We start from the raw sequence: 55,452 nt of genomic DNA on the forward strand, positions 1-55,452 counted from the left end.
CAAGCCAGCTCCCACAGGTATATGCGCACGCTTCGACGATCAGGTCGGCTGTCAGGCCGCCTCGCTTTGCTTTTGATCTGAGGCGCCCCGTTAAACCACGCTGGCCGTCATCCGATATTGATTTGGGGGGTAACCCGGCAGGACGCCGGGTTAGCCGCGCTGGGCCATGGATGGCCCATCGCGGCGGCCCCCCAAATCAATGTCGGATGACGGGCACACAGAGCCAAGGCGAGGTGCCGAGTGGTGGGGCAAGAGCCCTTTTGGTTACTTTTGGGGCTCTTTTCCAAAAGTGACCCGCCGTAAGGGCGGAACCAATAGCCGCCGTTACCGCAGCAACGGATATGTACACAAACCCAGAAAAGAGTGGTGTAGAGACTCACGCCGCGATGGCGGTATCTCAGGTTAGGAACACTTGCCTGACACACCGCTATCGCGGGCAAGCCCGCTCCCACACAAGCCCACAAAAGCCCGCTACCACATTTGCCCGGGGATCAGCCCCGTTCGCGCGGAATCAGGCTCTGCAACTGCAAGGCCAGAAAATTGGCATCAAAGGTGAACGTGTCCGGGTCTTTCAGGCCATTGGTTTTCTTCCACAGCCAATCATCATTCCCCGGCAACAACACCAGCGAAATACTGCCGTAGCGAGCAGCAGTCAGCCCCATGACCGACAACGAAATCAACCCACCCGCCCCCATCACATCCGGCACAAACTCCACCGGTTTGCCTGCAATATGAATGGTCAGTTTCTCGGTCTTGAAGGTCGACGTCTCCACCGGCACGCTTGGGCCAGACGCCACATAAGCCTCACGCTGCACCTCCAGCAAACCATCACGCTTGACCGGCGCCAACCACTGCTCGATCTCGCCGTACAGCTCAGTGATTTTCTGGGTCCAGCGGGCTGACTGCACCTCGAACTGCTGGCGCTTGTGCGCTTCGCTGTCGGCGTAGTGACGAAGCATCTCGCCCAATTGCTGTACATCGTCCATTGCGGTGTTCCTCGGGGACTGCAAACAACGATCATGGCAGATGCAGCAGCGCCGCGTATGACTAACGCTCACTGGTTGGGTAAGGTGTGGCTTTCGCCTATCCGCTTGAGGAGCTTTGCATGCGCACCATCGGCCTAATCGGCGGCATGAGCTGGGAGTCCAGCGCCGAGTATTACCGGATCATCAACCAGCAGGTACGCGACCGGTTGGGGCCGCTGCGCTCGGCACAAATCCTGCTGTACAGCGTCGACTTCGGTCCGGTGGAACAGGCCCAGCACGCCGGGCGCTGGGATGACGCTGCGCTGATCCTGCAAGACGCCGCGCGCCGCCTGCAAGCCGGTGGCGCCGACTGCATCGTGCTGTGTACCAACACCATGCATCTGCTGGCGCCACAGATCGAAGCCGCCGTATCGCTGCCGTTTCTGCATATTGCCGATGCGGCCGGCGCGGCGGCAGTCAAGGCCGATACCCTGACCGTCGGCCTGCTGGGTACCGCGTTTACCATGGAACAGGATTTTCTCAAGGCACGCCTGGCAACCCAGGGCTTGAACGTGCTGGTGCCCGACGCAGCAGAACGCCACGCCGTGCACCGGATCATTTATGAAGAGTTGTGCGTCGGGGTGATCAGCGAAGCCTCACGCCAGGTTTACCAGCAGGCCATTGCCAACCTCGCAGCCCGTGGTGCCCAGGCGATTATCCTGGGGTGTACCGAAATTGGCCTGCTGATCAAACCCGAGCACAGCCACCTGCCGTTGCTCGACACCACCGAGCTGCATGCACAGGCTGCGGTGGCGTTTGCCCTGAGGGATCAGGCGGTCTGACGCAGGCGGGCCATGCTCAGGGCGTCGACAAATACGCCGTCGCGCACAGCGTAATCGCGCAGCCGGCCTTCAGTCTCGAAACCGAATTTGCGGTACAACGCCTGGGCCGGCTCGTTGTCGACATACACCGTCAGTTCCACCCGGTGCAGGTTCATCCAGTTGTCGGCCACCTCCAGCGCCGCGCCCAGCAACTGGGTGCCCACGCCCTTGCCCTGCCAGGCCACGGCCACCCCCATGCCGATACTGCCGACATGGCTTTGCCGACTGCGCGCATATTGCTCCAAGGTGCAGTTACCAATGACCTCGCCCGCCTGCACCGCCACCAGCCTGAGCAGTCGCTCATTGGTATCGGCCAGGCGCTTGCGCCACACCTCCAGCGACTGGAATGGCATCTGCAGCACCTGACGGCACACGGCCGGGTCGTTGTAGAGCGCACGCATTCCTTCGAGATGGCTTTCGGCAAAGCGCTGGATCACGATCGTGGAATCAGGTGTAGGCATTGTGTTTCATCCTTTGAAAGACAAGTGGCCGAGCAGTGTAGGCGGCGACAGCAAGCGCTGTCATCCGCGGCTACGTTGCGCGCCCAAGCGCCACACCCGCGCAATATCCGCCGCCCGCTCACGCAGCAACCGCGGTGCTTCGCTACAGGCCTGCTCCAGGCTCATCGGCCCGCCAGGCAAAGCAAACGCGGCGTCGACGCCATGGGCGTACATCTGCTCGTAGCCCTCGCCCAGCGTGCCAGCGATCACGATCACCGGAACACCGTGCAGCTTGGCCACCCGCGCCACGCCAAACGGGGTTTTGCCGCGCAGGGTCTGGGCGTCGAAGCGGCCTTCGCCGGTGATCACCAGGTCGGCGCCGCGCACGGCGTGTTCCAGGCCCACCAGTTCGGCGACCACCTCCACACCCGGGCGAAACTGCGCGCCGAGGAAGGCCTTGGCGGCAAAGCCCAGACCACCGGCCGCGCCGCTGCCCGGCTCGTCGCGCACGTCTCGGGGCAGCACCTCGGCGCAGTGGTCGGCAAAATGTCCGAGGGCCTGGTCCAGTTGCTCGACTTGGTGTGGGTTGGCGCCTTTTTGCGGGCCGAAAATCGCTGAGGCACCGTGGGGGCCGCACAGGGGGTTGTTGACGTCGGCGGCGATGTCGAAACGCACCTGGGCCAGGCGCGGGTCCAACTGCTCAAGCTTGATCCGCGCCAGCTGCGCCAGGGCCAGGCCGCCGCGCGCAAGGGGTATGCCTTGGGCGTCGAGCAGTTGCACGCCCAGGGCCTGCATGGCTCCGGCGCCGCCGTCATTGGTGGCGCTGCCGCCAATCGCCAGGATGATCCGCTGTGCCCCGGCGTCCAGGGCGGCGCGGACCAGCTCACCCGTACCGAAGGTGCTGCTGGAGCAGGCATCACGCTGCCCCGGCGGGACCCGTTGCAGGCCGCTGGCTTCGGCCATTTCGATGATTGCCGTGGCACTTTCAGCCAACCAGCCCCAGTGCGCCTCAACGGTGCCGCCCAACGGGCCTTGCACGGTGCAACTGCGCAATTGCCCGTGGCAGGCCGCGAGCACCGACTCCACCGTGCCTTCACCACCGTCCGCCATCGGGCACTGGATCAGTTCGGCATCCGGCCAGACCTGGGCCAACCCTTGGGCAATGGCCTGGGCCACGCCTTCGGCACTCAGGCTGTCCTTGAATGAGTCGGGGGCGATGATGACTTTCATGGGCTTTCTCCGGTTTTTATGACGCCCATGCTGCCAGTTGGCACCGGCAATGACGCCTGTCCAATGCACAAGCGTGGCTGGGGTTTGTTGTTCATTTCTACAAAAGCGCCTCCTACAGGGTTTGCGGCAGCAGTTGCACCCCCAGGTACAGCGCGAGCATGCCATCCAAGGTCAGGGGATCGACACCGCTCAATTCGGCAATGCGCTCCATGCGGTAGCGCAGGCTGTTGCGGTGGATGCCCAGGGCGTCGGCGCACGCTTGGCTTTGCCCGTCGTGTTCGCACCAACTGCGCAGCGTCGCCTGCAGTTGGCCGTTGGCGTCCTTGGCCAGGACCTTGCGTAACGGGTTGAGCAGTTCATCGAGGGCGTCGTCGTTGCGATGGCGCCAGAGCATCACCGGCAATCGATAGCGGTTGAGGGTCAGCAGGCGTGACTGGGGCAGTACGTCGCGGCCATAGGCGAGCAAGTCCGCAACCCGCCGATAACAGCGGCGCAAGCCGGCCAACCCATCGGCCTGGCCACCCACGGCGACCCGCAGGATGCTCCAGCCCGAGGCCTCGAGTTTTTCCAGCAGGCGCGGGTTGTCCATCGGCACCGCCGCCGGGCGGCACCACAGCAACGAAAACTCTGCGGAGCTGACGCACCAACTGTCCGGGTATCGGGAGGCCAGCCAGGCTGCCAGGGCTTCGGCGGTCTGCCCCGGGCCCAGTTCAAACAGATAGGGGGTGCGCGGCAACTGCGGCTTGAGCCCCAGTTGCTGGGCCTCATCCACCAGGCGCGGCGATTCGCCGCTGTCGGCCAGCAGCAACGCCAGCAGATCATCACAACGTTGGCGTCGCCATTGCTGCTCCGCCTCTTGATGGCGCTGGCTGACCAGCATCTCGGCGGTCATGCGCACCAGTTCGGCATAGGTGCGCAGCAACTGCGGTTCACCACTGATGCCCAGCACGCCGATCAGGCGCCGATCATGCAGCAGCGGCAGGTTGATCCCCGGCGCGACACCCTTGAGGTGCTTGGCGGTCTGGCTGTCGATTTCCACCACGCGACCGTTGGCCAGGACCAACTGCGCGCCTTCATGGCGGGTGTTGATGCGCTCCGGTTCGCCGCTGCCGAGGATCAGGCCCTGGCTGTCCATGACGTTGACGTTATAGGGCAAAATGGCCATCGTGCGATTGACGATATCCTGCGCCAAGTCATGATCGAGTTCGAACATGGGGCTAAATTCCTTGAAAGCGCTGCATTACGCGATTGTTCAAAGGCACAGCGCAATGGATGGATCGCTGTGCGGGGGCACAAAGACATGGCACCGTCCCGTGACCGAGACTCTTGGGGCGATCAACGTTACCCGCGCATCGCGAAAAATCATAATAAAGAGAGAACGCCATGTCACAGAGCGCCGCCGCTACCCTGGCCAACGATGACGACAAAAACGCCGTCTACAAGCGCATCACCCTGCGCTTGATCCCCTTCATTTTCATCTGCTACCTGTTCAACTACCTGGACCGCGTCAACGTCGGCTTCGCCAAGTTGCAGATGCTCGACGCCTTGAAGTTCAGCGAGACCGTGTACGGCCTCGGGGCCGGGATCTTCTTTATCGGCTACGTGCTGTGCGGCGTACCGAGCAACCTGGCGTTGACCAAGTTCGGTCCACGGCGCTGGATTGCGCTGATGATGATCACCTGGGGCACCCTGTCCACCTGCCTGCTGTTTGTGACCACGCCGACGCACTTCTACACCTTGCGCCTGTTTACCGGTGCCGCTGAAGCGGGCTTTTTCCCGGGCGTAGTGCTGTACCTCTCGCAGTGGTTCCCAACCTTCCGCCGTGGGCGGATCATGGCCCTGTTCATGTCGGCAATCCCGGTGTCCGGCCTGCTCGGCAGCCCATTCTCCGGCTGGATCCTCAACCACTTCGCGGCGGGCCAGGGTGGCCTCGCGGGCTGGCAGTGGATGTTCCTGCTGCAAGGTGTGCCAACGGTCATCCTCGGCGCCCTCGCCTACTTCCTGCTCAGCGACAGCTTCGCCAACGCCAAATGGCTGACCGCCCATGAGCGCGCAGTGCTCGAGGCCGACCAGGCCACCGACCTGGCCAACAAGCCCAAGACCACCACTGATTCGCTGCTGGAAGTATTCAAGAACCCGGCGATCTGGGCGTTCGGCCTGATCTACTTCTGCATCCAGAGCGGCGTGTACGCCATCAACTTCTGGCTGCCGTCGATCATCAAGAACATGGGCTTTAGCGATAACCTGGTGATCGGCTGGCTGAGTGCGATCCCTTATCTGCTGGCGGCGGTGTTCATGTTGCTGGTGGGCCGCTCCGCCGACCTGCGCAAAGAGCGCCGCTGGCACCTGGTGGTGCCGATGCTGATGGGCGCTGTGGGCCTGATCATCGCGGTGAACTTCGCCACCACCCCAGCCATTGCGATCCTTGGCCTGACCATCGCCACCATGGGCGCCCTCACCGGCCTGCCGATGTTTTGGCCGGTGCCCACCGCCATGCTCAGCGCCGGCGCGGCCGCGGGCGGCCTGGCCTTGATCAACTCCATGGGCCAGATGGCGGGCTTCTTGAGCCCGTATGTGGTGGGGTTTGTGAAAGACGCCACCGGGTCCACCGACCTGGCGCTGTACCTGCTGGCGGCCGTGATCGTCGCGGGTAGTGTGCTGGCGTTGCGCATGACCCGGACCCTGAAGGCCTGACACGGCACAAAAAAGTGGGAGCGGGCTTGCCCGCGATAGCGGTGGATCAGTCCTATATATTGACTGACACGCCGCCATCGCGGGCAAGCCCGCTCCCACATTGGGTTCGGTGTTTACAGCAAACCGCCGCCGTCGATGTCGATCACGCTGCCGGTCATAAAGCCATTTTCCATGGCCATCAAATAACCCGCCGCCACCTCCTCCGCCTGCCCCACACGCCCTACCGGCAACGCCCCACCCGCCTTGGCGAACATGCCCTGACGCTGTTCCTCAGGCATCCCCGCGTATGCCGGCGTGTCGATCACCCCAGGGCTGACCACGTTGACCCGCCGTGGCGCCAGTTCCTTGGCCAACTGCTTGCCCAACGCTTCGGTCGCGGCATTGATGCCGACCTTGATAAATTGCCCCGGCACCAGCTTGCGTCCCAGTTGCCCCGAGGTGAGGACGATGCTGCCGCGCTCGTCGAGAAATGGCAGCGCCTGCTGGATTGCGCGCAAGGCGCCCCAGAGCTTCACATTGAAGTTGTCCTGGGCCAGTTGCAGGTCGGTGTCCTGCAGGTGTTTGGCCTGGACCGCAGGGCCCGAGGTGAACACCAGGTGATCAAAACGCCCCACCGCTTCGAACAGGCGCTGCAGGGCGGCGCTGTCGGTGACGTCCACCGGCTCGCTGCGCACGCCGTTGTCGACCGTCGACGACAGGCGTCGCCCGGCCAGTACCACGTGCGCGCCACGGGATGCCGCCTGTCGGGCGACTTCGGCACCAATGCCGCTGCTACCGCCAATCACCACCACGGTTTGGCCCTTGAGGGGAGATGTCATGGGAACTGCCTCGTCCTGAAAAAATGAGCGTTCATCTTCCCAGCTTGGCAATCATGGAAAAATCCCGGTAAAACGACAGGATCTTTAAAGGATTTTTACAAATGAGCTCAATCCTTGACCTGGAAGTGTTTGTGCGCACCGCCGACAGTGGCAGCCTCTCGGCGGCCGCCCGCAGCCTTAGCCTGACCCCGGCCGCCGCCAGCATTGCCCTCAAACGCTTGGAGACCCGCCTGGGCATGCGCCTGCTGGCCCGCTCCACCCGCAGCATGCGCCTCACCGAAGAAGGCCGGCGCTACCTGGACAGCGTGCGGGTGGCCCTGGAAGCCCTGGCGGAAGGCGAACAGGCGATCAAGCAACACGGCCAGAGCCTCAGCGGCTTGCTGCAACTGTCCGCGCCCTCGGATTTCGGACGCAATGTACTGCTCGGTTGGCTGGACCAGTTCAAGCGCGAACACCCGAATATCCGCCTGCAATTGCTGCTTAACGACAGCAACGCCGACCTGTTCCGCGAAACCGTGGACATCGCCCTGCGCTTTGGCGTGCCAAGGGATTCCAGCCTGGTGGCGCTGCCGGTGGTCGCCGATCACCGCCGTATCGCCTGCGCCAGCCCGGCGTACCTGGCACGCCACGGCACACCCCAGGTACCGGCCGAGCTGACGCAGCACAGCACCCTGCGCTACATGCGCCAGGGCCGGGCCAACAGCACCTGGTATTTTCGCCAGGGCACGTTGCTGGAAGAGGTCGAAGTGGGCGGCGACTACCTCAGTGATGACGGGGAAATCGTGCGGCGCTGGGCCCTGGCCGGCCACGGTATTGCCTACAAGGCCAACCTGGATGTAGCCGGCGATATCAAGGCCGGGCGCCTGGTGCCGTTGTTCGGCGAATGGCAAGGCGAGCCCACGCCCTTCAACCTGATGTGCCCCCATCGCCTGCAAGTGTCGGAGCGGGTCAAAGTCCTGCATCGCTTCTTGCAGGCGCGCGCTGGCGAACTGCTCGCCGAATAAGCGCAACACAGCGCAAAAACGCTGTGGCCAACGCGGTTGTAGGCACCGAGCCAGCGACGTCGGGCTTGTTCTAGAGCCTTGCTCTCTGGTATTGCATAGCAACTGTCTGCGCTTTTGAGGAGTCCTCCATGATTTACCGCACACTGGGCCAGTCCGGGCTCAAGGTCAGCGCCTTGACCCTGGGCACCATGATGTTTGGCGAACAGACCAACACCGAAGATTCGCTGCGTATCATCGACAAGGCCTGGGATCAGGGCATCAACTTTATCGACAGCGCCGACGTCTACACCGGCGGGCGTTCGGAAGAAATCGTCGGTGAAGCCATCAGCCGCCATCGCGCCGATTGGGTCGTCGCCTCCAAAGTCGGCTTCGGCCCGCCGGATGGCCTGCCCAACCGCAGCGGCCTGAACCGCAAGCGCATTTTCAACGCGCTGGAAGCCAGCCTCACCCGGCTCGACACCGACTACCTGGACATCTACTACCTGCACCGCGAAGACCACGACACCCCACTGGACGTCACGATTTCGGCGATCGGCGACCTGATCCGCCAGGGCAAGGTCCGTTACTGGGGGCTGTCCAACTACCGCGGCTGGCGCATCGCCGAAGTGGTGCGCGTGGCCGAACGCCTGGGGGTCGACCGGCCGATCATCAGCCAGCCGCTGTACAACATCGTCAACCGCCAGGCCGAGGTGGAGCAGATCACCGCGGCGGCGGCCTATGGCCTGGGCGTGGTGCCCTACAGCCCGCTGGCACGCGGGGTGCTCAGTGGCAAGTACGCGCCGGATATCAGCCCCGAAGCCGGCAGCCGCGCTGCGCGCCAGGACAAACGCATCCTGGAAACCGAATGGCGCGTGGAATCGCTGCGCATTGCCCAGCAGATCCAGCAATACACCCAAGGCCGTGGCGTGGGGATTGTCGAGTTTGCGATTGCCTGGGTTTTGAACAACCAGGCCGTCAGCTCGGCGATTGTCGGGCCGCGCACCGAGGCACAGTGGGATGCCTATACCGGGGCGCTCGATGTGAAGATCAGTGCCGAGGATGAGGCGTTTATTGACTCACTGGTGACGCCGGGGCATGCGTCGACACCGGGGTTCAATGATGTGGGGCACTTTGTTTCCGGGCGCATCCACCGCCCCTGAGCCCCTGTGGGAGCTGGCTTGCCTGCTCCCACATCAGCCCAGCGGCACATCCAGGCTGACCTTGACCCGGTCCATCACCACAATGCTGCGAAACCATTTGATATTGCGGTTCTCGTAGAACAGCGTGCGGGCCAGGGTTTCGTAGGCCTTCATAGTCTCCACCACGATCACCAGCATAAAGTCCGCATCGCCGGTGACGTAATAGCACTGCTGCACCTCGGGGATCGACATCTGCACCTTGAGCACATCGAGGTCCTCGATGTGGGTGCGTTCGGCGTGCACCTCCACCAGGATCGTGATCGGCTTGCCCACTGCATCCTGATTGACCACCGCCGTATTCGCGCTGATCGCCCCGCTCTGCTCCATGCGCTTGATGCGCCGCTGCACGGCGGCGGTCGACAGGTTGACCTGTTCGCCAATCACACGCAGCGCGGTGGTGTTGTCGCGTTGCAGGTGCTTGAGAATCGCGCGGTCGAAATCATCCAGAGGCAGCTGGGGGCTGACGGGCATGCTGGCGAACCTTGGAGGTGAGAAAATTTCCCATAAGATGCCGTAAAACAGAGCAAACGTCTCACCTCAAAAGCAATATATTCCCACCTGAAATTCCCCCCCTCTTTTGTTTGAATCGGTTTGGCGAGGACTGCGTGTCTAAAGGCGTTGTTTTATCGGTAGCGGCCTCGGTGTTGTTTGCCGTGATGTATTACTTCACATCACTGCTTGCGCCCTTGAGTGGCCTGGAAATTTTCGGCTGGCGCATGCTGCTGACCGTGCCGTGCATGACGGTATTTATGGTGGTCAGCGGCGAGTGGCGTCAGGTGTGGCAATTGCTGCGATTGCTTGCGGGCAAGCCACGGCTGATCGGTGGGATTGTGCTGTCGTCGGTGCTGCTGGGGGTGCAACTGTGGCTGTTTATGTGGGCGCCGCTCAATGGCCGCAGCCTAGATGTGTCCCTGGGCTACTTCCTGCTACCGCTGACCATGGTCCTGACCGGGCGCCTGGTGTATGGCGAAAAACTCTCGCGACTGCAGCTGATCGCAGTGGTGTTTGCGGCGATTGGCGTGCTTAACGAGTTGTACCAGGTGGGTGGTTTTTCCTGGGCGACGCTGCTGGTGATCATCGGTTACCCGATCTACTTCGTGCTGCGCAAACGCCTGGGCACCGATCAGTTGGGCGGCCTGTGGCTGGATATGGCGCTGATGCTGCCGGTGGCCTTGTGGTTTGTCCAAAGTGGCGAACAGGGCTTCGCCGTGCTGGATGCACACAAAGGGCTGTATGGATTGATCCCGATGCTCGGGCTGATCAGTGCATCGGCGCTGGTGTGCTACATCATCGCCAGCCGCCTGTTGGCGTTCAGCCTGTTCGGCCTGCTCAGCTATGTGGAACCGGTGCTGTTGCTGGGGGTGGCGTTGCTGCTGGGGGAAAGCATCGGGCCGGGTGAATGGCTGACCTATATCCCGATCTGGCTGGCGGTAATGGTGCTGGTGTTCGAAGGGTTCAAGCATCTGGTGCGTCAGCGCCGGGCTTGAACGGGAAAGGTGTAGGAGCCGGCAAGCCGGCTCCTACAGGGGGCTAGGATCAGTCGGTGGTCAACACACCACGACGAACCTGGTCACGCTCGATCGACTCGAACAGGGCCTTGAAGTTGCCTTCGCCGAAACCGTCATCACCCTTGCGCTGGATGAATTCGAAGAACACCGGGCCCATCAGGGTTTCCGAGAAGATCTGCAACAGCAGGCGCTTGTCGCCGGCCACGGACGAACCGTCCAGCAAGATACCCCGCGACTGCAACTGCTCCACCGGTTCGCCGTGGTTTGGCAGGCGGCCTTCGAGCATCTCGTAGTAGGTGTCCGGCGGCGCGGTCATGAAGCGCATGCCGATCTTCTTCAACGCGTCCCAGGTCTTGATCAGGTCGTCGGTGAGGAACGCCACGTGCTGGATGCCCTCGCCGTTGAACTGCATCAGGAACTCTTCGATCTGGCCGGCGCCTTTGGACGACTCTTCGTTCAACGGGATGCGGATCATGCCATCCGGGGCGCTCATGGCCTTGGAGGTCAGGCCGGTGTATTCGCCCTTGATGTCGAAGTAGCGCGCTTCGCGGAAGTTGAACAGCTTCTCGTAGAAGTTGGCCCAGTAGACCATGCGCCCGCGATAGACGTTGTGGGTCAGGTGGTCGATGACCTTCAGGCCGGCGCCCACTGGGTTGCGGTCCACGCCTTCGATAAACACGAAGTCGATATCGTAGATCGAGTTGCCTTCACCGAAACGGTCGATCAGGTACAGCGGCGAGCCGCCGATGCCCTTGATGGCCGGCAGGTTCAGTTCCATCGGGCCGGTTTCGATATGGATCGGCTGGGCACCCAGCTCCAGGGCACGGGTATAGGCCTGTTGCGAATCCTTGACGCGGAACGCCATGCCACACACCGACGGACCGTGCTCGGCGGCAAAGTACGAAGCGATGCTGTGGGGTTCGTTGTTGAGGATCAGGTTGATCGCGCCCTGGCGGTACAGGTGCACGTTTTTCGAGCGGTGGGTTGCCACCTTGGTGAAGCCCATGATCTCGAAGATCGGCTCCAGGGTGCCCGGGGTCGGCGATGCGAATTCGATAAATTCAAAGCCCATCAGGCCCATTGGGTTTTCGTATAGATCTGCCATGATTTGGCGCCTCATCATCTTTTTTAGAATTAAGTAAATTAATTGCCAGCAAGGATGAGGTGAGCAGGTGGCGCACAGGAAATGCCCCGCACGCTGCGGGCGAGGAAGTCACCGTAGATGAGTTGGAACCCGAGTAGCTTCATGGTTGAGTCATTCTCTTACGGGCGTCTCTGACGGACGAGGCCTGCATGGAAACAGGCGCTTATTCTTGTATGCGTAAACCGATTCTACACAGCGTAAACAGCTTTGTCCGTATTCCTTATCAAATCCCTATGCCCAGGCGGGCGCAAGGGGTTTATTGCCCAGATAGATGCCCGGCAGGATCAACGGGCGCGGGTTGCATCAGGGGTGGCAGGGCAAGATCCAGGCTGGCGTGGGGGGCAACCATGCCCTGCTGATCGCTGGGGACCACCTGCCCGCCCACGACCAACGCGACGTCATGGAACGTCACACGGAAAGGCGACGGGTTGAAGACACGCAGGACCGCCGGTTTGCCGGTGTGCAGCGTCCAGATCAGTTGCCCCGGCGCATCCTGGGGGCTACCCGACAAGCCCTGGGGCCGGAAAAACACCTTGGTGCGAATGCGAAAGGCGAAACGCAACTGGTTCTGGCGCTCTGCAGCCGCGAATGCTTCCGGCTGGCGGGTCGCGGGCGGCACCTCCAGCACGTTGAGCCAGAACAGCGATTCCCTGTCCCTGGGCAGCGGTTCCTGGGTATACGCCAGGCGTATGGCCTGGCTCTTGCCCGGATCCAGGCGAAACACCGGCGGGCTGAGGGTGAACGGCACCTCACTGTGCTCGGCAGTCAGCCGTGCATCACCGCCATCCAGCCACACCTGCACCAGGCGCGCGGCATGTGCGTCATCGTTGCTCACCTGCACGGTGATTTCCCTGCGCGGCTCAGGGTAAATCTGCCGGGTGCCACTGATGATCACCCCGGCCTGTGCCTGCCCGAAGACCAGGCACAGGCAGAGCGCTGGCTTGCACTTTGTCCAGGACCACCGGAAAGTTCGCACCGGAGCCCGCGACACCACCGGTCCCGCCACTGATCGTGCAGGTGGTGCCGGTGATTTCTCCGGTCAGGGTGATGGTGCCATCGGCGGCAGTGGCCAACGGTACGGCAAGCCCGCAAGCAAGCAGCAAGGCAATCGCCAGGACATGGTTTTTCATACACGTGTTCCTAAGGGTTAAGGCGAGCCCCGGTCAGACGACGCGCAGGCACAAGCCCGCCCGCCGAGTTCGAGCTCAATGCAGCAAAACTGTTGGTTCTTGAATGGCAGCCTCTTCACGAGACTGAAGTTTTTTCTGGCATGCACTGATCCAAGCAACAACGCAATAGACCAAACAATTTTTTCTCGTCAAAATATGTTGCAAAGTTTGGCAAGATTAAAAAACACGCACAACTAGCCAAGTCGTTAGGTCTACGCTTTGCTAATGCCATAGACCAACTATCATTGTTACTTCAGACGTACTGCCTGTAGCCGCTACCAGGCCCTTCCCTCACTTTGCTACAGGCTGCGTAAATGCCACTTACCCTCAAAGGTCCGCGCAAGCGCGCCGCCCGCTCCTTGATCACGGTCCTGTGCGGCCTGCTGCCGATTCTGCTGGGAGTGGCCATCCTGCACCTGCAGGCCAAACGCACCCTGGAGCACAGCACGTCGCAGACGGCGACCGAGGCCGTGCGCCAATTCGACCTGATGCTCGACAACACCGCCCGTGCCGCCCAGGAACTGCTGCCGCTGGCGGGCAAGGCCTGTGACAACGCGGTGCAACTGGCGCTGCGCGAGCAAGTCACACGGCGCCCCTTTGTACGCGCAACCACCTTGTCGTGGAAAAAGTCCATTTATTGCACCTCGCTGTTTGGTGACACCCACGTGTCTGCGGTCAATCCTGACGACTACGTCGAGGGTCGCCTGTGGCTGATGAATGGCAACCCGGTCACCCCCGATACCGCCCTGTTGGTGTACCGGCTGGTGGAGGGCGACCAGGCTGCGTTTGCTTCGATTGACGGTTACCACCTGACCAATGCCCTGCGCCTGATCAGCCGCTACGCAGACCTGGTGTTGCAGGTCGGCCCCAATTGGTTGGGCAGCGACGGAAAAGTCAAAAACAGTGCGCCGCCGGAGTTTCCCGTGGCCCACCAGCACCTCGCCTCCCAGCGCTACGCGTACAGCGTGGAAGCCGGCATGCCCGAAGGGGAAGTCTGGCGGTATATGGAAGCCCGCTACCCGGCGCTGTTCAGCCTGCTGGTGTTTTTCGGCGTGCTGGCCGGCGTGCTGGCGCACTGGGTGCAAAAACGCTCCTCCGCCCCCACCCACGAACTGCAGCGGGCGTTGGGCGCCAATGAGTTCGTGCCGTATTACCAACCGGTGGTTCGTGGCGATAACCTTCAATGGGCCGGCTGTGAAGTCCTGATGCGCTGGCAGCACCCCAAGGAAGGCCTGGTGCGCCCCGACCTGTTTATCCCTCTGGCCGAGCACTCCGGGCTGATCGTGCCCATGACCCGCGCCTTGATGCGCCAGGTCGCCACACAACTGGCGCCCCATGCCGATCGCCTGGGCAGCAATTTCCATGTGGGGATCAATATCACCGCCCGGCATTGCCAGGACCTGGTGCTGGTGCAGGACTGCCGGGAGTTCCTCGCCGCCTTCAAGCCGGGCCAGGTACTGTTGACGCTGGAGTTGACCGAGCGCGAACTGATCGAACCCACCGAGGTCACCCGCCAGCTGTTCCAGGCCCTGCACGAACTGGGCGTGATGATCGCCATTGATGACTTCGGCACCGGCCACTCCAGCTTGGGTTATTTGCGTAACTTCAATGTTGACTACTTGAAGATTGATCAAAGCTTTGTGGCCATGATCGGAGCCGATGCGTTATCGCGGCATATACTCGACAGCATCATTGAGTTATCCGGCAAGCTTGATTTGGGCATCGTCGCCGAAGGCGTGGAAACCCAAGAGCAATGTGACTATCTGGCCGCGCAAGGTGTGGACTTCTTGCAGGGCTACCTGTTTGGTCGCCCGGAGCCTTTTGACGCATTCATTAAATCTTTGCGGCGCGATTGAATATCCATCTAGCATCAGATGAAAAATTGTTATTTATACAAAAGACGTGATTTACTCGTGGCGCATTAACTACTACAATTTTTCCTGCCTGCGCCGAATCGGCAGGAGAACCACTTTTACCGAGTCATGCTGAGGCTCTTGGCTTATAGCTTTGTTTGCAGTGGGTATCAGCCAAATACACTATTGGAGTAAATATTTTGTCCAGACTCGCCGAATTTCGTGCCGCAGAAAAAGCCCTTCAAGAACAGCTCGCCCAGCTGGAATCCCTGAAGAACGACGCTGGCCTGAAGAAAGAAATCGAATTTGAAGAAAAGCTTCAAGGGCTGATGAAAACCTACGGCAAGAGCCTGCGCGACATCATCTCCATCCTTGATCCAAACCCAGGCAAGTCGGGGATCCAAGTGGCAGCCGCCCCCAAAACTCGCCGCGCACGCGTGGTCAAGGTGTATCACAACCCGCACACGGGTGAACTGATTGAAACCAAGGGCGGCAACCACCGCGGCTTGAAAGCCTGGAAAGAACAGTATGGCGCTGCCACTGTAGATTCCTGGCTGCGCGGCTAATACAGGCGCACTAATAAAAAGCCCCGCTGATGCGGGGCTTTTTTTGTTTTTGCGCCTCGATTTCAAACGCTGCCGCGTGCGAAAGTGAACTTTGAAATACACTCCACTTCGAAGACATTCGCCGAACAGCCGCTGTACACCGCAGTCCTGTAGTTATGGATTTTTCTGTCAATGTGCCATGTCAGGCATCTAGCCATCGCCGATCAAAGTTTCAGGCTTGCACGTACCGAGCTGACTTCTTCCTTGCTCGACTCATAGGCAGCGGCTTGCCCGGCATATGAAAAAACATAGGCCTTATTCGTATCGACAGCACCCACCAGTGTTTGCGAGAGCACGTGCCGACCGTTCTCGGTAATCACGCAGGTAGTTTCCAGCGCCTCAAGATGACTTAAGGTGCTTGAGTGAATCTTGTTGCAGACACTTTGATAACCACTGCGGGCAAAGTCCTTCTGGATGGACTTGCGCATCTCCAGCAACACCCCTTGCAGATTGACCACATGCCCAGGCTCGATCGGCGTACCCGTCAACTCCATGACCATCAGCGTCTCGCCGTTCTCATCGTTCTTGATCGCGCGCTGGCGCGACACCGGTGACGGCGTAGCTGGCGCATCGGCATCCGCCACCACCTCCTCCACCTGCCAGCCGCTGGGCCAATGAATCTCGGGGTCTGCCGCCAGTGCAACGGTGCTACCCAAGACAAGCCACAAGGCGGCCAACAATGGTTTGTTCAATCGGCTCATTGCAAAAAACACTCGAAGTTCAAGCCGCAAAGTTTGAGCCCGCCGAGGGGATGGCCGCAAGGCCCGGGTGCGTTTTTCATTTGGCGCGGCCGGTGCAGCTTGCGTATCATGATCCGGCTACACGGATCTGCCGCACGCCAAGGGACCGCTCAAATCACGAGCTGCGTCTGCCCCATTTTTTCTGGAGGGCCCATGAGCCTGCACGAATTGAACACCTTCCCGGGCGTCACCGCCCAACCCGACACCGCCACTTCGAACTTCGTGTTCAACCACACCATGCTGCGGGTCAAGGACATCACTAAGTCCCTGGACTTCTATACCCGCGTCCTGGGCTTTTCCCTGGTTGAAAAACGCGACTTCCCGGAAGCCGAATTCAGCCTGTACTTCCTCGCCCTGGTCGACAAGGCGCAGATTCCGGCCGATGCCGCCGCGCGCACCCAGTGGATGAAGTCGATCCCGGGCATCCTGGAACTGACCCACAACCACGGCACCGAAAACGATGCCGACTTCGCCTACCACAATGGCAACACCGACCCGCGCGGTTTTGGCCATATCTGCATTTCGGTGCCGGATATCGTCGCGGCCTGCGAGCGCTTTGAAGCCCTGGGCTGTGATTTCCAGAAGCGCCTGACCGATGGGCGGATGAAAAGCCTGGCGTTTATCAAGGATCCGGATGCGTACTGGGTTGAGATCATTCAGCCAGCGCCGCTGTAAACCGGTTTGTTGCCCCTGTAGGAGCGTATCACCGTGGTGTAACGGTCACGCCGAGTCGCCTGCCTCGCAGGCCAGCTCCCACAAAAGCAACACCCACAAAAAACCCATGATCACTCATGGGTTTTTTAGTATCGGGCCTTACGCTCGGATCAGGTAATCAAAAGCACTCAGGGAAGCCTTGGCGCCCTCGCCCACCGCAATCACGATCTGTTTGTAGGGCACGGTGGTGACGTCACCGGCGGCAAACACGCCGGGCAGTGAGGTCTCGCCACGGGCATCGACAATGATCTCGCCACGGGGCGACAGCTCCACGGTGCCCTTGAGCCAATCGGTGTTAGGCAACAGGCCGATCTGTACAAAGATACCTTCCAGGTCGACGGTCTTGAACTCGCCGGTATCGCGGTCTTTGTACGCCAGGCCAGTAACCTTCTGGCCATCACCTTTGACTTCACTGGTCAGCGCACTGGTGATCACGTCAACGTTCGCCAGGCTGTAGAGCTTGCGCTGCAATACGGCGTCGGCGCGCAACTTGCTGTCGAACTCCAGCAAGGTCACGTGGCTGACAATACCGGCCAGGTCGATGGCTGCTTCAACGCCGGAGTTACCGCCACCGATCACCGCCACGCGCTTGCCCTTGAACAGCGGACCATCGCAGTGCGGGCAGAAGCACACACCCTTGGCCTTGTATTCCTGCTCGCCCGGCACCCCCATTTCGCGCCAGCGGGCACCGGTGGCCAGGATCACCGTCTTGGACTTGAGGGTCGCACCGCTTTCAAAGCGAATTTCATGCAACTCACCGGGATTTTTCGCCGGGATCAGGCTGCTGGCGCGCTGCAGGCTCATGATGTCCACGTCGTACTGACGCACGTGGGCTTCCAGGGCGCTGGCGAGTTTCGGGCCTTCGGTTTCCTGCACCGAGATAAAGTTCTCGATGGACATGGTGTCCAGTACTTGCCCACCAAAACGTTCGGCGGCCACACCGGTACGAATACCTTTACGCGCGGCGTAGATCGCGGCGGCAGAACCGGCCGGGCCACCACCGACGACCAGCACATCGAACGCGTCCTTGGCGCTGATTTTCTCGGCGGCCTTTTCGATACCGCTGGTGTCGAGCTTGGCGAGGATTTCTTCCAGCCCCATGCGGCCCTGGCCGAAGTTCACGCCGTTGAGGTAGACGCTGGGCACCGCCATGACCTGGCGCTCGTCGACTTCCGCCTGGAACAGTGCGCCATCAATGGCCACGTGGCGGATATTGGGGTTGAGCACGGCCATCAGGTTCAGCGCCTGGACCACGTCCGGGCAGTTCTGGCAGGACAGCGAGAAGTAAGTCTCGAAGTTGAACTCACCTTTAAGGCTGCGAATCTGTTCAATCACTTCGACACTGGCCTTCGACGGGTGGCCACCGACTTGCAGCAGGGCCAGCACCAACGAAGTGAATTCATGACCCATGGGGATGCCGGCAAAACGCAGGCTGATATCGGCACCCGGGCGGTTGATGGAGAACGACGGCTTGCGCCCATCATTGCCATCGGTTTTCAGGGTAATCAGCGTGGTGAGGCTGGTTACGTCCTGCAAAAGAGCAAGCATTTCCTGGGATTTCGCACCGTCGTCGAGGGAGGCAACGATCTCGATCGGCTGGGTGACCCGCTCCAGGTATGACTTCAACTGAGCTTTAAGATTGGCGTCCAACATACGGGCGATTTCCTATTTCAAATCAATTCGGTAAAAAAAACGCCCGAGCGAATCTCGCCCGGGCGTTTTTGAGGGCGGTGCGGCTTACTTAAGGTGCGGCAATCCGCCCTTGATACTTCACAGACTTAGATCTTGCCGACCAGGTCCAGGGACGGAGCCAGGGTAGCCTCGCCTTCTTTCCACTTGGCTGGGCACACTTCGCCTGGGTGGGCAGCGACGTACTGGGCGGCCTTGATTTTGCGCAGCAGCTCGGAAGCGTCACGGCCAACACCGCCGTCGTTCAGTTCAACGATCTTGATCTGGCCTTCAGGGTTGATCACGAAGGTGCCACGGTCTGCCAGGCCAGCTTCTTCGATCAGCACGTCGAAGTTGCGGGAGATGGTCAGGGTTGGGTCGCCGATCATGGTGTACTGGATTTTGCCGATGGCTGGCGAAGTGTTGTGCCAGGCAGCGTGGGCAAAGTGGGTGTCGGTGGACACGCTGTAGATCTCGACGCCCAGCTTCTGGAATTCGGCGTAGTTGTCAGCCAGGTCTTCCAGTTCGGTTGGGCAGACGAAGGTGAAGTCGGCTGGGTAGAAGAACACGACAGACCACTTGCCTTTCAGGTCAGCGTCCGACACGTCTACGAAGTTGCCGTTTTTGTAAGCGGTGGCTTTGAACGGTTTTACTTGGCTGTTGATGATAGGCATCGTTGACTCTCCGTCAGGGGTTAGTAAGTTGATGGGTGAATCCTACCCAGTCTCATCGCCGATGGCTCATTGCCAAACCTGATGCCGCCGATTGGTTTTGGCTATCAACCAGCTGTATTAATAGAAGAAATCTTAAAGCAGCGGATCGCGGGCCTGAGTCATGCCAAGAAAGGGCGTCGCTTCAACATAGCGCATGGCGGACTTCATGTCCTTCCAGCCGACGTAACTCATCAACGACTTCAAATCCCAACCGCTGCGATGGGCCCAGGTGGCGAAGCCCCGGCGCAAGGAGTGGCTGGTGTACTGCTCGGCAGCAATGCCCGCGCGCCCGAGGGCCTGGCGCAGCAGCGGGATCACGCTATTGGCGTGCAACCCCTCCTCGCCCAGGTTGCCCCAACGATCGATCCCGCGAAACACCGGGCCGCGCACCAGGGCCGAGGCACTCAGCCATTCGGTATAGGCCTGCACCGGGCACAAGCGCAGCAGTGCCGGGGTTTGATAGGTCTGGCCGAGGTTCTCGCGGTCACTCTTGCTGCGCGGCAAGTACAGGGTGATGCCCGCGCCTGGTACCGCCTGCACATGCTCGATCTGCAGCCGACACAGCTCATCACTGCGAAAACCACGCCAGAAGCCCAGCAGGATCAAGGCCGCGTCGCGCTTGGCGCGCAGCCAGCGCGGCCGATCGCCCTCTGTCCGCGCCTGCTCAGCTTCGCGCTCAAGCCAATTGACCACCTGCTCCAGGTGCTGGAGCTGCAAGGGCTCGGCCTGTTTTTCCTGGGCCGGGTGCACCGCGCGGATGCCCTTGAGCACCTTGCGCACCACCGGCGCTTTGGTCGGGTCCGGGAAACCCTGGCTGGAATGCCATTGCGCCAGCGCCGACAAGCGCAATTTCAGGGTATTGACCGACAACACCCCGGCGTAAGCCACCAGATAACGGGCCACGCTGTCGCTGGTGGCGGGCAGGAAGCCACCCCAACTCACTTCAAAGTGCTCGATGGCGGCGCGATAGCTGCGTCGGGTGTTATCGCGGGTGGCGGCGTTCAGGTAACGATCAAGTTCACTCATAGCGCTATCGCCAAGGGGTTGGTGTACGGGCATAGGGGGTGAATCTGCGTCAAATGGGTCATCACACGGGATAATACGCCAATATCCCATCTGTAAAATCATCAATTTAAAGGCATTTTTATTCGTGATACAGTATGTATTTACATAATACATACCACAGTACTAAATCGACGGAGACCCCATGGCTCGCGGCGGCATCAATAAAGCAGTAGTTCAAACGGCACGCCTGGCAATCCTCGCCCGCGGCGAAAACCCCAGCATTGATGCGGTACGCATCGAAATGGGCAATACCGGCTCGAAAACCACCATCCACCGCTATTTAAAGGAGCTGGACGAGAGCGAAACCCGCCTCGCCATTACCGAGGCGCCCATCGACGATGAGCTTGGCGAGCTGGTCGCACGCCTGGCCCAGCGCTTGAAAGAGAAGGCTCAGGAACCCATCGACCAGGCCCTGGCGCAGTTCGAGCAGCAGAAAACCGCCCTGCTCACCCAGGCAGAGGCACTGACCGCAGCCCACAACCAGCTCCAGCAGCAATTTGATATTCAGGCCGCCGCCCTGGCGGAAGAAAGCGCAGCCCTGCAGACCGCCAGCACCAGCCTGCAAACCGAGCAAACCCGTAACGCCGGACTCAGCCAGGCGTGCAGCGACTACGAGCTACGACTCGCGGACAAGGACGAACAGATTCGCTCGCTGGAAGACAAACACCTGCACGCCCGCGACGCCCTTGAGCACTACCGCACTGCGATCAAAGACCAACGCGAACAGGAACAACGCCGCCACGAAGGCCAACTGCAGCAACTGCAGGCCGAACTGCGTCAGGCCCAGCAGAGCGCCATGGTGCGCCAGGACGAAATCACCCAGTTGCACCGTGACAATGAACGGCTATTGATTGAGCACCGGGTCACGGCGAAGGAGTTGGCGACTCTGCAAGAGCAAAGCCGCAAGGATCAGGCCCAGCAACTCAAGCTGAGCGAACAGGTAAGCCTGATTGATAGCGAGCGCACCCTGCTCCAGGAGCGTCTGCGGGTTGCCGTGCTGGACAACCAGGCACGGCAGGAGGCCCTGGCCGAGCAGCAGCACAGCCGCAAAACCCTGGAACTGGAGCTGCTCAAGGCCCAGGCCACCATTGAGGCGCTGCGCCTGGCCGCCGTCGTTGCAACGGCGCCAGAGGCAACAGGGAATACCTGATCAGCCAGCGACAGGCGTGCGCATGGTGACAAACTCTTCCGCCGCCGTCGGGTGCACGCCGATGGTCTCGTCGAAATGCTGCTTGGTCGCCCCCGCCTTGAGGGCGATCGCCAGGCCCTGGACAATCTCGCCCGCATCCGGCCCGACCATGTGGCAACCCAGCACCTTGTCGGTATCGGCATCGACCACCAGCTTCATCAGCGTGCGCTCCTGGCACTCCGTCAGGGTCAGTTTCATCGGCCGGAAGCGGCTTTCGAAAACCTGCACGTTATGCCCATCGGCCCGCGCCTGCTCTTCGCTCAGGCCCACGGTACCGATATTCGGCAGGCTGAACACTGCCGTGGGGATCATCGCGTAATCCACCGGGCGGTACTGCTCAGGCTTGAATAGACGCCGCGCCACCGCCATGCCTTCGGCCAATGCCACGGGTGTCAGTTGCACGCGACCAATCACGTCGCCAATGGCCAGGATCGACGACTCGGCGGTCTGGTACAGATCGTCAACCTCGACAAAGCCCCGCTTGTCCAGCTTGACCCCGGTGTGCTCCAGGCCCAGGTTATCCAGCATCGGGCGCCGGCCCGTGGCGTAGAACACGCAATCGGCTTCCAATACACGACCGTCTTTCAGGGTGGCCTTGAGGCTGCCATCGGCCTGCTTGTCGATACGTGCGATATCAGCGTTGAACTGCAGGTCCAGGCCACGCTTGGTCAGCTCTTCCTGCAAGTGCTTGCGCACCGCGCCATCGAAGCCACGCAGGAACAGATCGCCGCGATACAGCAACGACGTCTGCGCGCCCAGACCATGGAAAATCCCGGCAAATTCCACCGCGATATAACCACCACCCACCACCAGTACGCGCTTGGGCAGTTGCTTCAGGAAGAACGCCTCATTGGAACCAATGGCATGCTCATGCCCCGGAATCTCGGGGATCTGCGGCCAGCCGCCCGTGGCGATCAAGATGTGCTTGGCCGTGAAGCGCTCGCCGTTGATCTCGACCTCGTGGGGGCCGGTCAGACGCGCATGGCCTTCGTGCAGGGTCACCCCGCTGTTCACCAGCAAGTTACGGTAAATACCGTTGAGGCGATTGATCTCGCGATCCTTGTTGGCGATCAATGTCGCCCAATCAAAGTTCGCCTCGCCCAAGGACCAGCCAAAGCCGCTGGCTTGTTCGAAGTCTTCGGCAAAGTGCGCGCCATACACCAACAGTTTTTTCGGCACGCAGCCAACGTTGACACAGGTACCGCCCAGGTAGCGGCTTTCCGCCACGGCCACCTTCGCGCCAAAACCTGCGGCGAAACGCGCCGCCCGTACACCACCGGAACCGGCGCCAATCACATAAAGATCAAAATCGTAGGCCATTTCACTCTCCTCGGCAGGGCATCAGGATACCCGCTTGCGCCCAAAAAACCAGAAAGCCACCCGAAGGTGGCTTTCTTGAGACTCAACAGGCAATGCTTAATCAGTAAGCCTTGCCAGTCTTGTAGAAGTGCTCGTAGCAGAAGTTGGTCGCCTCGATGTAGCCTTCAGCGCCACCGCAGTCAAAACGACGGCCCTTGAACTTGTAGGCAATCACGCAACCGTCTTTGGCCTGTTTCAGCAAAGCATCGGTAATCTGGATTTCGCCGCCCTTGCCTGGCTCGGTTTCTTCGATCAGCTTGAAGATATCCGGGGTCAGGATGTAGCGACCAATGATTGCCAGGTTCGACGGAGCATCTTCCGGCGCCGGCTTCTCGACCATGTCGCGAACGCGGATCAGGCCATCACCGATGTCATCACCGGCGATCACCCCGTACTTGTTGGTTTCCGCAGGGTCGACTTCCTGCACCGCAACGATGGTGCAGCGGTACTTCTGATAGAGCTTGACCATCTGGGTCAAGACGCCGTCGCCTTCCAGGTTGACGCACAGGTCGTCCGCCAGGACCACGGCAAACGGTTCGTCACCGATCAGTGGGCGACCGGTAAGGATCGCGTGGCCAAGGCCTTTCATCTGGGTTTGACGGGTGTAGGAGAACGAGCACTCGTCGAGCAGCTTGCGGATACCGACCAGGTATTTTTCCTTGTCAGTGCCCTTGATCTGGTTTTCCAGCTCGTAGCTGATATCGAAGTGGTCTTCCAGTGCGCGCTTGCCACGGCCGGTGACGATGGAGATTTCGTTGAGGCCGGCATCCAGTGCCTCTTCGACGCCGTACTGGATCAGTGGCTTGTTTACCACCGGCAGCATTTCTTTAGGCATGGCCTTGGTCGCTGGCAGGAAGCGAGTACCGTAACCGGCTGCTGGGAACAAGCATTTCTTGATCATAAAAGTCCTTAATAAGGGCTGTGCGTACGAAATTCGGCGCAGTCTAATCAGGCCGCAGCCACCTTACAATGGGCGCTGCTGGCGTTGCGATGTCAACATAGAGAAAAAATGTCGGCGTTAGTTCCACCGATCCTGCAATTGGCCCTACCAACGGCAAGCTCAAACCAACCGTGCCCCGCTACTTAAAAGGCCTTCGGTTGTTTTAGCACGCTTTTGGGTGCAGAGCACTGACCTGCAACAACTTGCGCTTGCCCTGCGCGTTTGGCGTTATCATAGCCCGCTTGAACCAGACCACGAGATTGTTAATCGATGTCAGAACCCAAAGGCGTAAACGGCTACCTGATCACTAAGCGAGCAGACGGCTGGCACCTGATCAATTTTCACGGAGACAGCGTCGCCGGGGCATTCGCCACCGAAAGCCAGGCTATTGCAGTAGCCGAAGTGTTTGTGGACGAAGCCGGTCACGCATCGAGCAAAAGACCAAAGGGGAAATAAGCCCCTACGATTGCACATAAAAAGCCCCGATGATCGGGGCTTTTTTGTTTGACAACAGCCATCCCATTGCATTGCCTGTATCTGCGCCCTGGCAGAGCCGACGCACTCACTCAGGAGAGGGAAAATTAGTTCGCTCTCCTCAACATACACTATTGCCTCCAAACACTTGCCAACCTATTTTTATAGCAACTCGCCCCCTCGCCAAACCAAATGTAGTCCAAGTCTTACGGTCATTTCTCGATTATTGAAAAACGGCCATAACTTTCCTATATGCCCCACCACTAAAAGACTACGCAAGCAAGGGAACCGGACGACTTCCTTACTAAAACTAGTAGCCTAATAATTGCCCCGCCTCGAATGTTCTCCCGAAGCGCAATACAAATAGTTGGAAAATCAGGACTTCGCTGAACACCAACTCAACCGCACCCGGGCTGAGTTTTCTGCGAGCCTCCGCTGAGGCAAAGAGCCGACTGGCCGGACCGTTCCGGCTTGCCGCACGACCCTGGACTGCGCCTATAAAGCGGCGAACTCAATCGCAAGCTTTCGATACCTCAAGAGAAGAGGAGAAATCCAAAGCACTGAAACCTGGACACTTAACTGCACACTTCATAACCGCTTTTTAATAGGTCCTACGCACAGTTGCGGCCGGACTTCTCAACAACACTTACTCTGTAGGTATCTGCAAATGAAAAATAATTTTAAAACTGCACTGCTAACTATCGGACTATTTGCTGGCGCGATCTCTGCCGCTCATGCGGCAGATGGGACAGTTACGTTCGAAGGGTCGGTCCACTCGGGTGCTTGTTCTATTAAGCCTGACTCCGTAGATCAAACTGTTCATCTTGGCGCGATCGCCAAACATCAATTGCAGACAGGGGGGAAATCTGAAGCCCGGCGCGTTCTGATTGAACTTGAAGGCTGCGACCTGGCAGGCCTGACTGATAATACGGTGACGACTACATTCACGGGCGCGCCCTCAAGCGTTGTCCCGGGCGGGTTGGGCACAGTGGGTAGCGCGGGCGGTATCGGCATCATGATGACCCATGGCAGCCAGCCCATTGAGCTGGGTGTCGCAACGACCCCGCAAGCCATTGCCGTCGGTAACAACACCCTGGAGTTTGGTGCCTATGTACAAGGTGCGGCCACCGGCACGATCGTGCCTGGTGATTTCAGCGCGGTGACCAATTTCACCCTGGCCTATCAGTAAGTACGGCCCCCGCCACTTCGGGTGGCGGGGGACTCTGACGGGAGATACAGGTGAAAACATTCCTGAGTTTCGCCATTGCCTCTTCATTGACGGTGTTGATCAGCCCCTGCGTTTTCGCGAATGCGGCGGCGCAAGGTGAGGGGTTAGTCACCCTGGGAGGAGAAGTCATTGACTCCGCTTGCGGGCTGGAACTGGTCAGTGCCGATCAAACCATCGAGATGCCACCCGAGCCCATAGGCCGGCTGCTGCGCAGTGCGATAGGTGAACCTCACCCCTTCCAGTTGCGCCTGGTCAATTGCTCCTTGACCCGCCCTGACCCGTCACGCCCGGATGTGAACCTGCCGGATTGGCAGCACCTGCAAGTGACCTTTGACGGTGCCCGCGATAGAGACGGTCGCTCCTTTGCTGCCTTTGGTGGTTCACAGGGGGTCGCCCTGCATATTTGGGATGCGGCCGGCCAGGAGAGCATTCCGGGTGAGCCGATGCCGTTGCTGCCGTTGGCAGAAGGCGACATGACACTGCACTACACGCTTCGCCTGGTCGGCAACGGGCTGCCGCTGATGCCTGGCGCTCACGGTGCCGCCGTGCAGTTCAAGCTGGAATATTTTTGAACATTGATGAGTCGCTTTTTCATGTTGAATACGTCGAAGGTCAAATATTCGCTGCGTCCAGGCCTATTTAGCGGGTTGATGTCACTGGCTGGAACTGCAATGGCCAGCGGGGATATCGAGTTCAATACGGATGTTCTTGATCTGAATGATCGCACCAATATTGACTTGTCCCGATTTGCGCGCAGCGGGTTTATTCTGCCCGGCACCTACTCAATGGTGGTGCAGGTCAATGCCCAGCCTATTGCTGAGCAGTCGGTGGTGTTCTATCCCCCCGATAATGATCCCAAGGGCAGCCAGGCCTGTTTGTCCCCCGATCTCGTCGAACAGCTTGGCCTCAAGGCGTCCGGCGCGGCAAAACTCACCTGGTGGAATAACGGGCAGTGCCTGGAGATCCAAGGGCTGCCAGGCATGGAAGTGAGTGGGGATCTGGCCACCTCGACGCTGACTATCAACCTCCCCCAGGCTTATCTCGAATACAGCGACATCAATTGGGATCCGCCCTCGCGCTGGGATGAAGGTGTGCCGGGGCTGTTGGCGGACTACAGCATCACCGCGCAGTCCAACTATCAAAACAATCGCGGCAACCGCAACAACCTGAGTGGGAACGGAACGCTCGGCGCGAACGCCGGGGCCTGGCGCTTCAGGGCAGACTGGCAGGGGCGTTTCGAGAGACGCCGTGAGGGCGAAGCCAAGGACCAGAAACTGGACTGGACGCGCTACTACGCCTATCGCGCAATTCCTGCGCTGAAGTCGCGCCTCGTGGTTGGAGAGAACTACCTGTATTCGGACCTGTTCGACAGTTTCCGCTTTACCGGCGCCGCACTCAGTTCGGATGAAAACCAACTGCCCCCCAACTTGCGTGGCTACGCTCCGGAAGTCGTCGGAGTGGCGAAAACCAATGCAAAAGTCGTCGTCAGCCAGCAAGGCCGTGTGCTGTATGAAACCCTGGTCGCGGCAGGCCCCTTTCGCATTCAGGACCTTAACGATGCCGTGTCCGGTTCGCTGGATGTGCGGGTGGAAGAACAGGACGGCTCGGTCCACAGCTTCCAGCTAGATACGGCGGGTGTTCCCTACCTGACACGCCCCGGCCAGGTTCGCTACAAGCTGGCAACGGGACGACCGTCCAACCTCCAGTACAACGGTGACGGTGATTTTTTCGGGACCGGCGAGTTCTCCTGGGGGGTCAGCAACGGCTGGTCGCTGTTTGGCGGCGGGATCACGGATAACAACTACCATGCGCTGTCCGTCGGCGCTGGGCGTGACCTGCTCGCGTTCGGGGCCCTGTCGCTGGATGTCACCCAGTCCCAGGCAACCGTCTGGAATGAGCGGCTCGCGGGTAAATCCTACCGCCTCCAATACTCCAAGCACTTTGAGCAGTACGACAGCCAGATAACCTTCGCCGGCTACCGGTTTTCCGAGAAGGGCTTCCTGAGCATGAGTGAATACCTCAACGCTCGGCATTACGGCTTGAACGGCGAACTCGGCGGGCGCGGGGGGTACAACGAGGACGGTGAACGCATTGATGACTGGAAGCCTATCGGCGGGAGCAAGGCCCTTTATACGGCCACGGTGAATAAGCAGTTTCGCGACCTTGGGGCCACGGTCTACGCCAGTTACAACAAACAAACCTATTGGGACCGGCCACACACGCAGCGCTGGAACCTGTCCGTGTCACGTTATTTCAATGTGGGCACCGTGAGAAACATGAGCCTGTCCCTGAACATCTATCGCACCCTGGAATACAGCTACAAGGATAACGGTGCGGCGCTGACGGTCAGCCTGCCGCTGGGGCGCACCGGCACGCTATCGCTGGATGCCTACCGGGCCGCGGGCGATAACAGTTTTTCGTCGCGCTTCAGTGATCGCCTTGATGCGCGCAATAGCTACCAACTCCGTGCAAGCGATAGCTCTGCCAGCGGCTACCTGACCCACATGGGCGATCAGGCCGATATCGACCTCAGCGCCAGCCAACAATCCGGTAACAGCAGCCTCGGTGTGTCTGCGCGCGGCGGTGGCACGCTTACGTCTCACGGCGCTGCGCTGCACCGGACCAACAGCACGGGCGGAACCCGCCTGATGGTCGACACCGGCGGCGTACCTGATGTGCCTGTGCGGGGTTACGGCAGCCCGAGCCGCAGCAATGCCTTTGGCAAGGCGGTTATCTCGGATATCAGCAGCTATCAGCGTACGGCGGCCAGCGTCGACCTGGAGAGCCTGCCGAACAATGTCGAAGCCACTCAATCGGTGACGCAACTGACACTGACCGAAGGGGCTATCGGCTACCGCTCACTGGACGTGATTGCCGGCGAGAAAGCCATGGCGGTTCTTCGCCTGGAAGATGGCAACTCACCGCCGTTCGGCGCGCAGGTCAAGAACATGAAACAGCAGGATACCGGGATTGTGAATGACGACGGCCATGTCTATCTGAGCGGTATACAGGCCGGCGGGCAGATGGCCGTCAGTTGGGGAGGTGCCGAGCAGTGCATCCTCACGCTCCCTGTCGTTTTGCCTGCTGATGGCTTGACCGATGCCCTGCAATTGAGCTGCCGCAAGACCGCCACTGATCAATCCTTGCCCGTGCCGCCGGTACTGAGCGGGCAGCCTACCGATAAGGAGAACACATCCTCATGACGCTCAAGACGCGCCTCCCTCTTCCGGCCTTCGCCCTGCTGGCAATGGGCTTGAGCCCGAGTGTAAATGCCGCGATCGGCCTGGACCGCACCCGAGTGATTTTTGATGGCGGCAAACAGGCCACCAGCGTGAACATCACCAATAACAACACCCAATTGCCGTATTTGGCCCAGGGCTGGATCGAGGATGAAGCGGGCACGAAAATCACCACTCCCCTGATCGTGTTACCGCCGGTTCAGCGCTTGGAGCCGGGGAAACAGAGCCAGGTGAAAGTTCAGGCATTGCCGGCGGCAAAAATGCTGCCGCAGGATCGCGAGACGGTCTACTACTTCAATTTGAGGGAGATCCCGCCGCGCAGTGATAAATCCAATACCCTGCAAATCGCCCTGCAGACCCGAATCAAACTGTTCTACCGGCCGCAGGCCATTGCGCCGAGCCAGCAAGACCTATCCACCCCCTGGCAGGAAAAGCTGACCCTGACCCGCATAGGCGCCAGTTATCAGGTGAATAACCCAACGCCTTACTACGTGACCCTGGTGGATGCGCGCAGCAGCAGGGACGGCAAAACCGTACCGGGCTTCGAGCCGGTGATGGTACCGCCCAAAGGCGCGCTGACGCTGGGGCCATCGGCCGACACACTCGGTACTACGCCCTACTTCTCCTACGTCAACGACTACGGTGGTCGCCCACTGCTGGCTTTCACTTGCAGTGGTGAAACCTGCAAGGTCAGCTCACAAACCCCACCGCCCAAATGAGTAGCGCCTGCCGCGGGAGAACATCATGAAGTCGCACAATGGGAAGGTCTTGGGCGGCCTGTTGCTGGCCTTTGCCTTGGTGGGGGGCGCACACGCCGAGGATGATATCGAGGGCATGAATGGGCTGCTGAACATTAACGGGGCCATGCATGAGACCCCTTGCAGCCTGGAGATGACGTCACTGCACCAGACGATTGACCTGGGCGCCGTGTCCACCAGCCAATTGCAGCGGCCGGGCGACCAGGCAACAGCTGTGGCATTCCAGCTGCATTTTACCGATTGCCAACGCACCGCCGGCAGCATCCGTAGCGAACGTACGGGGAACCTGGCGTGGAGTGCCTTTCAACCGGTGCTGTCGGTGACGTTTGTCGCCCCTGCCGATGACGATGATCCGCGGCTGGTCAAAGTACAAGGCATCACCGGGATGGGCCTGCGCCTGACCGATGACGTGGGGCGGGATGTACGGCTGGGCTCCAGGGGCGAACCACTGTTTCTGGCATTGGGCAGCAGCACCCGGACCTGGAATGTTCAGCCTACGCGCACCTCTGCACCACTGACCAGCGGGGCATTTCGCGCCGTAGTGGATTTCAGGCTCAATTATGACTAAGGGCAAAACAATGGCTAAGTCAATCGGCGCGCAGGCCGTTCTTACCGGCGCCCTGGTGTGGGCGGCAGGCCAAGCAGTGTCGGCCGATACCAATCTGATCATCCGGGCACAAATCATCGCCCCGCCGCCGTGTGTCATCAACAGTGGGAGCACGCTCGATGTGCCGTTTGGCAATAACCTCCTGACATCACGGGTTGACGGGGTCAATTATCGTCGAAGCGTGCCTTACACCGTGATATGCGACTCGCCCTTCAGCAACGCGATGACCCTGGAACTCAAGGGCACCGGAGCGGCGTTTGACAGTCGCGTGCTCGGCACCCGCAAGGCCGACCTTGGGGTAAAGCTGTTCGTGAATGACGCCGACTGGCCGCTGAATACGGCTGTGAGGTTTACCTATCCAAACTTTCCGATCGTGCAGGCCGTGCCTGTCAAACGCGCGGGCAGCAGTCTGACAGGAGGGGTGTTTGATGCCGCCGCCACCCTTGTCATCGAGTACCAATGAAAAGGAGCGATCAATGACCCGTTGCCAGCAGCGAGCATTGCTCGCCTTGTGTTCCATCGGCCTTTGCAGCAATGCGCTGGCCAACCTGACATTCAGCGGCACGCTGAACGAGCCGCCGCCCTGCACGATCAACGCAGGCAATAGCATTGAAGTCGATTTTGGGGATGTCGGGGTCAAGCGGGTCGACGGAGTGAAGTACCGTCGCGGGCTCGGCTACACCATCAATTGTGCCCCCGCCACGCTGCCGTGGGAGCTTAAGTTGAGTATCAGGGGCACGGCGACAGGGTTTGACGGCGCCGCATTGCAAACCAATGTGCCTGCACTGGGGATCCGGATTTTCCAGAATGACCAGCCGTTTCCACTCAACACACCGCTGGACATCAGCCTGTCGTCACCGCCGGCATTGGAGGTTGTTCCCGTCAAACAGCCAGGCACCACGCTGTCCCCTGCACAGTTTACGGCGGTGGCTACGTTGCTGGCCGAATACGAGTAGGAGATCCGTCCATGGGACACGAAACGATTTACAAGGGCTGGCCAAGTGCAGGGTTGGCCTTACTGCTGACCACCGGCCTGACCCCCGAGGGGCAAGCGGCGGACAACCTGCGCTTGAAGGGCAACCTGGTGGAAGAGGCCTGCACTATCCGTCCAGGCGACGAGGCCATCACATTGGAGCTCTGGGACCTGACCAGCAAGCATCTCTACATCAACACCCGCTCCCAGGGTCGGGGTTTCAAGCTGCACCTGGAAGATTGCAACACCTCGATCAGCAACACGGTCACCATCACGTTCGGCGGCAGGGAAAACCCGGCGCTGCCCGGATTGCTCGCGCTGGACGCAGGGAGTGGTGCCTCAGGCATTGGCATCGGTATCGAGACACCGAGCCAAAAGCCATTGCCTCTGAATACAGTCAGCGACGAACAGGTGTTGCGTAATGGCAGCAACGTTATTGAGCTCAAAGCCTATGTCCAGGGTGAGCCGAATGCCATCAGGGACCAGAGCATTGGCCATGGCGCCTACACCGCGACCTCTACTTTTACCCTGGACTACCCGTAGTTCGTAGACTCAAAAAACCGATTGATACCCATAGGCTTTCAGGCCAAGCAGGTTTACAGCGACTGATTGTTCGCTGGACAGCGCCTGCGTAGAGAAGCAACGAGAGATCAAGATGAAACGACTATATAAAGCCATGGTGCTTCTCCTGCTGATTAGCGTTAGTTCGGCCGCGCTGGCTGTCGATTGTCGGATCAATGGTGGGGAGTGGGCGCGGGTGACCCACCTGACCGTCCCAGTAGACGTACGGCTCGATACAGATCGCGTGAGGATTCTGATGGAGGGCGCCCGGCTCGAATGTCGGTTTACCGCCGGCGCAGGCCCCGTTTGGGGGGAGGATTACTGGGCAACCGGGAATGCCTCGGGAACACCCTGGACGTCCGGCCCCAAATTCACCCGGGAAAGGAGCGGTTTGCGCATCAATGGCAGCTTCCTCGATACGCCGGTTCCGGCGGGTATCCGCGTGGCCACCATGCCCAACAACGGGATCGGCTACCCGATCAATATCACCCCCTATATTCTGGTGCGTAACGATCCCTCCAATCCGATTGATGTGCGCACAGGAGACACCCTCGGCCTGTTGCGCCTCACCAGCTCGAACAATTTCGACGGCACCCGACCGCAACTCACGGTCACTTATACCGCCGCCAACGACTTCACCATTTCCCCGTCAACCTGCACGATCAACAATAACAACCCGATCGAGATCGACTTCGGCGATGTACACCAAAGGGCAATCGGCACCGACCCGCTGACAACCACCGTTCGCCGTGACCGCCGACTCACCTACGCGTGCCCGGACCCGGGGATCACCACGCCGATCACCATTACCTACAAAGGTACGCCGTCATCGTTCGACTCCAGGCTACTGCTGATGAGCAACCCGGATGTCGGCACGGCACTCGTAAGGAGCGCAACGGCCGTCCAGGTCGGCGGCGCCTTCCTGTCCAGTATTACCAATAGCGTGGGCGGCGACGATGTGACGTTTACCCTCGTCCGGCGAGCCGGATCCCTGCCCACCCCAGGCCCCGTCAGCGGCAGCGGTGTACTCGTGATGGGTGTGCCATGACACACGCAGAAGGCCAGGGCCGGACACATCGCGGGGGCGCAGTCGCAGACTTTGTTTCTGAGACTGCGCATTAAGTGGCAGTTCGCTATACTCTCGCGCCAACGCCCCACGACAGTGTCAGCGCCCCTCCAACACCCTCGACGACGACCCAACTCATGAACAAAATCCTGGCACTGATCTCGGTACTGGCGCTTGCCGGCTGCACCACCACATCTGATATCTATCTGAAAAATGGCGAACAAGGCCTGACCATCGACTGCTCGGGCGAGGCCAACTCTTGGGCCAGTTGCTATGAAAAAGCCGATGCATCCTGCGCAGGCACCGGTTACCGCATCGTCGGTACCGAAGGCACGCCGGCCTTGCAGGACAGCGACAAGACCCTGGGCGTGGACGTGGGCAATTTCAAGGGCCGCAGTGTGGTGGTGGTCTGCAAGTAACCCCGGGCGGTTACATGTGAATCTCGGCGAACTTGATGCCCAGGCTACGAATGGTATCGATCAGGTCATCCAGTTTCGCAAAGGATTCGACCTCGTCCTGGTCATCCACCAGGAAAAAGCTGCGCCCGCCGCTTTTCTTGAAAAATACAATCCACTCCCCCGAATTGGCCGGATTTTGAATCACATGGGTCGCAGAGATGTGACCCTCTGCATGCCGCTCTCTGACGCGTTCACGTTTCATAATTGCTTTCCAGAATGACAATGCCGCTCAAACCCCGGGGTTTGAGCGGCATTTTTTGTGGTCGGCGGATAGTTTAACGGATGCCTTGGCCAATCAGTACGCCATCAACCGTTTGCCCGTACAGATTCACGCCATCATTGGCGTGGAACTTGACGCGGGTCTTCTCCACCGAGCCGTCCACCAGGCGCGGATCCTGGGGGCGCTCATGGCGGTTGACGTAGGCCGCCACGTCCCAGGCCTGCTGGTCGCTCAAGCTACCGCCCTTGCCCAGCGGCATGTTGTGCTTGATAAAGGAGGCCGCCGTGTTGATCCGGTGCATACCGGCGCCCCAGTTATAGGAGTCCTTGCCCCACAACGGTGGCATCACGTAGCTATCACCGACCTTCTGCCCCTGCCCCTCGCCGCCATGGCACACCGCACACTGTGCCTTGTACACCTCGGCCCCTTGCGCCAGGTTGTAGCCTTTGGCCGGTTGTGGCACATCAGGGTAACCACGCCCAGGCAACTCCACGCCCAGCGGCGCCTTGCTCGCCAGCCAGTAAGCGTAGGTCGACAGCGCGGCAATCTCAGGGCTGTCGGCTGCCGGTGGCGTGCCGCCGTCCATGCTGAACTGGAAGCAACCCTGCAAGCGTTCGGCGAAGGAGTTGACCTTGTCATTCTTTTTTCGATAGGCCGGGTACATCGGGTAAGCCCCCCACAGCGGCGAGGAGTTGGCCAGGCGCCCCTGATCCAGGTGGCAGTTGCTGCAATTGAGACCGTTGCCGACAAACTGCGGCGCCAGGCGCTTGGTATCGACGAACAACGCATAACCCTGCATCACCAACTTGCCGTAGGCATTGTCGGGCAACTCGCTTGCCTGAGGTGGCTGGAACGCCGTGGTGGCAGGCACCGCAGCCGGCACCTGCAGTTGCGACTGATCTTCCATGGCTATCGGTGCGGCCAACGCCGGCACACTGATCAACGCGACCAGCACGGGTGCAAATGACAGGTTGTTCATGGCTTGACCTCCTGGCCAGGCAAGGAGGCGAAATAACCGGCAATCCCCTGCACTTCGTCATCCGTGAGGGATTTGGCCACATGGCCCATCAGGTCATTGGGATCATTGTGCCGGGTGCCACTGCGCCAGGCATTGAGCTGGGCGGCCAGGTAGGCGGCAGATTGCCCGGACAGCGGCGGGAACGCCTCGCCCACGCCGACACCTGCAGGGCCATGGCAACTGACGCACGCAGGAATCTGCCGCTCCCAGGCACCCTGCAGTGCCAGTTTTTCGGTGGGATTGGTCGGGGCCATGCTGCGATGGCCGGTTTGCACGGCCGGCGCCGGCATCGCCGCCAGCGTCTGGGTCACTGCGGCGATTTCTTCATCGGTAAGCGCCTTGGCCAGCGACGTCATCACCGGGTTGCTGCGCGCACCACTCTGAAAGTCATGCAGTTGTTTGCTCAGGTAAGCCGCCGGCAACCCCGCCAGCCGTGGAAACCCCGCAGCCGCCAGCCCCAGGCCATCGGCGCCATGGCACGCCATGCAAGCCGCCGCGCCAGGCTGCGCGCCACCTTCATTGAACACCTTTTTGCCCTCCAGCGCCTGCGCGCTGCCGAGCATGAGCAGCAGGGCGCCACCCATCAACACTCTCTCCACAGACATCATCACGACTCCATTTTTATAGTTATATGCTTAGACCTACAATGCATAAGCCTACAAATGGTAGGGTAATGGGCTGACAGTCACAACCGCTGGGTAAGAAATTTCAGGCAATAAAAAGCCCGGCACTGCAAGCGCAGGCCAGGCTTCTTGATCGGAGTTGATCGCGTATGAGCGGTGAGGTGGACTCAGCCGGAAATGCAGTCTTCCGCAGCTTTCTTCACATCACCCGGACGAATCGGCACATTGGACATGCTCTCGTAGAGCTTGATGCTGCTACCGCTGGAGCGGTCTTCAATCTCGAAAATGGCCGACGGGTCAGCCGAAAATTTCTGCGGCACAATTACCCGCACACCTTCCTTGAGCGGCTCGATCTGCGACGGGCGACGGGTCGCCGACAGTTTCTGCACCACACACGCCGCGTATTCCTGCGGTTTTTTCCCGGAGATAACCGCCAGGGTTGGCGGTGTCTGCTTGATGTCTGAAACCGAAGCACATCCACCTATTGCCAGGGCCAGAACCAATACACTCCACTTCATACAAAACCTCCGATAAAGACCCTACGACAGCGAAGATGGTATTTTTCTCCCGCCAACGTAGGATTTATCCCTGATATATCGGTAAATAACTGTTTTAAATTGTCGAAGACGCCGACGACGACCCGATAATAAACGTGCTGGGGCTGATAAACTCCATCTTAACCCACGTATCGTTCTGATTTTTCAGAAAAAGCCCTTCTGGAGACACCCCCCATGAAATTCATCCACCAGCGCGAACACTTGAACGAAGGGGACATTGTCGTCATTGAATGCTCGCAGACCTGCAATATCCGCCTGATGAGCGATGCGAATTTCCGCAGCTTCAAAAATGGTGGTCGCCACACGTATCACGGTGGCGCGTTCGACAAATTCCCGGCCAAGATCACCGCGCCAAGCACCGGGTTCTGGAACATCACCCTGGATGTGGTGACACGCCGTGCCATCAGCGTTACCCGCAAGCCGGCCTTGTCCCATAAAATCCGCATTGTTCGCCGCACCAGCACCAAACTCAGCTGATTGCGCAGCCTTACACCACAGGAATGCCCGTGAACCAGACCACCAAATACGTCATCAAGTACAAGCTCAACGGCGAACGCCGTTTTGAATTTGCCCAACTGCAGTCGGCCAGCACCGAAGAAGCCCAGGCGGCCTTGGCGAAAATCCACGATGCCAGTGACGAAATCACTGAGATCACCGTGAGCAAGGCCCTGTAAACCATCACCAGCAGCGGAGTGATTGTGCAACATGGACCCTCATTCCACCGGCGACCTGTTCAGCGACGAGGCCTTGCAGCAACCGGCCCGTCGCGAGCAAATCGGCGAACAATCCTACGTCCTCAGGGGCTATGCCCTACCCTGGCTTGAACGTGTCTTGCCCGAGCTGCGTGCTGTCCTGGTCCAGTCCCCGTTCCGGCATATGGTCACCCCCGGTGGCTATACCATGTCGGCGGCCCTGAGCAGTTGCGGCGCACTGGGCTGGACCACCAGCCCCCAGGGCTATCGCTACAGCCCCCTCGACCCCGAGCGCCAGCAGCCCTGGCCGAGCATGCCGGCGGTGTTGCGCGAACTGGCGATCAACGCGGCCAGCGCTGCGGGCTTCGACGGTTTTGCGCCGGACGCCTGCCTGATCAACCGCTATGTGCCGGGTGCGAGGATGTCCCTGCACCAGGACAAGAACGAGCGCGACTACAACGCGCCAGTGGTCTCGCTGTCCCTGGGCCTGCCGGCGGTGTTTCTGTTTGGTGGCCATCAACGCAGCGACAAGACGCAAAAGATCTCGCTGTTCCATGGCGACGTGGCGGTCTGGGGCGGCGTTGACCGCCTGCGTTTTCATGGGGTGCTGCCGATCAAGGAAGGCGCGCACCCGCGCATGGGGCCACAACGGATCAACCTGACGTTTCGCACGGCCGGCTGACCCCGGTGAATTCAACCGCAAGCAACGGAGTGTGCGGCCCCTCCCCGGTGATTATCCTGGCCACTGATCCATTGCCGAGCTATTGCCATGAGCACTGAAGATGATCTGCGCTGGGCGGCCATTGTTGCCCGTGACGCTACGGCCGATCTGACCTTCGTCTATGGGGTCAAGACCACCGGGGTGTATTGCCGTCCCAGCAGCAGCGCACGCCAGCCGCTGCGCAAGAACGTCGAGTTCTTCGACACCCCGCAGCAAGCCGAAGCCGCCGGGTACCGCCCAAATAAACGCACCTCGGCCGATCAGACCCAGGTCGCGCAACGCCATGCGCACCTAGTCGCCGCCGCCTGCCGCCATATCGAACAGGCCGAGACCCTGCCCGCCCTGGAAGACCTGGCCAACGGCGCCGGCCTGAGCCCCTTCCATTTCCACCGGGTATTCAAGACCCTGACCGGGCTGACGCCGCGGGGCTATGCGCGGGCCCATCGTTCACGCAAGGTCAGGGCTCACCTGCAGGACAACCAGTCGGTGACCGACGCGCTGTACGACGCAGGCTTCAACTCCAACAGCCGCTTCTATGCGTCTGCCGACCAGTTGCTCGGCATGACACCCAGCGACTACAAGGCCGGCGGCATCCATAACGATATCCACTTTGCCATCGGCGAGTGCTCCCTGGGGGCGATTCTGGTGGCGCAAAGCAATCGCGGGGTCTGCGCGATCCTCCTGGGCGACAACCCGGACCAACTGGCGCGCGACCTGCAGGACCAGTTCCCGCAGGCCAATCTAATCGGCGCCGACCCCGGTTTTGAACAGTTGATTGCCCAGGTGGTGGGTTTTATCGAAGCGCCCGCCCTGGGCCTGAACCTGCCCCTGGACCTGCGCGGCACCGCGTTCCAGGAGCGTGTCTGGCAGGCGCTGCGCGACATTCCGTTAGGCAGCACTGCCAGCTATGCCGAGATTGCCCAACGCATCGGCGCGCCCAGCGCCTTTCGCGCCGTGGCCCAGGCGTGCGGCGCCAATCGCCTGGCCGTGGCGATTCCCTGTCACCGCGTGGTACGCAGCGATGGTCATCTTTCGGGCTACCGCTGGGGGGTGGAGCGCAAGCAGCAATTGCTCCAGCGCGAACGCCGCACCGTGCATGAACCGGCGCCTGCGTCCAGTGAATAATACAGACTGGCCTTGCCCTGGCCGCCCCTGTTAAAAATGCCGGGCAGCCCTCCCCGGGCGTTCCACCACTGGAGAAGCGAACCATGAGCACCTGGCCAGATACGCGGATTATTGACCTCTTGGGCATTGACCTGCCGATCATCCAGGCCCCCATGGCCGGCAGCACCAGCCCGCAGATGGTGATTGCCGCAAGCCAGGCCGGCGCCCTCGGCTCAATGCCGGCGGCCACCTTGAGTCTCGAGCAACTGCGCCAGGCGCTGAGCACCATTCGCCAGGCCAGTGCCCGACCGTTGAACGTGAATTTCTTCTGCCATCAGCCACCAGTCCCTGCCCCCGAACGTGACCGCCAGTGGAAGGCGATGCTGGAGCCCTACTACCGTGAACTGGGGGCCGATTTTGACGCACCGACCCCGGTCTCCAACCGCGCTCCGTTCGACACTGCCAGTTGCGAAGTGGTGGAAGAGTTCCGCCCCGAGGTAGTCAGTTTCCACTTCGGCCTGCCGGAAAAAGCCCTGCTGGACCGGGTCAAGGCCACCGGGGCAAAAGTGCTGTCATCGGCCACCACTGTCGAAGAAGCGATCTGGCTGGAGCGGCACGGTTGCGATGCAATCATTGCCATGGGCTATGAAGCCGGTGGGCATCGCGGGATGTTTCTCAGCGATCGCCTCACCAGCCAAATTGGCACAATGGCCCTGGTACCGCAGATCGTCGATGCGGTCAGTGTGCCGGTGATCGCGGCCGGTGGGATTGGCGATGCACGGGGCATGGTTGCCGCGTTCGCCCTCGGCGCCTCGGCGGTGCAGATCGGCACGGCCTATCTGTTCACGCCCGAAGCCACTATCACCCCCGCCCACCATCAGGCATTGCACAGCGCCCAGGCCAGCGAAACGGCCCTGACCAACCTGTTCACCGGGCGCCCGGCGCGGGGGATCGTCAATCGGGTGATGCGCGAACTGGGGCCGATCAACCCAGCGGCGCCGGCGTTTCCATTGGCCGGCGGTGCCTTGATGCCTTTGCGCGCCCTGGATGAAGCCGACTTCAGTAGCCTGTGGGCCGGCCAGGCGCTGCGCCTGGGGCAGGACCTGTCCACCCGCGAGCTGACGCTGAACCTGGCCCGGCAGGCCCTGGCGCAACTTAATAAGCGCTGAGCCCCTGAGACAACTTTGCACTGTACCGACGATGGCGAAGCGCTATATATTCCCATACATAGCGATTACCTATAACAAGCCGCCACGTCGGCACCCCAAGGAGCTGCTGCATGATGATTCGCGCCCCAGGCCTGGCCACCCTGCTTGCCCTCTTCACCCTGGGCTCGGCCCACGCCGATGAAGTCCAGGTAGCCGTCGCCGCCAACTTCACCGCCCCTATACAGGCCATCGCCGCCGACTTCAAACAAGACACCGGGCACACCCTGGTCGCCGCCTACGGGGCTACCGGGCAGTTCTACGCCCAGATCAAGAACGGCGCGCCGTTTGAAGTATTTCTCAGTGCCGACGACAGCACCCCGCAAAAGCTCGAGAGCGAAGGCGACACCGTCAAGGGCTCGCGCTTCACCTATGCCGTCGGCACCCTGGCGCTGTGGTCGGCCAAGGAAGGTTATGTGGATGCCAAGGGCGATGTGCTGCAGAAAAACCAATACCAGCACCTGTCCATCGCCAACCCGAAAGCCGCCCCCTACGGCCTCGCAGCCACCCAGGTGCTGGCCAAGCTGGGCCTGACCGACCAGGTCAAGAGCAAGCTGGTCGAAGGCCAGAACATCACCCAGGCCTATCAGTTTGTGTCCACCGGCAATGCCGAGTTGGGCTTTGTCGCCTTGTCGCAGATCTATAAAGACGGCAAAGTCAGCAGCGGCTCGGCGTGGATCGTTCCTGGCCAGATGCATGACCCGATCAAACAGGACGCGGTGATCCTCAATAAAGGCAAGGACAACCCGGCCGCCAAGGCGCTGGTTGACTACCTCAAGGGGCCAAAAGCTGCCGCGATTATCAAATCCTACGGTTATCAACTGTAAATGCCCCTATCGAGTGCCGATTTTTCTGCGATCTGGTTGACCCTGAAACTGGCGTCGCTGACCACCGTGATTCTGCTGGTCATCGGCACTCCGATTGCCCTGTGGCTATCGCGCACCCGCTCCTGGTGGCGCGGCCCCATCGGCGCGATCGTGGCCCTGCCGCTGGTGCTGCCGCCCACGGTGATTGGCTTCTACCTGCTGCTGACCATGGGCCCCCATGGCTACCTCGGGCAGTTCACCCAATGGCTGGGCCTGGGCACCCTGACCTTCAGCTTCGCCGGCCTGGTGATTGGCTCGGTGATCTATTCCATGCCGTTTGTGGTGCAACCGTTGCAGAACGCGTTCTCGGCCATCGGCAGTCGCCCCCTGGAAGTCGCCGCCACCTTGCGGGCCAACCCCTGGGATACCTTTTTCACGGTGATCCTGCCCCTGGCCCGGCCCGGTTTTATCACCGCGTCAATCCTCGGTTTTGCCCATACCGTGGGTGAGTTTGGCGTGGTGCTGATGATCGGCGGCAATATTCCCGACAAGACCCGGGTGGTCTCGGTGCAGATCTACGATCACGTCGAAGCCATGGAATACGCCCAAGCCCACTGGCTGGCCGGGGCCATGGTGGTGTTTTCTTTCCTGGTGTTGCTGGCGCTCTACTCCAGCCGTAAAACCAAAGCGGGCTGGAGCTGATGTCGATGATCGAAGTGCGCCTGCAACTGCGGTATTCCGGGTTTGCCCTGGACGTGGACCTGAAGCTGCCGGGGCGTGGCGTCACCGCGCTCTACGGGCACTCCGGCTCGGGCAAGACCACCTGCCTGCGCTGCATTGCCGGGTTGGAGCGGGCCGGTGATGGGTTTGTGCAAATCAACGAGCAGGTCTGGCAAGACAGCCGTAACGGGGTGTTTGTACCGCCGCACAAACGTGCCCTCGGTTATGTATTCCAGGAGGCCAGCCTGTTTCCCCACCTGTCGGTGCTGGCCAACCTGGAGTTCGGCCTCAAGCGTATCCCCAAGGCCCAACGCCGTGTGGACATGGCCCAGGCCACGCAACTGCTGGGCATTGGCCACCTGCTGGATCGCCATCCCGAGCATTTGTCCGGCGGTGAGCGCCAACGTGTCGGCATCGCCCGCGCCCTGCTCACCAGCCCGCAATTGCTGCTGATGGACGAACCCCTGGCTGCCCTCGACAGCCAGCGCAAAGGCGAGATCCTGCCCTATCTGGAGCGCCTGCACGACCAACTGGAAATCCCGGTGCTGTACGTCAGCCATGCCCAGGATGAGGTGGCGCGCCTGGCCGATCACATTGTCCTGCTCAGCGAGGGCAAGGCCCTGGCCAGCGGCCCGATTGGCGAAACCCTGGCGCGGCTCGACCTGCCGCTGGCCCTGGGCGACGATGCCGGCGTGGTGATCAACGGCACGGTCAGCAGCCACGACGCCCACTACCAGTTGCTGACCCTGCAATTGCCCGACAGCCCATTGCAAATGCGCGTGGCCCATACACCGCTGGCGCCGGGCAAACACTTGCGGTTCAAGGTTCGCGCCCGGGATGTCAGCCTCAGCCTGCAACCCGGGGAGCACAGCAGTATTCTCAACTGCTTGCCCGTGACCGTGATCCAGGAGATCCCTGCCGATAACAGTGCCCATGTGCTGGTGCGGCTGGATGCTGCGGGCACGCCGTTGCTGGCGCGGATCACCCGTTACTCGCGGGACCAGTTGCACGTGCATCCAGGGCAGGCACTGTGGGCACAGATCAAGGCGGTCGCGGTACTGGCTTGAACGGACGGCGCAACGCTGCGGTCAATCAGCCATACCGGCCTGATTTATTGCCAAGGACTTTGCCCCATGCCCGACTCCACCGTGCCTGCCGACCTGCCCCGTGACCTGCACTACGTTGATGACAGCCAACCGGGCCTGAGCCGCCGCAAACTGCGGGGCAAGTTCCAGTATTTCGACAGCCACGGCCAACGCCTGACCGACGCCGACGAAATCCAGCGGATCAACGCCCTCGCCATCCCGCCGGCCTATACCGACGTGTGGATCTGCGCCGACCCCAAGGGCCATCTGCAGGCTACCGGGCGCGATGCGCGCGGCCGCAAGCAATACCGTTATCACCCACGCTGGCGCGAGGTGCGCGACAGTGACAAGTATTCGCGCCTGCAGCAGTTCGGCAATGCGCTGCCCAAATTGCGCAAGCAACTGCAAGCGCAAGTCGACGCACCGGGCTTCAATCGGGAGAAGGTCCTGGCCACCGTGGTGTTATTGCTCGATGCCACGCTGATCCGCGTCGGCAACAGCCAATACGCCCGCGATAACCGCTCCTATGGCCTGACCACCCTGCGCACCCGCCACGTGGATATCAAGGGCAGCGAAATCCAGTTCCAGTTCCGTGGCAAGAGCGGTGTCGAGCATCAGGTCAGCATCAAGGACCGGCGCCTGGCCACCGTGCTCAAGCGCTGCCTGGAGTTGCCGGGGCAGAACCTGTTCCAGTACCTGGACGAAAACGGCGAGCGGCGTACCGTCAGCTCCACCGACGTCAACGCCTACCTGCACAGCCTCACCGGCGCCGACTTTACCGCCAAGGACTATCGCACCTGGGCCGGCAGCGCCCTGGCCCTGGCGGTGTTGCGGGAGCTGGCGTGGCAGCCGGAGTCGGATGCCAAAAGGCACGTGGTGGAGATGGTCAAGAACGTCGCCCGGCAACTGGGCAACACCCCGGCGGTGTGCCGCAAGTGCTACATCCACCCGGCGGTGCTGGAGCACTTCAGCCAGGGCGGGCTGGCGAAACTGCCCAGGCCCAGGGTGCGCAAGGGCTTGAAAGCCGAAGAGGTGGGGCTGGCGATGTTTCTTGAGCAACTGCAGACGGCGGCATCACCGATGTAGGAAAAATGACGCAACTGCGCTAGGCTACCGGTCCTTTCCGACCGCAGGACGACCGCCGACGTGAACAACTAAGCCTTCCAACATGTAAACGCAACGAGCCGCCTGGCGCGCTTGTTGGCTTGTGCCACATTGTTCTGGAGGTGCTGATGACTGACGTCAACCGGCTGCCTGTACTTGTTTCCTTGCATCACGTGGGTTTTCAGTTCGCCAATGGCGAGATTCTGCTGGAAGACCTCAACCTGTCTATTGATTACACCCCTACCGGGATTGTCGGCCGTAATGGCATGGGCAAGAGCGTATTGGCGCGCCTGCTGGCAGGCGTGCTTGTTCCGTCCTGTGGCGTGATCAAATCATCGGCCCGTATCGCCTATGTCCCACAGACCATTGAGCTGTTACCGGGACAGACCGTGGCCCAGGCCAGCGGTTGCGCACAAACCCTGGCCGCCCTTGAACGCCTGGCCCGGGGTCAAGCGCAGGCTGCCGACCTGGAACTGATTGATGACCGCTGGGACCTGGCCGAACGCCTGCGCCAGGCACTGGACGCCGCTGGCCTGGCCGAGATCAGCCCCGACCAGCCCGCCGAACAACTCAGTGGCGGCCAACTGGCCAGGGTCGCGCTGATAGGTGCCTTACTTCGCGCCCCGCAATTGCTGATTCTCGACGAGCCCACCAACCACCTCGACAGCGCCGGTCGCGACTGGCTGCTGGCGACTCTCAACGCCTGGCGCGGCGCCCTGGTGGTGGTCAGTCATGACCGGCGCCTGCTCAACACCCTGGGGCGAATCATCGAGCTGTCGCCCCTCGGGGCCCGGCTCTACGGCGGCAACTACGACGACTACCGGGCGCAGCGCGATGCCCAGCAGCACGCCGCCCAGGCCGCCCTGGAACATGCCCGCCTGGATCGGCGCCGCGAGCGCCAGCGCCTGAAAAAAGACCTCGACAGCTTCCAGCGCCACGCCGCGAGCGCCCGTAAACATGCCGAGACCGCCAACGTCGATGCCTTCACCAAATCCCGCTGGAAAGGCGCCGCCAACGAAATCGTCAGCAACGTGCGCAGCGCCCATGTGCAACACAAACAGGTGTTGAACGAACGCGTGCGCTCGGCCCATGAACGGGTGGTGGACGAAACACCGACCTTCCTCGCCTTGCCCGGCACCCTCCTGCCTGCTGGCCGCCAAGTGCTAACCCTGACCGACTGCCAACTGCCCTGGCTCGCTCCCCACGCGCCGAGCACCTTTATCAACGCAAGCCTGTGTGGGCCAATACGGGTCGCAGTCCACGGGCCCAATGGTTGCGGCAAGTCCACCCTGCTCAAGCTGCTGGCCGGCCAATGGCAACCGGTCAGCGGCACCTGCACGGTGCACGTACCCTGTGCCTATCTCGATCAACAGTTGACGCTGCTCGATGACCGGCAGTCGATCGTCGAACAACTCAAACTGATGGACACGCCCCTGGCCGAAGCCGAGCTGCGCACCCGCCTGGCCCTGTTGCAACTGGACGCATTGCGCGTAACCCAACCCATCAGCCAGCTCAGTGGCGGCGAGCGGTTGAAGGCCGCCATGGCGATTGCCTTATGGCGCAAGACCCCGGCGCAATTGCTGCTGCTGGACGAGCCCACCAACCATTTGGACCTGGAGTCGGTAATGGCCTTCGAACAGGCTTTGCAAGGGTTTAGCGGCGCGCTGATTGCGGTCTCCCATGACGCGGCATTTCTGCAGGCACTCAAGCCGACTCACGTCCTGACCTGGGACGCCATGGGCTGGCGCTTGGAGGTGAACTGAAGATGTTCCAAGTCATTGCAGTTCAGAGGAAAGCGTCCTACGGTAGTGGCCGGATAATCTCATTGAGGAACCTCTCGCCGTGCTGCCCTCCTCCCCGAAACCCTTGGTCAATACCGTCCTGCAGCACCAGCACAAATGGCGCGGGCGCATTGGCCTGGCGCTGGTGGCCAGCCTCTCGGTACTGGCCGGCATGACTGACGCCATTGGCTTTATGGCCAGTGGCGATTTTGTCTCGTTCATGAGCGGCAACACCACGCGGCTGGCGGTGGCGATCAGTGAAGGCGACCTGGGGCTGACCGGACGTCTGACGCTGCTGGTGGCGACGTTTATTCTGGGGAACGCCCTGGGTGTGATCATCAGCCGGATCAGCAAGCGCCACGCGTTACCGCTGTTGCTGTGTATTGCCACGCTGTTGTGCGGGGCAGCAGCGTGGCCGCTGGCCGAACAACTGCCCGCCGTGCTGGCCGCGATCATTGCCATGGGCATGCTCAATGCGGCGGTGGAACAGGTCAATGGCCTGCCTGTGGGGCTGACTTACGTGACCGGCGCGCTGTCGCGGTTCGGTCGGGGGCTGGGGCGCTGGATGCTGGGGGAGCGTCGCGATGGCTGGCGCGTACAGTTGATTCCCTGGGCCGGGATGTTTGTCGGCGCGGTGATCGGCGCTTTGCTGGAGCATCAGATGGGCATTCGCGCCCTGCTGGTCAGCGGCCTGCTGTCGGCGCTACTGGGCCTGCTGTCGCTGAAGATTCCACGGCGTTGGCACTTGGGTTATATGCCACGCTGAAAAGGTGCCCGCCCAACACAAGGCCTCGACGTCCATGTACTGGTAAAGAGCCATGATGTTGGGCGAGCGCGAGAATATTAAGGCAAAGCCGGCGGTGTGTCCGCCGGGCATTTCTGAAGAAATCTAAGGAAACAAACTACAGACAGGTCGCCAAGGCCGCCAGGCGACGCTTGGCAGCGAAATTATCTTCGGCTGCGTAGTAACTGACGGTGGTGCTGGCGCCGGCACTGCGCACATCGACAAAGTAGTCACCGCCCGTGGTGTAGACCGTATGACCACCGCCTTGCGCCGGCTCCATAAAGCCTCCGGCATCAACGCCGAACACCGCTTCGTCCTGCCAACCGAACTGGATGCACTGGGCAACGACCAGCGCGGCCTTGTCAGAGGCCAGGGTTTTATAGGGCGCGCCTGCGCGTGCGTCTTTCATCTTCGAACCTGCGCAACCGGCCAGCGCCGCCAGGACCAACGCACCTATCACCACCTTCCGCATGCCATCGCTTCCTTGAAAAAAACGCGACTGTACCACTGCCTACAACAACCAGCGAAACAGATAGAACAGCGCCATGCTTGATAGCACCGTGGTCAAGACGCTGCGCGTCCAGAACATCAAGGCCACCGCGCAGATACCGGCCAGCAGGTAGGGGTTGGTGGGGCTCAGGTTGAGCTTGTGCTCGGCCAGGAAAATGATCGGCCCGCAGATCGCCGTCAACATGCCGGGCACCGCAAAACCGAGAAACTCCCGGGCGCCGCGATTCAGGCGAACCGGCAAGCGCGGCTCAAGAAACAGATAACGGTTGAAAAACACCGCCAGGCCCATGCCGATAATCATCACAAAAATCATCGCTGCCCCACTCCCAAGCGCTTGCAGGCATAGCCTGCACTCATGCCCAACAACCCCGAGACCACCACCGCCGACTCCCAGTGCCAGTAGCTGAGCAGTACCGAAAACAGCAGGGCCACCGCCACACACACCACCGTCGGCACATCACGCACCACCGGGGTGATCAAGGCGATAAAGGTCGCGGCGATGGAGAACTCCAGGCCCAGTTGATCGAGGTTGGGGATGCTCTTGCCGAGCACGATGCCGGCCAGGGTGAACAGGTTCCAGGCCACGTAGAACGTCAGGCCCACGCCCAGGGCATACCAGCGGTTGAAGGTCTGGCGGTCGTATTGGCTGACCAGGGCAAAGAACTCGTCGGTCAGCAAAAAGCCCAGGCTCATGCGCCACCGCGCCGGCAAGGGCGACAGGGTGCTGCGCATATGCATGCCATACAGCAGATGCTGAGAGGTCAGCAGCAAGGTGGTGAGCAAAATGGCGATCAGGCTCGCGCCGCTCTTGACCATGCCAATCGCCACCAACTGCGCCGCACCGGCAAACACAATGGCCGACAGGCCCTGGCTTTCCAACGGGGTGAACTGGGCGTCAATCGCCAGGGAACCGGCCAACAGGCCCCATGGGGCACAGGCCAGCGACAGGGGAATAATCGCAATCGCGCCACGGGCGAAAGCGTAATGCGGTAAGGCAGTAGGCATGGACAACAGGCTCATCGGCAAACAGCCCGTAAGCATGCCTGCCAGCGCAGCGATTGTCTTGAATGATCTTGCGCGCGGCTAAGCCGCCGAATCAGGCCAGCTTGACCGACACCCGCTCCACCGCATCCCTGGCCTCACGCAGTTCGTGGGCATCCTGGTTGAGCCGGTGGATGGTGTTGAGCAGGCGCTGGCGCAGCACTTCATCGCTGAGTTTTTCGACAGCGCGCATCAAATCGAAGGCCGCGGTTTCGTTGTTGTCCGCGACGGAATCGAGGGTCTTGCGCAGGTTGCGAGTGGCACGGGTCACACGGTTACTTCCTTTTTCATCAATGGCGGGCACTTTAGGACAGTTGTGTTTCATTTTAATTTCAGTCACTTGCCGGCAATCCCCAGACCCTTGACCTGGATCAACGGGATATTCGTTGCACACTACATATGGATATCCGTATATTCGAATCCTCATATGTTTAGTGGCGCCGATCATGAGCGATCCGTTCTCCCCCCCAGACGTTTTTAAATGCCTGGCCGATGCGACACGCATCAGGCTGATCTTGTTGATCCTGCGCGAAGGCGAGCTGTGCGTCTGCGAGCTGATCCATGCCCTGGATGACAGCCAGCCAAAAATTTCCCGTCACCTGGCACAACTGCGCAGTTGCGCGCTGCTGGTAGACCGTCGCCAGGGCCAGTGGATTTACTACCGCCTCAACCCCCAGTTGCCGCAATGGGTGAACACGGTGCTGGAGACCACCTTGCAAGCCAATCAAGCCTGGCTGCAAAGCGACGCACAGCGCCTGGCTGCAATGGGTGACCGACCGCAACGCGCCAGCACCTGCTGCTGACCCCTGGAGAACACGTTTATGCTGATCGCCTTCGCGATATTTCTCGTCACCATTGTCTTGGTCATCTGGCAACCCAAAGGCCTGGGGGTTGGCTGGAGCGCATCCATAGGCGCGATCCTGGCCCTGGCTTGCGGTGTCATCAGCCTGGCGGATATCCCCGTGGTGTGGCAGATCATCTGGAATGCCACCGGCACCTTCGTCGCCCTGATCATCATCAGCCTGATCCTCGACGAGGCCGGCTTCTTCGCCTGGGCCGCGCTGCATGTCGCGCGCTGGGGGCGCGGCCGTGGCCGCCGGCTGTTCGCCTATATGGTGCTGCTGGGGGCGCTGGTCTCGGCACTGTTCGCCAATGACGGTGCGGCCCTGATCCTGACACCGATTGTCATGTCGATGCTTCTGGCCCTGCGCTTCTCACCCGCCGCCACCCTGGCCTTCGTGATGGGCGCAGGGTTTATCGCCGACACCGCCAGCCTGCCGCTGGTGGTCTCCAACCTGGTGAATATCGTTTCGGCGGACTACTTCAACATCGGCTTCAACCAGTACGCGGCAGTGATGGTGCCAGTCAACCTGGTCAGCGTCGCCGCTACCCTGGCCGTGCTGCTGTGGTTCTTCCGTCGTGACATCCCGCACAGTTATGACCCCGCCGACCTGCCTGAACCGGCCAGTGCCATTCATGACCCGGCAACTTTCCACGCGGCCTGGTGGGTGCTGGGCATCCTGCTGGTCGGCTGCTTTGCCCTCGAACCCCTGGGTATTCCCATCAGCGCCATCTCGGCCGCCTGCGCCCTGCTCCTGCTGGTGATCGCCGCCAAAGGCCACAAGATTTCCACACGCAAGGTGCTCAAGGAAGCGCCCTGGCAGATCGTGATTTTCTCCCTGGGCATGTACCTGGTGGTCTACGGCCTGCGCAACGCCGGACTGACCACCTACCTCGCCACCTGGCTCAACACCTTCGCCGATTACGGCGTGTGGGGCGCGGCCCTGGGCACCGGGCTGCTGACGGCGCTGCTGTCTTCGGTGATGAACAACCTGCCGACGGTGCTGATCGGCGCGCTGTCCATCGAGGCCAGCCATGCCGTGGGCGTGGTCAAGGAGGCGATGATCTACGCCAACGTGATCGGCAGCGACCTGGGCCCGAAGATCACCCCGATCGGCAGCCTGGCGACGTTGCTCTGGCTGCATATCCTGGCGCGCAAGGGCATCCATATTACGTGGGGGTACTACTTCAAGGTCGGCATCGTCCTGACCTTGCCGGTGCTATTGCTTACCCTGGCGGCGCTGGCCCTGCGCCTGAGTGTTTAACGGAGAATTGTCATGAAAGTCCTGTTCATCTGCACCGCCAACAGCTGCCGCAGTATCCTCAGCGAAGCCCTGTTCAACCACCTGGCCCCGCCAGGGTTCCATGCCATCAGCGCCGGGAGCTTTCCCAAGGGCCAGGTCCTGCCACGCAGCCTGAGTACATTGCAGGCCGCGGGCATCAGCACCGACGGTTTGTACAGCAAGGGCAACGAGGCCTTTGCAGACAGCCCACCCGACATTGTGATCAGCGTGTGCGACAAAGCCGCCCAGGAAGCCTGCCCGGTGTACTTTGGCCCGGCAATCAAGGCGCATTGGGGGCTTGAGGACCCGTCGGACCTACACGGCGACGAGGCGCAGATTGACGCCGCCTTCCAGGCCACCTTGCAGATCATCGAAACCCGTTGCCGGGCGCTGTTCGACCTCCCGTTCAGCCGCCTCGATGCGGCACAGATCAAGGCTGAGCTGGATCGTATTGGCTTGTTATAAGCGGAGAATGTCATGACCACCCTGCCCAACCTCGACCTCACATTGAGCACCCCACTTCACGCTGACACCGAACAACGGCCACGGATTCTCCTGCTCTATGGTTCCAACCGTACGCGCTCTTTCAGCCGACTCCTGGTGGAAGAAGCGGCGCGAGTGCTTCAGCATCTAGGCGCCGAGACACGGATCTTCAACCCCGCCGGCCTGCCAATGCCGGACGATGCTCCAAACGACCACCCCAAGGTCCAGGAACTACTGGCCTTGATGCAATGGTCCGAAGGCCAGGTGTGGTGCTCACCGGAACGGCACGGCTCGATGTCAGCAGTGTTCAAGGCGCAAATCGACTGGGTACCCCTGGCACTGGGTGCCATCCGCCCAACCCAGGGCAAGACCCTGGCGGTGATGCAAGTCTGCGGCGGCTCGCAGTCTTTCAACACTGTCAACCAACTGCGCGTCCTGGGGCGCTGGATGCGTATGCTGACCATCCCCAACCAGTCATCTGTGCCCAAGGCCTTCATGGAGTTCGACGATCAGGACCGGATGAAACCTTCAGCCCTTTATGATCGCGTGGTGGATGTCATGGAAGAGTTGGTCAAGTTCACCCTGCTGGTGCGTGAGCATCCGGAACTGGTGCAGCGCTATTCTGAGCGCAAGGAAGATGCTCAAGCGCTGTCTGACCGGGTCAATCAACGGTCGATCTGAACGCAGGTAAACGCGTATGCTTTGCTGCACCCGATGCCACTGAGCCCACCCCATGAGTTCCCTGCACCACGCCTGGCTGGGCCCTTACGAAATCAGCAGCACCACCTGCACCGGCCTGACCTTTGCCCGGCATAGTCACGACGAGTGCGTGATTGGCGTCAACCTGGTCGGCGCCGAGCAGGTGTGGCTGGACCGGCGCACCTTTGAGGCCGGGCCGGGCAGTATCACCCTGTACAACCCCGGCCAGATTCAGGGCGGCGGCGCGGCCGAGGGGGCACCCTGGCACTTTGTCAGCCTGTACGCCGGGGCCGATCGCCTGGCCGCCGACATTGGGCTGGCGCACCTGGAGTTCGATCGTGCGCTGTGCTTTGCCCCGGAACTGGCGGCGCAACTGGCCCAGGCCGCCAAGGGCGCATTAAGCGCCGACCCACTGGTTTGCGGGCTGAGTGAAGACGCCCTGGTGTTGCTGCTGGGCGAAGTGGTCAGGCTCAGTGGTGTGCGCTTGCCCAGTAGCGCCAGCGGCGGGTCGTGGATGGTGGCCCAGGCTCAGGAACTACTCGCTGCGCAGTTACATCAAGGCGTGGCACTGGATACCCTGGGCGACGAGTTGGGCCTGTCGAAATTCCACGTCCTGCGCACCTTCCAGAAAGAAACCGGCCTGAGCCCCCGGCAGTGGGCCATGCAGTTGCGTACCCGCCGAGCAAAAGGCCTGCTGCGCAGCGGCCTGAGCGCCGCTGAAGTCGCCCATGAAGTGGGTTTTGCCGACCAGAGCCACCTCAACCGGCACTTCCGTGCGGCGTATGGCATTACCCCTGGCCGTTATCAGAGCGCAATCCGGTCCAATACAACTCAGCGCCCGCAGCAGCAAACTGACCTGTAGCAGCCGACGTGTCGGCGAAGGTGCGTGATTGATTTTGGGGGGGTGATGCTGACAATCTTTTTTTCCGCGCTGGTCTTCGGCTTTGTATTTTGCCTGTCCCCTGGCGCAGTGCTGGCAGAGACCCTGCGTCGCGGCCTGCTGCATGGGTTCACCCCGGCATTGCTGGTGCAGGTCGGGTCGCTGGTGGGCGATGCGACCTGGGCGGTGATCGGCCTGATCGGCATGGCCCTGCTGATCCAGCACGACGCGGTACGCGTGCCCCTGACCGCCGTTTGCGCGCTGTACCTGGCCTGGCTCGGTCTGCGCAGCCTGCTGGATGCCTGGCACCTGCCACAACCCGACAGCGCCCCGGCCAGCACCGGGCGCAACGCGCTGATGGTCGGCGCAACCCTCTCCTTGGCCAACCCGAAGAACATTGTGTACTGGGGCGCCCTGGGCAGTGCCCTGGCAGGCATCGTCGGCACCACCCCGAGTCACGGTCAGACCCTGATGTTTTTCGCCGGTTTTATGCTGGCGTCGATCCTGTCGTGTTTTCTGATTGCGGGCTTGGTGAATGTCTTGCGAAAGAACGCCTCGCCAACTTGGCAGCGAATCAGCCATGGCGCCTGCGGCCTGGTATTGATGTATCTGGCGTTATTGGCCGCCTACAGTGTATGAACTTATATATAACGCCAATCTGAATGAAGTCTGAACAAGCGCCCAAACAAGTTCATTATTGATTGACATCCCCTACCTGCCTGAGTAGATTGCCCGTGCCTGCAACTCGGGCCTTATTTCAACCTCACAAAAGAAGCCAATGGACACAGTATCTAGTCGCTGTCCGCTCCCCGTGAATACAGGGGGCGGACGCCAAACCCAGAGTAAAGACGGGACTCGCCTTCCAGGCCGGGTAAGCTGCGCTAGAGCTTGATGCTCCAACGTAACTGCCTTGAGCCGGCGCCAGTCCGGTCCCGAGGTGTGTTATGAATTTCCAGACCCTTGTTCTACCTGATGTACGCACGCTGGCTTCAGCCCTGCGTGCCGCGCCGTGCCGTGTTTCCCGGGGCGTTGCCCCCGCGCGCATGGCCCTCGCCTGCCCCTCCCCGCGTATCAGCCCGGTGCACCTGCGTGCTCACTGGCGCCTGTGCCCCACCACCGGCCACCTGGTCCAGCAATGGGACCATGCCGACCCTCAAGATCCACAGAGACGGAACGTTTCCAGCCTGCCTGTTCACGTGCGCCTGTTGTTGAGCGCGCACGCGGCATAAGCCGACTGGAAACAGCAACTTCCTGATAGTTGGTCAATTAATTAACTGGCGTTCTTTGCGAACTAAGCCAGCGGCAGTTTTCTGCGCGCCCGTTAATTAACTCACCTCTTTAAAGTTATTAGAACTGATCGCAAAAATTGCGACTCGGCATGCTCGTGCTCGCCTGCCCGCCAGGCAAGTAATGAGTATGTCGACAGGAGTACACACTATGAGCGCCGTAAAAACCACGCAACTGCCCAACAAGCACCGCGCCACCCATGACAGCAAACTGTCGATGCGTGCCGCCCGCGAAGCGCAAAACGGCCTGGCAGCCACCCTGGCCAACGTCCGGGCGACCAAGGACGGCCTGACCGAACTGGATGCCAGCGCCCGCCTGCAACGCGAAGGCTATAACGAAGTAGCCCACGACAAGCCGCCCCACGCTGTCGTGCAATTCCTCCAGGCCCTGAACAACCCTTTTATCTATGTGCTGCTGACCCTGGCGGTGATCAGCTTTGTCACCGACTACTGGCTGCCGCTGCGCGCCGGTGAGGAAGTCGACCTGACCAAGGTCATTATCATCATGACCATGGTCGCCCTGAGCAGCCTGCTGCGCTTCTGGCAGGAGCATCGCTCGGCCAAATCCGCCGAGGCGCTGAAGGCCATGGTGCGCACTACCGCCACGGTGCTGCGCCGCGAGCAGGTCGGCGCCCAACCCATCCTGCGCGAAGTGCCGATGCGTGAACTGGTGGCCGGCGATATCGTGCAGTTGTCGGCCGGCGACATGATCCCGGCCGATATCCGCCTGATCGAGTCCCGCGACCTGTTTATCAGCCAGGCCGTGCTGACCGGCGAAGCCTTGCCCGTGGAAAAATACGACACCCTGGGCGACGTCACGCAAAAATCCGCCACCCTCAGCGCTGCCGACCAGAGCAACCTGCTGGATCTGCCCAACATCTGCTTCATGGGCACCAACGTGGTCAGCGGCCGCGCCCAGGCGGTGGTGGTGGCGACCGGGCCACGCACCTATTTCGGCTCGCTGGCCAAGGCCATCGTCGGCTCCCGGGTGCAGACCGCCTTTGACCGTGGGGTGAACAGCGTCAGTTGGCTGCTGATCCGCTTTATGCTGGTGATGGTGCCCATCGTGTTTTTCCTCAATGGCTTTTCCAAGGGCGACTGGGGCGACGCATTCCTGTTTGCCCTGGCGGTGGCCGTGGGCCTGACCCCGGAAATGCTGCCGATGATCGTCAGCGCCAACCTGGCCAAGGGCGCGAATGCCATGGCCAAGCGCAAAGTGGTGGTCAAGCGCCTCAACGCGATCCAGAACTTCGGTTCGATGGACGTGCTGTGCACCGACAAGACCGGCACCCTGACCCAGGACAAAATCATCCTCGAGCACCACGTCAACGCCTTCGGCCAGCGGGACGACCAGGTGCTGTCCCTGGCCTGGCTCAACAGCCATCACCAAAGCGGCATGAAGAACCTGATGGACCAGGCGGTGCTCGCGTTTTCCCAGCACAACCCCAAGTTCCAGGTGCCGTTTGCCTACAGCAAGGTCGATGAACTGCCCTTCGACTTTGTCCGTCGGCGCCTGTCGATTGTGGTCAAGGACAGCCACGGCGACCACCTGCTGGTGTGCAAGGGTGCTGTGGAGGAAATGCTCGCTATCGCCACCCATGTGATGGAAGGCGCGAGCGCCGTGGCCCTGGACGAGCGTCGTCGCCAGGAACTGCTGAACACCGCCAACGAGTTCAACGAGGACGGCTTACGCGTGCTGGTGGTGGCCACCCGCAACATTCCCAAGGCCCTGGCGCGCCAGCAATACACTCCCACCGATGAACGCAACCTGGTGATCCACGGGTTCCTGACTTTCCTCGATCCACCGAAGGAAACCGCCGGCCCGGCGATTGCTGCGCTGCAAGAGATCGGAGTCGCGGTCAAAGTGTTGACCGGCGATAACGCCGTGGTCACCCGCACCATCTGCCGCCAGGTTGGCCTGGAGCCTGGCGAGCCGCTGCTCGGCGCGGATATCGAAGCCATGGACGATGCGACCCTCAAGCAGGAGGTTGAGCAACGCACGGTGTTCGCCAAGCTGACGCCGCTGCAAAAATCCCGGGTGCTCAAGGCTTTGCAGGCCAATGGTCACACCGTGGGTTTCCTCGGCGACGGCATCAACGATGCACCAGCCCTGCGCGATGCCGACGTCGGCATCTCGGTGGACAGCGCGACTGATATTGCCAAGGAATCGGCCGACATCATCCTCCTGGAAAAGAGCCTGATGGTGCTCGAAGAAGGTGTGCTTAAAGGGCGCGAGACCTTCGGCAATATCATGAAGTACCTGAACATGACGGCCAGTTCCAACTTCGGCAACGTGTTCTCGGTGCTGGTGGCCAGTGCGTTCATCCCTTTCATGCCGATGCTGGCGATCCACTTGCTGCTGCAGAACCTGATGTATGACATCTCCCAACTGGCCCTGCCGTGGGACAAGATGGACAAGGAGTACCTGGCCAAGCCCCGCAAGTGGGACGCGCAGAACATCGGGCGCTTTATGATCTGGATCGGGCCGACCTCGTCGATCTTCGACATCACCACCTTTGCCCTGATGTGGTACGTGTTTGCGGCCAATAGTGTGGAAATGCAGACCCTGTTCCAGTCCGGCTGGTTCGTCGAAGGGCTGCTCTCCCAGACCCTGGTGGTGCATATGTTGCGCACCCGCAAGATCCCGTTCTTCCAGAGCACCGCCGCCTGGCCGGTGTTGATGATGACCAGCCTGGTCATCGCCCTGGGGATCTATGTGCCCTTCTCGCCCCTGGGCACGATCGTGGGCCTGCAACCCTTGCCTTGGGC

At 60.9% G+C, this 55,452-nt stretch carries 62 protein-coding genes (1 of these 62 only partly in view); 39 read left to right on the forward strand and 23 right to left on the reverse strand.

What is annotated here, in order from left to right; all coding sequences use genetic code 11:
- Positions 1-491: 491 nt before the first annotated feature.
- The gene (locus tag HBR94_RS23390; protein WP_057440074.1) at positions 492-986 is read right to left on the reverse strand and encodes a hypothetical protein; all 495 of its coding nucleotides are present in this window, start codon (positions 984-986) and stop codon (positions 492-494) included.
- A 119-nt stretch (positions 987-1,105) separates the two neighbouring features.
- Here HBR94_RS23390 and HBR94_RS23395 point away from each other — a divergent pair, with 119 nt between their 5' ends.
- On the forward strand, positions 1,106-1,807 hold the full coding sequence (locus tag HBR94_RS23395) for an aspartate/glutamate racemase family protein (protein WP_170045622.1): 702 nt from the start codon (positions 1,106-1,108) through the stop codon (positions 1,805-1,807).
- Here the strand turns inward: HBR94_RS23395 and HBR94_RS23400 are convergent.
- The 3 genes from HBR94_RS23400 to HBR94_RS23410 form a co-directional block, all read right to left on the reverse strand.
- Positions 1,795-2,307 carry a GNAT family N-acetyltransferase gene (locus tag HBR94_RS23400; RefSeq protein ID WP_115128132.1) on the reverse strand — a complete coding sequence of 171 codons (513 nt, stop codon included), beginning with the start codon at positions 2,305-2,307 and terminating at the stop codon, positions 1,795-1,797. The two genes, HBR94_RS23395 and HBR94_RS23400, sit on opposite strands and share 13 nt — an antisense overlap.
- A 60-nt stretch (positions 2,308-2,367) precedes the next feature.
- Positions 2,368-3,516, reverse strand: coding sequence for a glycerate kinase (locus HBR94_RS23405; protein ID WP_115128131.1), 1,149 nt, complete (start codon positions 3,514-3,516; stop codon positions 2,368-2,370).
- Between the two features lie 112 nt (positions 3,517-3,628).
- Positions 3,629-4,729 (reverse strand): sugar diacid recognition domain-containing protein, encoded by a 1,101-nt coding sequence (locus tag HBR94_RS23410; protein WP_170045623.1) that lies wholly within the window; start codon positions 4,727-4,729, stop codon positions 3,629-3,631.
- Between the two features lie 170 nt (positions 4,730-4,899).
- Here HBR94_RS23410 and HBR94_RS23415 point away from each other — a divergent pair, with 170 nt between their 5' ends.
- Positions 4,900-6,210: an MFS transporter gene (locus HBR94_RS23415; protein WP_032860575.1), complete on the forward strand. Its 1,311-nt coding sequence runs from the start codon at positions 4,900-4,902 to the stop codon at positions 6,208-6,210.
- Between the two features lie 113 nt (positions 6,211-6,323).
- Here HBR94_RS23415 and HBR94_RS23420 read toward each other — a convergent pair whose 3' ends face one another.
- Positions 6,324-7,028, reverse strand: a complete 705-nt coding sequence (locus HBR94_RS23420; RefSeq protein ID WP_169990260.1) for an SDR family oxidoreductase — start codon at positions 7,026-7,028, stop codon at positions 6,324-6,326.
- Between the two features lie 101 nt (positions 7,029-7,129).
- Between HBR94_RS23420 and HBR94_RS23425 the strand changes: the two genes are divergently transcribed.
- Positions 7,130-8,032, forward strand: coding sequence for a LysR family transcriptional regulator (locus HBR94_RS23425; protein ID WP_120732901.1), 903 nt, complete (start codon positions 7,130-7,132; stop codon positions 8,030-8,032).
- A gap of 128 nt (positions 8,033-8,160) precedes the next feature.
- Positions 8,161-9,171 carry an aldo/keto reductase gene (locus tag HBR94_RS23430; RefSeq protein WP_169960835.1) on the forward strand — a complete coding sequence of 337 codons (1,011 nt, stop codon included), beginning with the start codon at positions 8,161-8,163 and terminating at the stop codon, positions 9,169-9,171.
- Positions 9,172-9,204: 33 nt separating this feature from the next.
- Here HBR94_RS23430 and HBR94_RS23435 read toward each other — a convergent pair whose 3' ends face one another.
- Positions 9,205-9,681, reverse strand: coding sequence for an Lrp/AsnC family transcriptional regulator (locus HBR94_RS23435; RefSeq protein WP_170045624.1), 477 nt, complete (start codon positions 9,679-9,681; stop codon positions 9,205-9,207).
- Between the two features lie 134 nt (positions 9,682-9,815).
- On the opposite strand from HBR94_RS23435, the gene rarD reads away from it, so the two are divergent.
- Positions 9,816-10,697: an EamA family transporter RarD gene (gene rarD, locus HBR94_RS23440; protein ID WP_057440120.1), complete on the forward strand. Its 882-nt coding sequence runs from the start codon at positions 9,816-9,818 to the stop codon at positions 10,695-10,697.
- Positions 10,698-10,746: 49 nt separating this feature from the next.
- Here the strand turns inward: rarD and hppD are convergent, their stop codons facing one another.
- From hppD to HBR94_RS23455, 3 genes are all read right to left on the reverse strand, one after another.
- Positions 10,747-11,823, reverse strand: coding sequence for a 4-hydroxyphenylpyruvate dioxygenase (gene hppD / locus HBR94_RS23445; RefSeq protein ID WP_057440066.1), 1,077 nt, complete (start codon positions 11,821-11,823; stop codon positions 10,747-10,749).
- 295 nt (positions 11,824-12,118) lie between these two features.
- Positions 12,119-12,757, reverse strand: a complete 639-nt coding sequence (locus HBR94_RS23450) for a fimbria/pilus periplasmic chaperone (protein ID WP_346342851.1) — start codon at positions 12,755-12,757, stop codon at positions 12,119-12,121.
- Entirely contained in the window at positions 12,723-12,992 is a 270-nt protein-coding gene (locus tag HBR94_RS23455) for a type 1 fimbrial protein (protein ID WP_162947726.1), read from the reverse strand. Before HBR94_RS23455 ends, HBR94_RS23450 begins: the two co-directional genes overlap by 35 nt.
- A 353-nt stretch (positions 12,993-13,345) precedes the next feature.
- On the opposite strand from HBR94_RS23455, the gene HBR94_RS23460 reads away from it, so the two are divergent.
- Complete coding sequence (locus tag HBR94_RS23460; RefSeq protein ID WP_115128123.1) at positions 13,346-14,887, forward strand: EAL domain-containing protein; 1,542 nt, start codon at positions 13,346-13,348, stop codon at positions 14,885-14,887.
- Between the two features lie 197 nt (positions 14,888-15,084).
- Positions 15,085-15,450 (forward strand): histone-like nucleoid-structuring protein, MvaT/MvaU family, encoded by a 366-nt coding sequence (locus tag HBR94_RS23465; RefSeq protein WP_029294664.1) that lies wholly within the window; start codon positions 15,085-15,087, stop codon positions 15,448-15,450.
- A 203-nt stretch (positions 15,451-15,653) separates the two neighbouring features.
- On the opposite strand, the gene HBR94_RS23470 is transcribed toward HBR94_RS23465, so the two are convergent.
- Positions 15,654-16,190: a DUF4946 domain-containing protein gene (locus HBR94_RS23470; protein ID WP_120732894.1), complete on the reverse strand. Its 537-nt coding sequence runs from the start codon at positions 16,188-16,190 to the stop codon at positions 15,654-15,656.
- A 192-nt stretch (positions 16,191-16,382) separates the two neighbouring features.
- On the opposite strand from HBR94_RS23470, the gene gloA reads away from it, so the two are divergent.
- Positions 16,383-16,904 (forward strand): lactoylglutathione lyase, encoded by a 522-nt coding sequence (gene gloA, locus HBR94_RS23475; RefSeq protein WP_057440061.1) that lies wholly within the window; start codon positions 16,383-16,385, stop codon positions 16,902-16,904.
- A gap of 138 nt (positions 16,905-17,042) precedes the next feature.
- Here gloA and ahpF read toward each other — a convergent pair whose 3' ends face one another.
- From ahpF to HBR94_RS23490, 3 genes are all read right to left on the reverse strand, one after another.
- Positions 17,043-18,596 (reverse strand): alkyl hydroperoxide reductase subunit F, encoded by a 1,554-nt coding sequence (ahpF, locus tag HBR94_RS23480; RefSeq protein ID WP_170045626.1) that lies wholly within the window; start codon positions 18,594-18,596, stop codon positions 17,043-17,045.
- Positions 18,597-18,721: 125 nt separating this feature from the next.
- Positions 18,722-19,285 carry an alkyl hydroperoxide reductase subunit C gene (ahpC, locus tag HBR94_RS23485; RefSeq protein ID WP_010210361.1) on the reverse strand — a complete coding sequence of 188 codons (564 nt, stop codon included), beginning with the start codon at positions 19,283-19,285 and terminating at the stop codon, positions 18,722-18,724.
- A 132-nt stretch (positions 19,286-19,417) separates the two neighbouring features.
- Positions 19,418-20,350 (reverse strand): site-specific integrase, encoded by a 933-nt coding sequence (locus HBR94_RS23490; protein WP_057440059.1) that lies wholly within the window; start codon positions 20,348-20,350, stop codon positions 19,418-19,420.
- Positions 20,351-20,531: 181 nt separating this feature from the next.
- On the opposite strand from HBR94_RS23490, the gene HBR94_RS23495 reads away from it, so the two are divergent.
- Positions 20,532-21,539, forward strand: a complete 1,008-nt coding sequence (locus HBR94_RS23495) for a DNA-binding protein (RefSeq protein WP_170045627.1) — start codon at positions 20,532-20,534, stop codon at positions 21,537-21,539.
- Here HBR94_RS23495 and gorA read toward each other — a convergent pair whose 3' ends face one another.
- Complete coding sequence (gene gorA / locus HBR94_RS23500) at positions 21,540-22,898, reverse strand: glutathione-disulfide reductase (RefSeq protein WP_057959612.1); 1,359 nt, start codon at positions 22,896-22,898, stop codon at positions 21,540-21,542. It abuts the gene before it with no gap.
- Between the two features lie 100 nt (positions 22,899-22,998).
- Complete coding sequence (galU, locus tag HBR94_RS23505) at positions 22,999-23,838, reverse strand: UTP--glucose-1-phosphate uridylyltransferase GalU (protein WP_057440057.1); 840 nt, start codon at positions 23,836-23,838, stop codon at positions 22,999-23,001.
- 309 nt (positions 23,839-24,147) lie between these two features.
- Here galU and HBR94_RS23510 point away from each other — a divergent pair, with 309 nt between their 5' ends.
- From HBR94_RS23510 to HBR94_RS23560, 11 genes are all read left to right on the forward strand, one after another.
- On the forward strand, positions 24,148-24,333 hold the full coding sequence (locus tag HBR94_RS23510; protein WP_029294643.1) for a hypothetical protein: 186 nt from the start codon (positions 24,148-24,150) through the stop codon (positions 24,331-24,333).
- 685 nt (positions 24,334-25,018) lie between these two features.
- A complete protein-coding gene (locus HBR94_RS23515; RefSeq protein WP_169960843.1) occupies positions 25,019-25,540 on the forward strand; it encodes a fimbrial protein in 522 nt (173 codons plus the stop codon).
- Positions 25,541-25,590: 50 nt separating this feature from the next.
- The gene (locus HBR94_RS23520; RefSeq protein WP_170045628.1) at positions 25,591-26,151 is read left to right on the forward strand and encodes a fimbrial protein; all 561 of its coding nucleotides are present in this window, start codon (positions 25,591-25,593) and stop codon (positions 26,149-26,151) included.
- Positions 26,152-26,172: 21 nt separating this feature from the next.
- Positions 26,173-28,782, forward strand: coding sequence for an outer membrane usher protein (locus HBR94_RS23525; RefSeq protein WP_170045629.1), 2,610 nt, complete (start codon positions 26,173-26,175; stop codon positions 28,780-28,782).
- Entirely contained in the window at positions 28,779-29,537 is a 759-nt protein-coding gene (locus tag HBR94_RS23530; protein ID WP_169960844.1) for a fimbria/pilus periplasmic chaperone, read from the forward strand. The genes HBR94_RS23525 and HBR94_RS23530 overlap by 4 nt, the downstream gene beginning before the upstream one ends.
- Before the next feature lie 25 nt (positions 29,538-29,562).
- On the forward strand, positions 29,563-30,144 hold the full coding sequence (locus HBR94_RS23535; protein WP_057959607.1) for a fimbrial protein: 582 nt from the start codon (positions 29,563-29,565) through the stop codon (positions 30,142-30,144).
- Between the two features lie 10 nt (positions 30,145-30,154).
- Positions 30,155-30,646 carry a fimbrial protein gene (locus HBR94_RS23540; protein WP_170045630.1) on the forward strand — a complete coding sequence of 164 codons (492 nt, stop codon included), beginning with the start codon at positions 30,155-30,157 and terminating at the stop codon, positions 30,644-30,646.
- Positions 30,647-30,659: 13 nt separating this feature from the next.
- Positions 30,660-31,139: a fimbrial protein gene (locus HBR94_RS23545; RefSeq protein ID WP_057959605.1), complete on the forward strand. Its 480-nt coding sequence runs from the start codon at positions 30,660-30,662 to the stop codon at positions 31,137-31,139.
- 11 nt (positions 31,140-31,150) lie between these two features.
- Positions 31,151-31,699, forward strand: coding sequence for a fimbrial protein (locus HBR94_RS23550; protein WP_170045631.1), 549 nt, complete (start codon positions 31,151-31,153; stop codon positions 31,697-31,699).
- Between the two features lie 112 nt (positions 31,700-31,811).
- The gene (locus HBR94_RS23555; protein WP_170045632.1) at positions 31,812-32,765 is read left to right on the forward strand and encodes a fimbrial protein; all 954 of its coding nucleotides are present in this window, start codon (positions 31,812-31,814) and stop codon (positions 32,763-32,765) included.
- Positions 32,766-32,920: 155 nt separating this feature from the next.
- Entirely contained in the window at positions 32,921-33,202 is a 282-nt protein-coding gene (locus tag HBR94_RS23560; RefSeq protein WP_057440049.1) for a hypothetical protein, read from the forward strand.
- 10 nt (positions 33,203-33,212) lie between these two features.
- Here the strand turns inward: HBR94_RS23560 and HBR94_RS23565 are convergent, their stop codons facing one another.
- The 4 genes from HBR94_RS23565 to HBR94_RS23580 form a co-directional block, all read right to left on the reverse strand.
- Complete coding sequence (locus HBR94_RS23565) at positions 33,213-33,443, reverse strand: hypothetical protein (RefSeq protein ID WP_057440048.1); 231 nt, start codon at positions 33,441-33,443, stop codon at positions 33,213-33,215.
- Positions 33,444-33,516: 73 nt separating this feature from the next.
- Positions 33,517-34,440, reverse strand: a complete 924-nt coding sequence (locus HBR94_RS23570) for a c-type cytochrome (RefSeq protein ID WP_057440047.1) — start codon at positions 34,438-34,440, stop codon at positions 33,517-33,519.
- Positions 34,437-35,087, reverse strand: a complete 651-nt coding sequence (locus HBR94_RS23575) for a c-type cytochrome (protein ID WP_169960849.1) — start codon at positions 35,085-35,087, stop codon at positions 34,437-34,439. The genes HBR94_RS23570 and HBR94_RS23575 overlap by 4 nt, the downstream gene beginning before the upstream one ends.
- Positions 35,088-35,269: 182 nt before the next feature.
- Positions 35,270-35,620, reverse strand: coding sequence for a hypothetical protein (locus HBR94_RS23580; RefSeq protein WP_057440046.1), 351 nt, complete (start codon positions 35,618-35,620; stop codon positions 35,270-35,272).
- A 213-nt stretch (positions 35,621-35,833) separates the two neighbouring features.
- On the opposite strand from HBR94_RS23580, the gene HBR94_RS23585 reads away from it, so the two are divergent.
- The 11 genes from HBR94_RS23585 to HBR94_RS23635 all read left to right on the forward strand — a co-directional run bounded on the left by HBR94_RS23585 (position 35,834) and on the right by HBR94_RS23635 (position 45,643).
- Positions 35,834-36,136, forward strand: coding sequence for a DUF1883 domain-containing protein (locus tag HBR94_RS23585; protein ID WP_003173824.1), 303 nt, complete (start codon positions 35,834-35,836; stop codon positions 36,134-36,136).
- Between the two features lie 29 nt (positions 36,137-36,165).
- On the forward strand, positions 36,166-36,333 hold the full coding sequence (locus tag HBR94_RS23590; protein ID WP_162947682.1) for a hypothetical protein: 168 nt from the start codon (positions 36,166-36,168) through the stop codon (positions 36,331-36,333).
- Between the two features lie 31 nt (positions 36,334-36,364).
- Positions 36,365-37,033 (forward strand): DNA oxidative demethylase AlkB, encoded by a 669-nt coding sequence (gene alkB, locus HBR94_RS23595; RefSeq protein WP_170045633.1) that lies wholly within the window; start codon positions 36,365-36,367, stop codon positions 37,031-37,033.
- Between the two features lie 87 nt (positions 37,034-37,120).
- Entirely contained in the window at positions 37,121-38,197 is a 1,077-nt protein-coding gene (gene ada, locus HBR94_RS23600; protein ID WP_170045634.1) for a bifunctional DNA-binding transcriptional regulator/O6-methylguanine-DNA methyltransferase Ada, read from the forward strand.
- Between the two features lie 83 nt (positions 38,198-38,280).
- Positions 38,281-39,345: a nitronate monooxygenase gene (locus tag HBR94_RS23605; protein WP_170045635.1), complete on the forward strand. Its 1,065-nt coding sequence runs from the start codon at positions 38,281-38,283 to the stop codon at positions 39,343-39,345.
- A gap of 110 nt (positions 39,346-39,455) precedes the next feature.
- Entirely contained in the window at positions 39,456-40,208 is a 753-nt protein-coding gene (modA, locus tag HBR94_RS23610) for a molybdate ABC transporter substrate-binding protein (protein ID WP_169990248.1), read from the forward strand.
- Complete coding sequence (modB, locus tag HBR94_RS23615; protein ID WP_057440041.1) at positions 40,209-40,889, forward strand: molybdate ABC transporter permease subunit; 681 nt, start codon at positions 40,209-40,211, stop codon at positions 40,887-40,889.
- Positions 40,890-40,894: 5 nt separating this feature from the next.
- Positions 40,895-41,974 (forward strand): molybdenum ABC transporter ATP-binding protein, encoded by a 1,080-nt coding sequence (gene modC, locus HBR94_RS23620; protein WP_170045659.1) that lies wholly within the window; start codon positions 40,895-40,897, stop codon positions 41,972-41,974.
- 66 nt (positions 41,975-42,040) lie between these two features.
- Complete coding sequence (locus HBR94_RS23625; RefSeq protein WP_057440040.1) at positions 42,041-43,078, forward strand: DNA topoisomerase IB; 1,038 nt, start codon at positions 42,041-42,043, stop codon at positions 43,076-43,078.
- 146 nt (positions 43,079-43,224) lie between these two features.
- Positions 43,225-44,859 (forward strand): ATP-binding cassette domain-containing protein, encoded by a 1,635-nt coding sequence (locus HBR94_RS23630; protein ID WP_170045636.1) that lies wholly within the window; start codon positions 43,225-43,227, stop codon positions 44,857-44,859.
- A 79-nt stretch (positions 44,860-44,938) separates the two neighbouring features.
- The gene (locus tag HBR94_RS23635) at positions 44,939-45,643 is read left to right on the forward strand and encodes a YoaK family protein (RefSeq protein WP_057440038.1); all 705 of its coding nucleotides are present in this window, start codon (positions 44,939-44,941) and stop codon (positions 45,641-45,643) included.
- Positions 45,644-45,779: 136 nt separating this feature from the next.
- Here HBR94_RS23635 and HBR94_RS23640 read toward each other — a convergent pair whose 3' ends face one another.
- The 4 genes from HBR94_RS23640 to HBR94_RS23655 all read right to left on the reverse strand — a co-directional run bounded on the left by HBR94_RS23640 (position 45,780) and on the right by HBR94_RS23655 (position 47,483).
- Positions 45,780-46,133, reverse strand: a complete 354-nt coding sequence (locus HBR94_RS23640; protein WP_057440037.1) for a hypothetical protein — start codon at positions 46,131-46,133, stop codon at positions 45,780-45,782.
- Between the two features lie 39 nt (positions 46,134-46,172).
- Entirely contained in the window at positions 46,173-46,484 is a 312-nt protein-coding gene (locus tag HBR94_RS23645; protein WP_057440036.1) for an AzlD domain-containing protein, read from the reverse strand.
- Positions 46,481-47,176 carry an AzlC family ABC transporter permease gene (locus HBR94_RS23650; RefSeq protein ID WP_057440118.1) on the reverse strand — a complete coding sequence of 232 codons (696 nt, stop codon included), beginning with the start codon at positions 47,174-47,176 and terminating at the stop codon, positions 46,481-46,483. The genes HBR94_RS23645 and HBR94_RS23650 overlap by 4 nt, the downstream gene beginning before the upstream one ends.
- 91 nt (positions 47,177-47,267) lie before the next feature.
- Positions 47,268-47,483 carry a hypothetical protein gene (locus HBR94_RS23655; RefSeq protein ID WP_003212603.1) on the reverse strand — a complete coding sequence of 72 codons (216 nt, stop codon included), beginning with the start codon at positions 47,481-47,483 and terminating at the stop codon, positions 47,268-47,270.
- A gap of 175 nt (positions 47,484-47,658) precedes the next feature.
- Here HBR94_RS23655 and HBR94_RS23660 point away from each other — a divergent pair, with 175 nt between their 5' ends.
- The 8 genes from HBR94_RS23660 to mgtA all read left to right on the forward strand — a co-directional run.
- Entirely contained in the window at positions 47,659-48,015 is a 357-nt protein-coding gene (locus HBR94_RS23660) for a metalloregulator ArsR/SmtB family transcription factor (RefSeq protein ID WP_170045637.1), read from the forward strand.
- A gap of 18 nt (positions 48,016-48,033) precedes the next feature.
- Entirely contained in the window at positions 48,034-49,317 is a 1,284-nt protein-coding gene (locus tag HBR94_RS23665) for an arsenic transporter (protein ID WP_170045638.1), read from the forward strand.
- Between the two features lie 12 nt (positions 49,318-49,329).
- Positions 49,330-49,800, forward strand: a complete 471-nt coding sequence (locus HBR94_RS23670) for an arsenate reductase ArsC (protein WP_057959592.1) — start codon at positions 49,330-49,332, stop codon at positions 49,798-49,800.
- A 12-nt stretch (positions 49,801-49,812) separates the two neighbouring features.
- On the forward strand, positions 49,813-50,499 hold the full coding sequence (gene arsH, locus HBR94_RS23675) for an arsenical resistance protein ArsH (protein ID WP_170045639.1): 687 nt from the start codon (positions 49,813-49,815) through the stop codon (positions 50,497-50,499).
- Positions 50,500-50,551: 52 nt separating this feature from the next.
- Entirely contained in the window at positions 50,552-51,379 is an 828-nt protein-coding gene (locus tag HBR94_RS23680; RefSeq protein WP_170045640.1) for an AraC family transcriptional regulator, read from the forward strand.
- 45 nt (positions 51,380-51,424) lie between these two features.
- Positions 51,425-52,036, forward strand: a complete 612-nt coding sequence (locus tag HBR94_RS23685) for a LysE family transporter (protein WP_170045641.1) — start codon at positions 51,425-51,427, stop codon at positions 52,034-52,036.
- Between the two features lie 305 nt (positions 52,037-52,341).
- Positions 52,342-52,626: a hypothetical protein gene (locus HBR94_RS23690; RefSeq protein ID WP_143110443.1), complete on the forward strand. Its 285-nt coding sequence runs from the start codon at positions 52,342-52,344 to the stop codon at positions 52,624-52,626.
- 208 nt (positions 52,627-52,834) lie between these two features.
- Positions 52,835-55,452: the 5' portion of a magnesium-translocating P-type ATPase gene (gene mgtA, locus HBR94_RS23695; RefSeq protein ID WP_170045642.1), read on the forward strand. Its footprint extends 97 nt past the window's final position; 2,618 of the gene's 2,715 nt are visible here — the first part of the coding sequence; it begins with the start codon at positions 52,835-52,837; its stop codon lies off the right edge, out of view.

The sequence above is a fragment of the Pseudomonas sp. WS 5412 genome (genome assembly GCF_012985615.1).
Classification (GTDB): domain Bacteria; phylum Pseudomonadota; class Gammaproteobacteria; order Pseudomonadales; family Pseudomonadaceae; genus Aquipseudomonas; species Aquipseudomonas shahriarae.

Bases quoted from the DNA above. Each gene is read 5' to 3' on its own strand.
- ahpF (WP_170045626.1), bottom strand. From the start codon at position 18,596: ATGTTGGACGCCAATCTTAAAGCTCAGTTGAAGTCATACCTGGAGCGG.
- HBR94_RS23525 (WP_170045629.1), top strand. From the start codon at position 26,173: ATGTTGAATACGTCGAAGGTCAAATATTCGCTGCGTCCAGGCCTATTT.
- HBR94_RS23415 (WP_032860575.1), top strand. From the start codon at position 4,900: ATGTCACAGAGCGCCGCCGCTACCCTGGCCAACGATGACGACAAAAAC.
- modB (WP_057440041.1), top strand. From the start codon at position 40,209: ATGCCCCTATCGAGTGCCGATTTTTCTGCGATCTGGTTGACCCTGAAA.
- modA (WP_169990248.1), top strand. From the start codon at position 39,456: ATGATGATTCGCGCCCCAGGCCTGGCCACCCTGCTTGCCCTCTTCACC.
- ahpC (WP_010210361.1), bottom strand. From the start codon at position 19,285: ATGCCTATCATCAACAGCCAAGTAAAACCGTTCAAAGCCACCGCTTAC.
- gorA (WP_057959612.1), bottom strand. From the start codon at position 22,898: ATGGCCTACGATTTTGATCTTTATGTGATTGGCGCCGGTTCCGGTGGT.
- HBR94_RS23580 (WP_057440046.1), bottom strand. From the start codon at position 35,620: ATGAAGTGGAGTGTATTGGTTCTGGCCCTGGCAATAGGTGGATGTGCT.
- HBR94_RS23630 (WP_170045636.1), top strand. From the start codon at position 43,225: ATGACTGACGTCAACCGGCTGCCTGTACTTGTTTCCTTGCATCACGTG.
- HBR94_RS23510 (WP_029294643.1), top strand. From the start codon at position 24,148: ATGTCAGAACCCAAAGGCGTAAACGGCTACCTGATCACTAAGCGAGCA.
- HBR94_RS23435 (WP_170045624.1), bottom strand. From the start codon at position 9,681: ATGCCCGTCAGCCCCCAGCTGCCTCTGGATGATTTCGACCGCGCGATT.
- hppD (WP_057440066.1), bottom strand. From the start codon at position 11,823: ATGGCAGATCTATACGAAAACCCAATGGGCCTGATGGGCTTTGAATTT.
- HBR94_RS23680 (WP_170045640.1), top strand. From the start codon at position 50,552: ATGAGTTCCCTGCACCACGCCTGGCTGGGCCCTTACGAAATCAGCAGC.
- HBR94_RS23605 (WP_170045635.1), top strand. From the start codon at position 38,281: ATGAGCACCTGGCCAGATACGCGGATTATTGACCTCTTGGGCATTGAC.
- HBR94_RS23410 (WP_170045623.1), bottom strand. From the start codon at position 4,729: ATGTTCGAACTCGATCATGACTTGGCGCAGGATATCGTCAATCGCACG.
- galU (WP_057440057.1), bottom strand. From the start codon at position 23,838: ATGATCAAGAAATGCTTGTTCCCAGCAGCCGGTTACGGTACTCGCTTC.
- HBR94_RS23535 (WP_057959607.1), top strand. From the start codon at position 29,563: ATGAAGTCGCACAATGGGAAGGTCTTGGGCGGCCTGTTGCTGGCCTTT.
- HBR94_RS23660 (WP_170045637.1), top strand. From the start codon at position 47,659: ATGAGCGATCCGTTCTCCCCCCCAGACGTTTTTAAATGCCTGGCCGAT.
- HBR94_RS23565 (WP_057440048.1), bottom strand. From the start codon at position 33,443: ATGAAACGTGAACGCGTCAGAGAGCGGCATGCAGAGGGTCACATCTCT.
- HBR94_RS23625 (WP_057440040.1), top strand. From the start codon at position 42,041: ATGCCCGACTCCACCGTGCCTGCCGACCTGCCCCGTGACCTGCACTAC.
- alkB (WP_170045633.1), top strand. From the start codon at position 36,365: ATGGACCCTCATTCCACCGGCGACCTGTTCAGCGACGAGGCCTTGCAG.
- HBR94_RS23455 (WP_162947726.1), bottom strand. From the start codon at position 12,992: ATGAAAAACCATGTCCTGGCGATTGCCTTGCTGCTTGCTTGCGGGCTT.
- HBR94_RS23515 (WP_169960843.1), top strand. From the start codon at position 25,019: ATGAAAAATAATTTTAAAACTGCACTGCTAACTATCGGACTATTTGCT.
- HBR94_RS23555 (WP_170045632.1), top strand. From the start codon at position 31,812: ATGAAACGACTATATAAAGCCATGGTGCTTCTCCTGCTGATTAGCGTT.
- HBR94_RS23685 (WP_170045641.1), top strand. From the start codon at position 51,425: ATGCTGACAATCTTTTTTTCCGCGCTGGTCTTCGGCTTTGTATTTTGC.
- HBR94_RS23405 (WP_115128131.1), bottom strand. From the start codon at position 3,516: ATGAAAGTCATCATCGCCCCCGACTCATTCAAGGACAGCCTGAGTGCC.
- HBR94_RS23670 (WP_057959592.1), top strand. From the start codon at position 49,330: ATGAAAGTCCTGTTCATCTGCACCGCCAACAGCTGCCGCAGTATCCTC.
- arsH (WP_170045639.1), top strand. From the start codon at position 49,813: ATGACCACCCTGCCCAACCTCGACCTCACATTGAGCACCCCACTTCAC.
- ada (WP_170045634.1), top strand. From the start codon at position 37,121: ATGAGCACTGAAGATGATCTGCGCTGGGCGGCCATTGTTGCCCGTGAC.
- HBR94_RS23400 (WP_115128132.1), bottom strand. From the start codon at position 2,307: ATGCCTACACCTGATTCCACGATCGTGATCCAGCGCTTTGCCGAAAGC.
- HBR94_RS23390 (WP_057440074.1), bottom strand. From the start codon at position 986: ATGGACGATGTACAGCAATTGGGCGAGATGCTTCGTCACTACGCCGAC.
- HBR94_RS23650 (WP_057440118.1), bottom strand. From the start codon at position 47,176: ATGCCTACTGCCTTACCGCATTACGCTTTCGCCCGTGGCGCGATTGCG.
- HBR94_RS23425 (WP_120732901.1), top strand. From the start codon at position 7,130: ATGAGCTCAATCCTTGACCTGGAAGTGTTTGTGCGCACCGCCGACAGT.
- HBR94_RS23550 (WP_170045631.1), top strand. From the start codon at position 31,151: ATGGGACACGAAACGATTTACAAGGGCTGGCCAAGTGCAGGGTTGGCC.
- HBR94_RS23575 (WP_169960849.1), bottom strand. From the start codon at position 35,087: ATGATGTCTGTGGAGAGAGTGTTGATGGGTGGCGCCCTGCTGCTCATG.
- HBR94_RS23640 (WP_057440037.1), bottom strand. From the start codon at position 46,133: ATGCGGAAGGTGGTGATAGGTGCGTTGGTCCTGGCGGCGCTGGCCGGT.
- HBR94_RS23530 (WP_169960844.1), top strand. From the start codon at position 28,779: ATGACGCTCAAGACGCGCCTCCCTCTTCCGGCCTTCGCCCTGCTGGCA.
- HBR94_RS23585 (WP_003173824.1), top strand. From the start codon at position 35,834: ATGAAATTCATCCACCAGCGCGAACACTTGAACGAAGGGGACATTGTC.
- HBR94_RS23545 (WP_057959605.1), top strand. From the start codon at position 30,660: ATGACCCGTTGCCAGCAGCGAGCATTGCTCGCCTTGTGTTCCATCGGC.
- HBR94_RS23560 (WP_057440049.1), top strand. From the start codon at position 32,921: ATGAACAAAATCCTGGCACTGATCTCGGTACTGGCGCTTGCCGGCTGC.
- HBR94_RS23460 (WP_115128123.1), top strand. From the start codon at position 13,346: ATGCCACTTACCCTCAAAGGTCCGCGCAAGCGCGCCGCCCGCTCCTTG.
- HBR94_RS23665 (WP_170045638.1), top strand. From the start codon at position 48,034: ATGCTGATCGCCTTCGCGATATTTCTCGTCACCATTGTCTTGGTCATC.
- HBR94_RS23470 (WP_120732894.1), bottom strand. From the start codon at position 16,190: ATGAGCCGATTGAACAAACCATTGTTGGCCGCCTTGTGGCTTGTCTTG.
- HBR94_RS23570 (WP_057440047.1), bottom strand. From the start codon at position 34,440: ATGAACAACCTGTCATTTGCACCCGTGCTGGTCGCGTTGATCAGTGTG.
- modC (WP_170045659.1), top strand. From the start codon at position 40,895: ATGATCGAAGTGCGCCTGCAACTGCGGTATTCCGGGTTTGCCCTGGAC.
- HBR94_RS23430 (WP_169960835.1), top strand. From the start codon at position 8,161: ATGATTTACCGCACACTGGGCCAGTCCGGGCTCAAGGTCAGCGCCTTG.
- HBR94_RS23420 (WP_169990260.1), bottom strand. From the start codon at position 7,028: ATGACATCTCCCCTCAAGGGCCAAACCGTGGTGGTGATTGGCGGTAGC.
- HBR94_RS23540 (WP_170045630.1), top strand. From the start codon at position 30,155: ATGGCTAAGTCAATCGGCGCGCAGGCCGTTCTTACCGGCGCCCTGGTG.
- HBR94_RS23495 (WP_170045627.1), top strand. From the start codon at position 20,532: ATGGCTCGCGGCGGCATCAATAAAGCAGTAGTTCAAACGGCACGCCTG.
- HBR94_RS23690 (WP_143110443.1), top strand. From the start codon at position 52,342: ATGAATTTCCAGACCCTTGTTCTACCTGATGTACGCACGCTGGCTTCA.
- gloA (WP_057440061.1), top strand. From the start codon at position 16,383: ATGAGCCTGCACGAATTGAACACCTTCCCGGGCGTCACCGCCCAACCC.
- HBR94_RS23490 (WP_057440059.1), bottom strand. From the start codon at position 20,350: ATGAGTGAACTTGATCGTTACCTGAACGCCGCCACCCGCGATAACACC.
- HBR94_RS23645 (WP_057440036.1), bottom strand. From the start codon at position 46,484: ATGATTTTTGTGATGATTATCGGCATGGGCCTGGCGGTGTTTTTCAAC.
- HBR94_RS23395 (WP_170045622.1), top strand. From the start codon at position 1,106: ATGCGCACCATCGGCCTAATCGGCGGCATGAGCTGGGAGTCCAGCGCC.